Raw genomic sequence first — 49,659 nt, forward strand, 5'->3', positions numbered from 1 at the left:
CTCCAGGAGTGGGGCGGCAGAGTCTTTCGTCGGAGATCAGCCGAAGAACGCCTGGCCACCGTCGAGCGGGATCGTGGCGCCGGTGAGGTAGCGCATGTCCTCGCCCAGGAGAGCGACGACGGCACGGCCGATGTCCAGCTCGCAGTCCCCGATCCGGCCCATCGGGATGGCGGCGACGAACTCCTCCGCCTCCTCGGGGTTCTGCTCCGTCCACCACTTCAACCCCGGCGAGAGCGCATGCGGGGCGATGCTGTTGGCACGGATCCCGTCGCGGGCCCATTCGACGGCCGCGGTACGGGTGAGGGCGCGGACGGCCTGCTTGGCGGCGGCGTACACGCCGTAGGTCGTCGGGTCCCAGCGCACCATCGCGGAGGTGACCAGGTTGACGATGTGGCCGCCGCCGCGGGCGACGAAGTGCGGGTGGCACGCCTTCATGAACGCCAGCGTCGCGAACGGGCCCGACGCGAAGCTCCGCTCGACGGCTTCGTCGTCGATGGTGAGCAGCGGCCCGTACGCACCGGAGTAGGCGTTGTTGACCAGGATGTCGACACCGCCCATCGTCTCGACGACCTGGGCGACGGTGGCCGGGATCGTGCTGGTCTCGGTGATGTCGCAGACGAACGGGACGGCGCGCACCCCGCGCTCCACGAGCAGCTCGCAGGTGGTCTCGAGCTTCGCCGCCGTACGACCGACGACAGCCACGTCCGCGCCCTCGGTCGCCAGTGCCAGCGCGATGCCTTGCCCGACGCCCTGCCCCGCTCCGGTCACCAGCGCGACCTTTCCCACCAGGGAACCCATCTCCAACCTCCTAGATCATGACCGCACGACGCGGCACGCAGTCATGATGGTTCTCGGCGGCGGGATCGGTAGGGGTCGTTACTGCTGAGCGGAATCAGCCGAAGACCGCCCGTGCGGCGGTGATGGCCGGCCCGCGTTCGGTGACCACGTCCAGGCCACCGTCGGCCCAGCCGCGGACGGTCAGCGGCTCGCCGGGGAACACGGGAGCGGCGAAGCGTCCCTCGAGCTGGGTCAGGTCGGCCGGGTGGGCGCCGGTCTCGCGCGCCGCGACGAGGGTCGCGGCCGACAGGGTCGCCAGGCCGTGCAGGATCGGTCGCGGCTGGTCGATGGCCGCCGCGGCCGCGGGGTCGACGTGGATGTGGTGACGGTCGCCGAGCAGCCGGTAGATCAGGGCCGCGTTGTCCGCGGTGGCGAGCTCGGTGCTCCACGCCGGAGCATCGTCCGGGGGCGACACCCGACCGGGGCCCCGATCGCCGCCGAACCCGCCCCGACCGGGGGCGAACAGCGACCAGGTGGCGACGAAGCGCTCGCTCTCGACAGCGAGGTCGTAGACCGCGGCCGCGCCCTTGTCCCAGACGCCGGTCACCCGCGCGGTCATGGTGATCTCGCCGCTGGCCGGCAGTGGTTTCAGGACGGTCAGCGCCTGAGCACCGTGCAGTGCCGTACGCGTGTCCCAGGCCCCGGCCGCACCGAGCACGTCCGGGGCCCACTGAGCGAGCGTGAGAGCGAAGCCGGGAAGCACCCGGAGCCGGTCCTCGAAGACGAGGTCGATCTCGTCCGGCCGGGCGCCGACGGCAAGGGCGAACAGGATCGGGTCCCGGTCGGACCAAGCGACCGTACGCTCGCCGACGGTCAACCCGATCCAGTCACCGGCCGGCGCACCGGCGCGGGGAAGAGCGCTCACGAGCGCACCCGTCGTGTCGATCTCGTACGCCATGGTGTTCCCGTTCTCGAGTCTCAGCACCAACAGACCCATCCTGCTGACGCGCGTGATACCGGTCGAGCCGCGCTCCCGCTCACCGGGCGCCGACCCGATGAGCGGGAGCACTGCTCGCGCCCGGGCGTTCGTCGTACCTATGGTCACGGGCGCCGACCCAAAGACCGACCGAAGGAGAAATCGTGGGCAACATCGACCTCACCGGCCGGACCGCCGTCGTCACAGGAGGAGGCGCCGGACTCGGCCGGGCCGAGGCGCTCGCCCTGGCCGGGCAGGGCGCCAACGTCGTCGTCAACGACATGGGCGACGCAGCCGACCAGGTCGTCGCCGAGATCGAAGCCCTCGGCCGCAAGGCGATCGCCGTCAAGGGCGACGTGAGCAGCTGGTCGATGGGCCAGCAGCTCGTCGACGCCGCGGTCGACACCTTCGGCAGCCTCGACGTCGTCGTCAACAACGCCGGCATCCTGCGCGACACGATGCTCTTCAACATGAGCGAGCAGCAGTGGGACGACGTGATCCGGGTCCACCTCAAGGGCCATGCCGCGGTCTCGCGGGCGGCGTCCGTCTACTTCCGCGCCGCCTCCAAGACCGCTGGCGGGCCAGTCTTCGGCCGGGTCGTCAACACCGCCTCCGAGGCGTTCCTCTTCGGGGCCGCCGGCCAGTCCAACTACGCCGCCGCCAAGGCGGGGATCGTGGCCCTGACCCTGTCGACCTCCCGCGGCCTGGAGCGCTACGGCGTGACCGCCAACGCGATCTGCCCGCGGGCGCGCACCGAGATGACCTCGCACGTCTTCGCCGAGGACGGCGACGCCGAGCGCCTGGACATCCTCGCCCCCGAGCGGGTGGCCTCCTTCGTCGGCTATCTCGCCTCCCCCGCATCCGCAGGCATCAGCGGCCAGGTCTTCGTCGTCTACGGGGACATGGTCGCCCTGATGGCGGCCCCGACGGTCGAGAACAAGTTCGTCGCGGCCGACGGCACGTTCTCCGTCGACGAGCTCGACGCCCAGCTCACGCCCTACTTCGAGGGCCGCTCTCCCTACCAGACCTACGCCGCGTTCAGCGTGGCGAAGCTGGACACCACCGGCATCGAGAACGTCGCCGGCTGATGACTCCCGCTGCCGACCCACGCACCGTCGCCGAGCTGATCGACGCGGGAGCGAGACGATTCGGTGACCGGCCGGCGCTCGTCGAAGGCGCTCGCACCTGGACCTACGCCGAGCTCGCCGAGGACGTACGCCGCACCGCGCGGGCCCACATCGCGACCGGAGTCCGCCCCGGTGACCGAGTGGCGATCTGGGCACCCAACCGGTCCGAGTACATCCTGGCGATGCTGGGCGCGCAACTGGCCGGCGCGGCCGTCGTGCCGCTCAACACGCGCTACCGCGGCCGCGAGGCGCGCGTCGTGCTCGAGCGGTCACGAGCGGTCTCGCTCGTCGTCGCGAACGGCTTCCTCGGCAACGACTACCTGGCGATGCTGCGAGAGTCCGCGCCCGGCAGCGGTCTCCGCCATCTGCGCACGATCGTCGATCTCGACGGCGGCACGAGCGAGGGGGTCCTGAACTGGCCGGACTTCGTGGCCGGAGCCGACCGGGTCACCACCGACGAGCTGGCGGCCGCGGAGGCGACGCTGACTCCGGACACGATGTGCGACCTGCTGTTCACCTCCGGCACCACCGGCGTACCCAAGGGCGTGATGAGCGCCCATCGGCAGACGTTGGGCGTCGCTCAGGTCTGGGCGGAAGGCGCCGGGCTCACCGAGCTCGACCGGTACGCCATCGTGAACCCGTTCTTCCACGGGTTCGGCTACAAGGCCGGGGTCATGGCCGCGCTCTCGTCAGGCTCCGCGATCCACCCGGTCGCCACCTTCGACCCCGAGCTGCTCATGGCTCAGGTCGAGCGTGAGCAGATCACCGTCCTCCCGGGGCCGCCCACGATCTTCATCACGCTGATCAACCATCCGCGACTCGCCGACTTCGACCTGTCCTCGCTGCGGTTCGCGGTCGCCGGGTCGGCCACCGTCCCGGAGACGCTCTTCGAGCAGATGCTCGACGTGCTCGGGTTCGACCAGGTGGCCCAGGCGTACGGACTCACCGAGTGCCTCGTCGCCACCCAGTCCCGGCCCCACGAGGACCCGCGTCACGTCGCCGACACCACCGGTCCCGCCGTGCGCGGGATCGAGGTGCGGGTGGTGGACGCGGCCGGCGTCGATGCGGCCCTCGGCGAGGACGGCGAGATCTGGCTGCGCGGCGAGAACGTCATGCTCGGCTACTTCGAGGACCCCGAGGCCACCGCCGAGGCCATCGACGGCGACGGCTGGCTGCACACCGGCGACGTCGGCCGGCTCGACGAGCACGGCTGCCTGAAGATCACCGACCGGATCAAGGACATGTTCACCGTCGGCGGCTTCAACGTCTACCCCGCCGAGGTCGAGAACGTGCTCACCGGCCACCCCGACGTCATCGAGGCCGCTGTGGTCGGCGTCGCCGACGAGCGGATGGGCGACGTCGGCCACGCCCACCTCCGGCTCCGTGCCGGTGCCGCACTCGACGACACCGGCCTGACGGCGTACTGCCGTGAGCGGCTGGCGAACTTCAAGGTCCCGCGGGCGTTCACGGTCGTGGAGGACTTCCCGCGCAACGCGAGCGGGAAGATCCTCAAGCACGCCCTCTGAGCCGTCGAGCTCCTCCTCAGCCGTAGGTGACCTTCACCGTGTCGGTGACCGGCACCGACTGGCAGCCCAGCCGGATGCCGTCGGCGAGGTCGTCCTCGTCGAGCACGTCGTTGCGGAGCATCTTCACATCGCCCGCGAGGAGCTGGACCGCGCAGGCGGAGCACTCCCCCTCACGGCAGGAGTACGGCGCCTTCACCCCCTTGCTCTCCAGGAAGTCGAGCAGCGTGGTGCCCGGGTCCCAGTCGTCGAAGATGCGCTCGCAACCGTCGAGCTCGACCTCGAGCTTCACCGGGGCTGCTGCGGTCTCGTCGACGGCGAGCGCAGGCTCCGGCTCGGTCCCCCGCTCGACGTGCCCGAACGGGTTCCCCCCGAGCGACACGAACTTCTCCTGGTGCCTCCGCTCACGCGGGAACCCGAGCTCCTTGAGCGCGGCCGTGACCATGCTCATGAACGGCGCCGGGCCGCAGACGAACGCATCGGAGGAGAGATGGTCCGAGGCGTACGCCTTCAGCTGCTCGATCGTCGGCAGCCCCTGGACCGACTCCAGCCAGTGGACCACCTGGAGCCGACCGGGATTCCGGGCCGCCAGCGCGGCCAGCTCGGTGGCGAAGATGACCGAGTCCTGGTCGCGGTTGGCGTAGAAGACCACGATCCGGCCGTTGCCCTCCGACAGCGCAGCCCTCGTGATCGACATGATCGGGGTGACGCCCGAGCCGGCGGCGAAGAGCAGCAGGTCACGGTCGTACGAGGCCGGGGTGAAGATGCCGGAAGGCGGTAGCACCCGCAGCGTGTCGCCGACCCCGAGCTTGTCGCAGATCCAGTTCGAGGCGTACCCATCCACCGTGCGCTTCACCGTGACCGTCAGGTATCCGCCGTCGTAAGGGCTGCTCGACAGCGAATAGCAGCGGGCCGCTATATCGGTGGTGTCGCTCGGAACGGCGACCGTCAGGAACTGGCCGGGCCGGTAGGCGAACGCCTCTTCCGCACCTGCCGGCACGGCAAAGCGGATCGACTTCGCGTGCTCCGTCTCGTCGACGATGTCGACGATCTCCAGAACGAAGGACTCGGTGTCCAAGGATCTCCCCTAGCGCGGTTGAGAGGGTGGCGACGATGCTGCCACCGACCGCCCGCCGGACCCGGTACGCCTCCCGCCCACCGGAAGCCACCGCTCACGAATCGGCGGGTCACGCCGGGACGTGCCCGGCTAGCTTGTCCTCGGGGTGATCAGCGTGGCTGCGTACGTCTTCGGGCACGTGCCGCCCGCGCAGGCGCGATACTTCGCATCGAGTGCCTTCAGATGGGCAACGACCTTGGCGTAGCTCGGGTCCCCGGCCAGGTTGCGCGTCTCGTACGGATCGACCGCGCGGTCGTAGAGGACGGGCACACCGGTCGCGGTGACGGTGATGTAGGTGTAGCGCCCGTACCGGATGCCGCGATACTTGCTCGTCGTGCCGCCCGCGGTCGGCCAGGCCGCCACTGGGATCGGCCGGTAGAGCGTCTTGCCGGCCTTCACGCTCGCCGCGAGCACCCGGGTGATGTCGACCCCGTCCTGGGTCCGCCCCGGCGTCGCCCGCCCGAGTGCGGCGACCGTGGTCGCGATGTCCGGGTTGCCGACCGCGGAACCGACCTTGGTGTTCTTCGGGATCCCGGGCCCGACCATGATCAGTGGGATCCGCATGGACTGCGAGGACTCCCACAGCTTGCCCTGCCTGTTGTGGTGCCCGGTGGTGTAGCCGTTGTCGCCCGAGAAGATGATGACGGTACGCCGGTACTGCCCGCTGTTCTTCAGATGAGCGATCGTGCGGGCGACCGCCCGGTCGACCGACTGCGCCGCCTCGATCCGCTGCTGGTAGACGTAGCGCATGACCCGCTTCTGGGCTGCCGTGTAGGGCTTCCCCGCAGTGACCTGGCCGCGCCCGGCGTAGAACATGTCGGGCGTCTTCGGCAGCTCGAGGCCGCGGAAGCGCCCCTTGTCCGGACCCATCGGCCGGGTGTTCTCCAGCCACAGCGACGGCTGACCGGGGTAGCGCTTCTTCGGGTCGCTGGCCTCGACCGGGCCGCCCACATGTGGCGCCACGTAGTTGACCCACAGGAACCATGGCTTCTTGCCGCCCACGTTGGTCCCGGCGCGCTTGATCATCTTGATGCTGCGGTTCTGCAGAGCGACCGAGCTGTAGAGGCCCGGCGACTGGATCGTCCCGTTGCTGTTGAACTTCGGACTCAGCAGGTTGTAGGTCGACGGATCGATCGTCGCCTGCCAGTCATCCCACCCCGGCTCACCGTTGGAGTGGCGCTCCGAGCCCTTGCCGTAGTTGTTGAGGTACTTCCCGAGGAACATCGTGCGATAGCCGGCCCTGTCCATCCACACCGGAAGCGTGTTCCGGCGCCCCGTGAAGCCGGTGTAGCCGCCGTGGGTCCCCGAGATCGACCAGTTCTTGTGGTTGTGCGCATACTTCCCGGTCAACAGGCTCGCCCGCGCCGGCACGCACAACGGCGTCGGCGCCACCGCATCGGTGAACGTCGTCCCCTGCTGCACCAGCAGCCTCTGCACGTGCGGCATGTACCTGATGTCGGTCGCCGCCAGGTCATCGACGTTGATCATCAACACGTTCGGCCGCCCCGACTCCAACCGACCAGGAAGCGCCGCCGCTTCTGCCGTCGACGTCGGCCCGCACAGCACCCCCACGGTGCTCGCCACCGCCACCGTTGCGATCGCAACCCGCCCACGCCGGAGGATGCCGCCCAGCCGTACTTCAGAGCTCAACGTCCGACCCGCTTCGACCTTGCGTCACTCCCGCGGGCAGCAGCGAACATGCGATGACATGGGATATTCAACGAGACTCCGGCACAGAATCGGACAGATGGAAGGCGTCTCCGATCCCGAGCCGGCGAGCAAGAAGAAATTTACCCTCCGGGGGCATTTCCCGCAGGGCGTTCAGCACCCTTTAACACCTGCCCATCGGCCGATCTCGCCATGCCTGGACGCGGATCGCATGTCCGGTGCCCACTGGCGGGTGCTTGTCCGGCCGACCGGTATTGGCGCAGCGAGCTCAGGGCAGGTTCACGAACCCGGCGAGGAAGTCGCGGGCGGCTGGGGTGTCCACCCGGTAGGTCACGTCGATGGCCTTGCAGAAGGTGTCGCCGGTAACCGTGATGGACGCCACGACGTCAGTCTCGGTTGCTCCGGCGCCGAGGAAGTGCGGCCCTCCGGAGTCCCCGGAACAGGTGCCCCCGTCGCCGGTGGCCTGGTTGGCCGACAGGGTCAGCCAGGTGCTGGTCAGCGATGCCGGGGTCTGGACGGCGAATCGTCGCTCGTTGTTGTCCAGGATCCCGGCAGGCCCTCCCTTGCGGGTTTCGCGGACCGCCCCGTAGCCGACGGTTGTGAACTCCGTGCTCCTCAGCTGGTGTGCGGCCTTGAGGTCATCCAGGAGGCCGGCTTCGGGGAGCTGGGCCGGCTGGATCCCGACGGGGTCGTCGAACACGATCACCGCGATGTCGTGCGGCTCGGAGCGGCCGCCGGCCCCGGAGTAGCCGTAGTCGGGGTGAGTGTGTGCGGTGCCGCGGTGCAGGGTCATGCCCGGGCCGACCTCGTCGTCGAAGGTCACCGCGGCCTCGCCCTCGCCGACGCCTTGCGCGTCGAGGAAGGCGGTGCAGTGCGAGGCGGTCAGGAACACGGTCTGCGAGATCAGGGTCCCCGAGCACGCCTGGTCCAGCGCACCGTCCCCGTCGAAGTCGTAGACCAAGCTGCCCACGGCCGGATGCCGACCCTGGTCGGGCGCCCCGTACACGATGGCAGCCGCCGGTGACACCACCGCCAGCACTACCGCGCTTGCCGCCGAGACCACCAGTGCGGACCGAAGCCAGGCCCCCATGATTCGCTCCGCTAGTCGCGGTGTGTCGTTGCGCCCCGAGACTCTTGCAGCATGCCCGGCGCAGCTCTTCGGCGTCATGCCCCATTTGGGGCGATCTGTCCGGGCAGCGGCGAGATCCTCTCCACCCACCAGATCGAACCCGAGAAGAGCGACTGGCGACACACGCAAGCCCGGGCCGATGGCCCGGGCTTCCTGTCGCGCAAGTCGCGACTCAGGGGTCACCTCTGTCGCGACCAGAGTTCAGGACCATCCCCGGGCCTCAGCCCGCCACTGCGCAGTACCTATGGCATCCGCACTCAACACCGGGTCGGCGAACCGGACCGCCATCGCCACGACGTCCTCGAAGGTCGCAGGGAGATGCTCGCCATCAGCACCCAGGCCGCGTCGATACGCGACGTACGCGGAGGCCCTGACCCTCACCAGGTCACCGATGGCGTCAGACAACGGCCTGACTTCGACGCCTCGGAAGGCCATGGTGGCAGCGACCGCCGTACGCACCTCGGCGCGGCCGAGGTCATGGGTCGTGACGAGCGTGTAGATGTCGGCCCAGTCCCGCACTCTCGTGCTCGCAGGCCCGAGGTCGATCGCGGTCGAGATCTTCTCCGCGAGCACGGTTGCGATCGGATAGCCCAAGATCCGCACCGGCGCCGTGCCGGGCCGCAGCGCCGGAAGCTCGACCACCGACGGCTCCGGGGTGACCGGGTCTCCGAAGTTGATGTCCAGCTTGAGCTTCAACCTTGCCGTACCAAGCGCCGCATCCATGGTCACGCGGACCCCGGAATAGAGCGCATCGTCTCGGATCATCGCCGCCTTGACGGTCTCGGTCAGGTAGATGACTCCGTCGTCAGGGTCGGCCAGACCCGCGATCTCGACGACACGGGCCGCGACAGCGCTCTCATCGGCCGGCATGTTCCGAGCCAACGCGTCCGCATCGGTGGTCGGGCGTCGGCTCCCGAAGCTCGCCAGGAGCATCCCGCCCTTGAGGACGAAGTCACCGGCGTACGGCGATGTGCTCATCCGGGCCAGCCATCGCTCCACGACATACATCGTCAACAGGTCCTGGGTACGTCTGCGCTCCCGACGGGCACGATTCTGCAGATCCAGGTAAGCGCGCCCCGCGGCGGTCTCTCGCGTCGCTCGACTCATCGTGCCCCCGCGATGTCCAGCGCCAAGCGCACTGGCCCCACCGCACCCAGGACGCTGGCGTACTCCAGCACCCTCCCCGGCTTCGCACCTGGCGATGCCAAGTATCTGTTCAGCACCGTGTGTGCCAACGGCTCACCAAGTCGGTGCCGCAGACGCATCAAGTCCACCACCGTCCGCGCGGAGTCGTAGATTCGCGTGTATTCATCCGGGGCGACCTCCATCCGCGTGAGTCCGACCTCAAACGTCTCAGCATCGAACCGGAACACCGTGGTCGGCGGATAGGCGATGCGCACCGGATGCCGTCCGGAGGAGACCGCGATCTGGACCGCCGGCTCCATCTCATCAGTGAGTCCGTGTGCCACCGCTGCGCTCACGCAACACACGATCGCGTGCGGGGCCCGCATCCCAACCGCCAACAGATCAGGAAACGAAGGCTGCGGAGCATCCGCGTGTCGGAACACACCCCGCGAGAGCTCGATGACGTCACCCTCGTCCCGCCATCGATACAGGTCCCGCGGATGCACTCCTGACCGCAGGGCCGCCCGCGTCGTGAATGTCACCGGAAGTGACTCCAAACCCGTCATGGATAAAAACCATACACTCTCAAAGAGAGGGTGTATGGTTTTTATCCATCCTCACAGGCCCGCACGGACGCGTCAGAACCTGACATCTTCGTAGAAGCGACCACGCCGTAGCTTTCATGAAAGCGAGCGGGCACAGGCCGAGGTGGCGCCTGGGTCACGAGTCGATCGCGACCACGAATCTCTACCTTCACTTCCTCGGCACGGGTGCCGATGCTGCGGGCCTGGATCGGCTCAACGACACGGGCCACAGGGTGCTCGGAAGCCTCCCGGGGGACCAGGGGGGCACATGACGAGGAGACCGGCGAATGACCAAGCAAGAAACCCGGCTCTCACCGCCGTGTTGTGGCTGGTCAGAACCGGGTTTCTACTCGTGGAGCTGAGGGGATTCGAACCCCTGGCCTTCTCATTGCGAACGAGACGCGCTACCAACTGCGCCACAGCCCCAAGCGATGAGAAACGTTAGCACCTCGTCGCGGGTGTTACCCAATCAGGAGCCCGTGGCGCGACCGCGTTCTGCCTCGGCGGCCTCGGCGGCGGCACGCTCGGCTTCCTCGGCCTGGCGGACGAGCTCGGAGTCGGCAGCGTTGCGGCCCGAGCTCCACACGCCGGTGGCGTCGAGGTCGATGGTGCGGACGGTGCGGCGCGGCGCGGCCTCCTTGGAGACGTACGTCGGCAGCGGGGTCTCCACCGGCTTCCAGGAACCCGCGGGGAGGTGCTCGCCGGTGTCGTCGTGCTCGACGACGGCTACCAGGTCGCCGGTGTCCTGGTCGATGTCGAAGGTGACCCGGGGCGGGGCGACGGGCTCCGGCTCGGGCAGGTCCTCGGGGAACGGGATCCGTGCCCAGACCTCCCGCTGGTGGCGGACGCTGAGCCGGCAGGTGACCAGCCAGGCGACAACCAGGCCGGCTGGGATCGCGATCCAGACCGGACCGAAGACCCCGAAACCAGCGAGAGCGCCGACCACGGCCAAGCCGAGGACCAGCACTCCCAAGACGATCGAGCGGCGCTTGGCCGCGGCGCGAGCCGCACGGCGGCGTACGGCCATCGGGACGGCTCGCGGTACAGGCTCCGCGGCTGCCTCGGCCTCCGCCTCAGGCTTCGCCGACTTCTCGGTCACCAGATCGGTGGAGTCCTTGCCGGTGGCTTCTCGCCGAGCGAGGATCCGGCGGGACTTGGAGATGGCGGCGCTGGCCCGGCTCTTGGTCCCGTCCTCTGCCGCCGCCGACTGTTCGAGCGCTTTGGGCACCAAGTACACCGCCCACGCCACGGCGAGGGCGACGAAGATGAGTGCGCTCGGGTCCACGTTAAGAAGCGTAGGAGCCATTACCAGCCCGTAGGCGGACGTGCAGTGGTGTGTCGCGTGTGACTTGTGTGATTTCAGCAGGACACGCCGAGTCAATGCCTCATTCAGGTGACAAACCGAGCCTGGCCAGCATTCCTTGGTGACATTCTTCAACCGTTATCGCGAAGATACGGTGATCTCTCCAGGCCCCGTCGATATGCAGAAATCGGGGCGCATATCCGATCTCGTCGATGCCCAGTTTCTCCACGACGCGGAGCGAGTTGGAGTTCTCCGGGCGGATGCAGATCTCGACCCGGTGCAGCCGCGCGGTGGTGAAGCAGTGGTCGATGACCAGCGCCACCGCCAGCGGCATCACGCCGCGGCCGGCGAAGCCCTGGTCGATCCAGTAGCCGATCGAGGCGAACTGCGCGGAGCCCCGCACGATGTTGTTGACCGTGACCTGACCAGCGAAAACACCGTCGACCTCGATCGCGAACGGATAGGTCACGCCACGCTTGGCCTGACGCCGAAGACGACGTACGAGGCTGGCGAACGTCGTGGGCCGCGCGCTCGAACCCGGGGGAACGGTCGCGTCCCACTGATGCAGCCAGGCCGCCGAGCGGCGGCGCGCCTCGGTCCATGCCTTGGCATCGGTGCGGTCGAGAGGGCGTAGGGTCACCGCGCCGTGGGAGAGGACGGCGGGCCAGCCAGGATCGGTCACCGGTGGTCGCTTCCCACAGACTGTTCAACGGCGTGAGGCAGCACCGGACGCAGCACGTCGATCGCATCCTTCACGCCACCCCGGGACCCGGGAAGGTTCACCACCACGCACGCTCCGATCTGACCGGCCAGACCGCGGGACAGTAGCGCCGTCGGGATCCCCTTGGCCACTCCGGCCGCCCGGATGCCCTCGGCGATACCGGGGATCTCGCGGTCGAGCAGCGGACGGGTCACCTCGGGGGTGCGGTCGGTCGGGGTCAGCCCCGTGCCTCCGGTGGTGAGGACGACCCGCGCACCCTCCCCGGCCGCGCGGGCGATCGCGTCGCCGACCGGGGCGCCGTCGCGTACGACCTCGGGAGGGCCGGCCACGAATCCGAGCTCTTCCAAGAAGGCCACCAGGAGGGGGCCGGTGGTGTCCTCGTAGACACCCGCCGAGGCGCGGTTGGAGGCGACAACGACGGTCGCTTTCAGACTCATCGGGCGACCTCCGTAGCGCAAGCGCCAGGATACGGACGCCGCCCGACGAGGTATTCGATGGTCGCTCGCTGGCGCTCGCTCATCGGGCGAAGTCTCCCGACTTTCCACCGGTCTTCGTCTCGACGCGGATATCGGTGATGACCGCCCGTTTGTCGACCGCCTTGATCATGTCGACCACGGTGAGGCCGGCGACGGCGACTGCGGTCAGCGCCTCCATCTCGACACCGGTGCGGTCGGTGGTCTTCACGGTCGCGGTGATCTCGACGGCGTCGTCGCTGACGCTCAGCTCGACCTTGACGCCGGAGACGGCCAGCGGGTGGCACAGCGGGATCAGGTCGGGGGTCTTCTTCGCGCCCATGATCCCCGCGATGCGGGCCACAGCGAGCGCATCACCCTTGGGTACGCCCTCGCCACGGAGCAGCGCGATGACCTCAGCTGAAACCAGCACCCGCCCGGATGCGGTCGCGGTGCGGGTCGTGACCGCCTTCTCGGAGACGTCGACCATCCGGGCCGCGCCGGTCTCGTCGACATGGGTGAGTCGGTCGGCCATCAGAACTCCACGTCCAGCTCGATCACGTCCACCTCGGCGTCCTTGTCCAGCGAGGTCGTCTCCGGCGGGATGACGATCAGGCAGTTGGCGCCGGCGAGATCCCCGATCAGGTGCGAGCCCGGGCCACCGATGGGCGAGACGCCGGCACGGGAGCCGTCGTACCAACCGCGGAGGTACTGCTCCTTGCCCTTCGGGGAGCGCACCGGGTGGGTCAGGGCGGCGCGACGTACGGGCCGGGCCTCGGGGGTCATGCCCATCAGCCGGCGCAGCGCCGGGAGCACGAAGAGCTCGAAGGAGACGAACGAGGAGACCGGGTTGCCGGGGAGGCAGAGGACCGGCACCCGCTCCTCGCCGATCCGGCCGAACCCCTGCGGCTTGCCCGGTTGCAGGTTCACCGGGCCGAACCAGACACCCTCCGGGGTCAGCGCCTCCTTGACCACGTCGTAGTCGCCCATCGAGACGCCGCCGGAGGTGACCACCAGGTCGGCACGGACGAGCTGGTCGGAGAGCGCGGTCATGAACGCCCGCGGCTCGTCAGGGACGATCCCGACGCGGTACGCGATCGCGCCGGCCCGGCGGGCGGCGGCGGCCAGGAGGAAGGAGTTGCCGTCGTAGATCGAGTCGTGGCCGAGGGTCTCGCCGGGCTCACGCAGCTCGGTGCCGGTCGAGAGCACCACGACCCGGGGGCGTGGGCGCACCGCGACCTGGGCACGGCCGACGGAGGCGATCAGACCCAGATGGCGCGGGCCGAGCACCGTGCCCGCGGGGATGAGCAGGTCGCCCTTGGCGACGTCCTCGCCCGCGTAGCGAACGTGCTGAGCCTCCTCCGGCGTCTGCCGGATCTCGACCTCGGCGATGCCGCGGTCGGTCCACTCGTACGGCACGACCGTGTCGGCACCCGTCGGCAGCGGAGCGCCGGTCATGATCTTCGCCGCCGCACCCGGCGGGAGCGCCAGCAGCGAGGCCTGGCCGGCACCGATCTCACCGAGCACCGGCAACCGCACCGGAGCCTCTGCCGAGGCGCTCGCGACATCGGCGTAGCGGACCGCGTAGCCGTCCATCGAGGAGTTGTCGAAGCCCGGCAGCGAGACCTCGGCATGGATGTCCTCGGCCACCGCCAGCCCGAGGCAGTCCATCAGGGGCTGCGGGTAGGCCGACATCGGCTCGAGGTCGGCCAGGATTCGCTCGCGGTACTCGGCGGGGGTCACCCCGCCAACACTAGTCGGAGAGGACTGTGGCCGGAGCGACGCGTTCGGCGTTGGCACCGTCGAGCGAGACCGCGCCGATGACCTGGACGCCCTTGCCGAAGGTCCAGTCGCCGTTGACGGTGAGCGAGGCGGCCTGGCGCAACGACGGCGCGCCTTCGGGGAAGCGCTCGTCGAAGTTCGCGACGTACTTGTAGTAGTCGCCGTCCAGGTCGATGAACGGCACCACGTCGGCGACCTGGTCGAGCACGAAGTTCTCGCCGATGTCGTAGACGTCGGAGCGGAGGACGAGGAGGTCGTTGGTCGTCTTGACCGGGACGAACCGGTCGCGGCCGACCTCGATCAGCTGCGAACCCTCGAAGACCTCGATCGCGGCGCCCATGGCGGTCTCGATCTGGACGACCTTAGGGGTCTTCGGGTCGGCGGGGTCGACGGTCTTCTCGTTGCGGATCAGCGGCAGGCCGAGGATGCCGTCGCGCTCGGAGAGGACCTTCTTGAGCGCCTTGAGGTCGAACCAGATGTTGTTGGTCGAGCAGTACTTGTGGCGGTTGAGGTCCTGCAGCGTCACCTTGTCCGCGTCCAGCGTCTGCGCCGTCTCACGCAGGATCAGGCGGCCGTCGGACTTACGGCGCGCGAAGTGACCGCCCTTGCGGTCGCTCGGGGTGCGGCGTACGGCCTCGATGGCGAAGGGGGCACCGGACTTGGCGAACCAGCCGGCGACCTTCTCGTCGGGGACGGCGCCGAGGTTGTCGGAGTTGGAGACGAAGACCCGCTCGTAGCCCTGCTCGATGAGCTGGTCGAGGAGCCCGGTGTCGAGCAGGGCGGTGTAGATGTCTCCGTGGCCGGGCGGGCACCACTCGAGCTCGGGGTCCTTGGGCCACTCGACCGGGCTCAGGTCGTCGACGAGCAGGCGCGGCTCGCGGTTCTGCAGGAACTCCAGCGGCAGACCCTCGACCGGCAGGTCCTGGTAGCGCTCGAGCGCGGCCAGACTGTCCTCGGAGGTGCGGAAGGAGTTCATCAGCAGCAGCGGGAGACGTACGTCGTACTTCTCGCGCATGTGCAGGATCTGGCGGGCGATCACGTCCAGGAAGCTCAGGCCCTTGCGCACGCACAGCAGCGACTTCGCGCGGTCCATGCCCATCGAGGTGCCGAGGCCGCCGTTGAGCTTGATCACCGCGGTGGTCGAGATGGCGGCGTGCGCCTCCTCGTCGGTGACCTCGACATCGCTGATCGACGGGATGTCGACCGGCTCGATCGTCTCCTCCGGGATCATCCCGGTCTCACCGTGCTCGAGCTGGCGGTAGTAATGTGCGAAGGTCTGCACCGCGACGTCGTCCACGCCGGCATCGCGCATCTTCGCCATTGCCTTGGCCAAACCTGGGCTACCCATAGAGGAAAGCCTAGGCTGTCGTTGTGTCGGGTTCACACACCCCTCCGGGTTCTGATGGTCCAGCCCCCGCTGACTTCGTGGGGCGCAAGACTGCCTTACGCGACCAGTTGTTGACTACCCGGGGGCGCATCGGGCTCCCCCACCTGGGTTCGCTGGCGCGCTCCCTGTCGCAGGTGGTCACTGATATTCCAGACGTACGCAGCGCCGCAACGGTTGCGCTCTACGTCTCGATCGGCACCGAACCCGGCACCGGACCTCTTATCGACGAGCTGGACGCAGCCGGGAAACGCATCCTGCTGCCCTGTCTTCTACCGGACAACGACCTGGACTGGGCCCTCTACGACGGAGAGCTGGTCCGGGCGCCTCGGGGCCTGCTGGAGCCCGGCGGGGAGCGATTGGGGGTCTCCGCGGTCACCGGTGCCGACGTCGTGCTCGTCCCCGGCCTGGCCGTCGACTCGCACGGGCATCGGATGGGACGGGGCGGCGGTTCCTACGACCGCGTCCTGGCTCGGGTGCCGGCCGGAACGTTCACCTGCATCCTTCTCTATCCGTGGGAGATCGACGTCGCGGTGCCGGTCGAGGCGCACGACCGGGCGGTGGGAGCGGTCGCGAGCGCGGAGGGAATGCGGCGCTTCTCCTAGGCGTTCGCTAATATTGGCAGTCGCGCCCGTCGAGTGCCAGATTCTGTTCTAGGAGAAACGTGCCCACCTATCAGTACGCCTGCACCGAGTGCGGCCACGCCTTCGACCAGTTCCAGAGCTTCAGCGATGCCTCGCTGACCGAGTGCCCCGAGTGCGGGGGCAAGCTGCGCAAGGTCTTCAGCGCCGCCGGCGTCGTCTTCAAGGGCTCCGGCTTCTACCGCACCGACTCCCGCTCCGGGTCCTCCTCGTCGACGTCGTCCACGTCCTCGACGACATCGTCCTCGAGCACCTCCTCCTCCCCGGCGCCCGCCTCCTCCGGCTCCTCGGACTGAAGCACCTAGTTATCCACAGAGCTGTCCACAGGCCCTTGGGCGCTGTGGATAGCGAGATGCGGGAATCGCGCGGGCGACTTAGCGTGCCCGCATGTTCACTCGAATCACGTCCTTCTCCCGCCGCGTACGCCGCGGGGTCCTCGCCCACCGACGCCTGCTGGCGTTCCTGCTGACCGCCTCCGCGGTCGCGGTCGGGTTCTCGGCCACCCGACCGGACCCACCCGACACCTCGACGATGGCGGTCGCCTCCCGAGATCTGCCGGTCGGCACGGTCCTCACCGCCGCCGACCTCACCGACGTCTCGACCGACCCCGCCAACGTGCCCGTCGACATCGCCGAAGCGCCGCTCGGTGAGCGCCTCGCGGCTCCCCTACGGCGCGGCGAGCCCGTCACCGACGTACGTCTCGTGGGTCCTGAGCTGACCGAGGGACACCCCGACCTGGTGGCCGTTCCTGTCCGGCTTCCCGACGCCGAGATGGCCGGATTGCTGCATGTCGGCGACACCGTGGACCTCTATGCCACCGACCCCGCCACCGCCGAGACCGCTCAGGTCACCACCGACACGCTGATCCTCAGCCTCCCTCAAGCCGCGGAGACGAGCCGGGATGATTCCATGGCACAGGGAAAGACCGAAGGGTTTGGCGTCACGAACGCTTCGGCGGGGCGTCTGGTCATCGTCGGAGTCGCCGAGGACAGCGTCGAGGACGTCACATCAGCAGGGGTGGGTGGCTACCTCACCTTTGCGTACTGACGGCCAACGCACGCCATATCCGGGGTCTCCTTCACCTCACACAATGAGCAACAGGAGAAAGCAAGACATGGACGGTTTCAAGAAGTTCCTGCTCCAGGGCGACCTGATCAAGCTAGCGGTCGCCTTCATCATGGGTGCCGCGTTCGCCTCAGTGGTGACAGCCACCGTCACGGTGATCATGGATCTGATCGGCAAGCTCGGCGGCACGCCCGACTTCTCGGGTTGGACGCCCGGCGGGGTCCACCTCGGCGACTGGTTCACCGCGGTGATCGCCTTCCTCATCATGGCCGCGGTCGTCTACTTCATGATCGTGAAGCCCTACACCGCCGCCAAGGAGCGCTACTTCCCGGACCCCGACCCGGGCGAGACCGAGATCGACATCCTCAAGCAGATCCGCGACAGCATCGCCGTTCGCTGACGCATTCGCGCCAGAACGGATTGCCTCGGGCTCCGCTTCGGCAGGTGCCGTCTCACCCACCGTGGTGAGGCGGCACCTGCGATTTCAGCCATCGATCCGACGCCGACTCCTCCGACTCCGCCGACGAGTCCCGCTCGTCGCTGGTCGTCTCGGGGAGTACGTCACCGAAGATCCGCGCCAGCCGCTGCTTGCGCTTCCACTCCGGCTCCTCGGGCGCTTCCGGTTCGGGCGAGGTGTCCTCAGCCATCAACAGAGTCCCGCACGCTCGCGTGCCGCCTTCGCATCTTCGGCGATCTGGGCGAGCTCCTCCTCGGAGGCACCGCTGCTGGCACCGCCCGAGGCGGTGTCCGACGACTCGCCGGACGCGGCCTCGTCGCCCGGTGACGTTTCCGCGGTCTCACCGTCGGTCGCGGTGTCATCCGGAGCTGCGTCGCCTTCATCCGAGCTCTTGCTCTTCTTGCCCGAGGCCTCGCCGGCGTTGAGCGCCCCCGCGGCGATCTTCTTGGTCAACGGCTTGTCGTTCGCGATCGCCCTGAAGACGTTCTTGGCCTTCTCCTCATCGAGGACGACTGTCGCCTCAGGGTTCTGAGGATCGGCGACCGTGGGGATGGTGAGGAACTTGATGTTCTCCATCCCGATGCTCTGGAATCCAGCGCCGATCTTCGCCATTGCGTCGAGGTTGTCCTTGAGACCCTCGTCCATCGTCAGGCCCTTGGTCGCGGCGTTCAGGAAGCTGAGCACCTTCGTGGGACTGGACAGGGTGTCGCCGGAGAGCAGCTTGGCCGCCATAGACCCGATGAAGGCCTGCTGGCGTTTGGACCGGTCGAGATCGCCACCGTCTCCGAGGCCATGCCGCAAGCGCACATAGTTGAGCGCCTGCTTGCCGGTCAGCGTCTGATCACCAGCGTCGAAGTGAGCGCCGGTGTACTTGTCGTCGACCTCTTCGGGAAGGCAGACGTCGACCCCGTCGATGGCATCGACCATGCCCTTGAAGCTCGCGAAGTCCACCACCACCAGATGGTTGACGGTGATGTCGCACTTCTCGCCGCACATCTCGTCGGCCACGGACTCGAGCTGAGTGATCGTGCAGGTCGGACCGGCGGTCGCGTAGGCAGCATTCCACCGCACGTACTCGGCCGGTGCCGTACTTCCGTCCTCGGTCTTGCACGAGGGTCGGTTCACCATCGTGTCGCGCGGGATCGAGACGCCGTAGGCGAACTCACGGTTCGCGGAGAGGTGCAGCAGGATGTTGGTGTCCGAACCACCACCGCTCTCACCGTCGACGCCACATCCCTTGCAGTCGCGACTGTCCGAACCCATCACGAGGATGTTGATCGGTTCCTTCGGGCCGACATCAGCAGCCTCTTCGCCGAGGCTGACAGTGTTGATGTTCGAGGTGAGGGACCTGTAGGTATAGACCGCGAACAGCCCGACGACCAGAGCCAGCACGAGCAGCGAGGAGCCCAGGACCTGCCACACGCTGATCCGGGGCTTGTCGCGGTCCTCGCGCTCGTCCTCCGGATAGGGGGCGTAGGGCTGCTGGTAGCCGCCCTCGGGCGGATAGTCGTCATAGGACTCGTCGTCATAGCCCGCTGCGTACGCGGCGTCTCGGCGCCCCGGCGCGGGATAGGCCTCGTGGCGGGCCTCGTGCAGCTCATCGCGGGAGGACGTACGACCTCGGGGCCGGTCGGCCGGATCAGGCCGAGGCGCGACAGCGGTCGCGCCGGGGTCGTTCCAGTCGAACTCGCGAGCAGCAGGCGGGGCGAGCTGCTGGTCGGGGGCCTTGGGCGAGGGAGGAGCGGGGTGAGGATCCTGGCGATACCACTCCGGCGCAGGCGCGACCGCGGTCTCCTCCGCGGAGGGAGCCGGCGCCGGCGGCGGTATTCGGCGCGCGGGGCGCGGGGTCTCGCGCAGCGGCGGGGCTACGGCCGTCGCGTCCGGGGCGTTCCACTCCTGGGGCGCGGGCACGGGCGCGGCGGGCGCCGGCGACGGACCCGAGCTACCACGGCCCAACGCCTGATAGCGCTCGGCCCGGGTCGGCTCTCTACGCACCGGTTCGGCGCGCGGCTGCTCGACGGCGGGCGGATCGGGCTGCGCCGGCTCCTGACGCGCGGCCCGACGGCCACCGCCCGACGATCCCGGCCCGGGAGGCGGCGGCGACACGAACTCTGACTGCTGCGCCGCGGACTGCGGACGCGCGGCCCGACGGCCACCACCGGGCTCCGCGGACGGCTGGTCGGTCGGTACGTCGGCGACCCGAGCACCACGGCCGGACTGAGTCCCTCCGGACTCGTCGCTCGCAGGGCCGTCGGCGCCGTACATCCACTCGAATCCGGACACGCCGGAGCCTGAATCCGCACCCCCACGTCGGGGAGGCATGGAGGAGTCAGGCATAGGTCACCGTCATTCGTCGCTTGTCTTCGGGGGGATTCGGGCTGAGTCGACGGTGACTCAACCTACGCGAGCGACCCAAGTCTGGCCCCTGACCGCATCGAACCCCAAACCGTAGTATTACCCGCCACCATGGCAAGATATCCGCGAATGCCCCAGTAGCTCAGTGGATAGAGCAGCCGCCTCCTAAGCGAAAGGTCGCAAGTTCGACTCTTGCCTGGGGCACCACGACAACCTCAAGCGACGACCTCGAACCGGATCCCTGCGGCCTGGAGCCGCTCGAGCAGCGCATCGCCCATCGCCACCGCCGTGGTCACCGACCCGGCGGTCTCGGGAAGCGTGTCGAAGGCGAGGCAGAGCGCCGACTCGGCGAGCATCTTCGCCGTCTCGGTGTAGCCCGGGTCGCCTCCGGAGACCTTGGTGTGGATCTTCCGGCCGCCGGACTCGGCGACGAAGTCGACCGTGAACCACGACTTCTCCCGCCGGCCCTCGGATGGTCCGGTGCCCTGCTTGACCCGCTCACCGAGCTTGGACCGCAGCGGCGGCACCTGCATCGCGAGGGCGAGGGCGCCGACGCCGACCGCGCCGCCGACGGCGTACCTCAGCGTCTTGGTCCCGGCGAAGTGCGAGTAGGTGAAGGCAGGTCCGTACGCCTCCAGAGCCCGCCCGGAGCGGGCGACGATGAACGGGTCGATGGTCGGCAGCGGCAAGAGCCAGTAGCCCAGCTCGCGGTCGCGGCCCAGGCTGGGCTTCGCCGCGCGCGACCTACGCCCCACCGGCCGCTCCTCGAGCGCCCGGCGCTCGCGCGAGGCCGCCGCCATCTCCCGAGGCCGGGACATCTGTCCCAGCGCCGAGTGGAAGGTGCCGCCGGAGAAGGTGGCGTTGGAACGGACGACGCCCTTCATCGTCAGCGGCCCGGTGAGCTCGCCGCCGGCGGCGAGCTCGCGGACCGTGAAGAAGGCGCCGAGGTCGTGCGGGATCGAGTCGAACCCGCAGGCGTGCACGATCCGGGCGCCGTTGGCGCGGGCGGTGGCGTCGTACTTCACGAACATCCGGTCGACGAACTCGGGCTCTCCGGTCAGGTCGACGTAGTCGGTGCCGGCCTCGGCGCAGGCCTTGACCAGCGGTTCGCCGTACTCCAGGTAGGGCCCGACGGTGGTGATCACGACGCGAGCACGAGCCGCGAGCGCGGCCAGCGACGAGGAATCGTGCACATCGGCCTGGAGGAGCTCGACGTCGGCGGAGCCGAGCGCGTCGCGGACGGCCTCGAGGCGCGACAGGGAGCGTCCTGCAAGCGCCCACCGCAGTCCCTCGGGCGCATGCTCGGCCAGATATCCGGCGACCAGACCGCCCGTGAATCCGGTCGCGCCGAACAGGACGATGTCGAGATCGCGGGAAGACGTCATAACCGCTACCTTTCCAGAAGCAACGAAATCCGAGACGGCACGGGCCTCTCAGTGATCAAATGTTGCATCAATAGGGATACTCTTGAGCGGTTTCTTTCGGCATCATCCCCAACGACGAGATGAGTGAGACGAGCCTGTGGGCGACGCGGTGATCAGCGTTCTGCTGGCCGACGGCCACGACGTCGTGCGTGTCGGCGTGCGTACGGTCCTGCAGCCCGAGCCGGGCATCGAGGTCGTGGGTGAGGCCCGCACCGCCGCCGAGGCACGCATGCTGATCGCGACGCTCCGTCCCGACGTACTCATCATGGACGCCCACCTGCCCGACGCCTCGGGCGTGGCGCTGTGCCGCGAGGCGCTGGCGATGAAGAGCGACATCCGCTGCCTGATCCTGGCCACCGACGCCGACGACGAGGTGATGAGCCAGGCGATCATGGCCGGTGCGGCCGGTTACGTGCTCAAGCAGATCGAGGCGACGAGCCTGGTCTCCGGCGTACGCCTGGTGGCCAGCGGCCACACCCTCTTCGACCCCGAGGCGGCCGCCAAGGTGGTCCAGAACGTCGAGCAGCGCCGTCGGATGCACGAGGTGGTCGCCGACCTGACCCCGCAGCAGCGACGGATCCTGGTGCTCCTCGCCGAGGGCATCTCCAACCGCCAGATCGCCGACCGCCTGGTGCTGGCGGAGAAGACCGTGAAGAACCACATCACCGGTCTGCTCGCCAAGCTGGGCGTCAGCCACCGCACCCAGGCCGCTCTGATGGCGAGCCAGCTGCTCGAGGAGGGCGTCGTGCCGCGGCCGGCTCCCCCGGCCGACGACCTGCGGCAGCCCAAGGGAACCGCGCCCAACGGCGGGCCGATCCCCCCGCATCCGCGCGGCCAGGCCCCCTCCCACGCCCCCGGCCGATCCCGATAGCCGTCGCGCCGATCCAGGTACCGTGGACGGCATGTGCCGCAACATCCGCCCGCTCCACAACTTCGAGCCGCCCGCCACCAACGACGAGGTCGCCGCAGCCGCCCTGCAGTTCGTACGCAAGGTGAGCGGCACGGCCAAGCCTTCGGCCGCCAACCAGGAGGCCTTCGACCACGCCGTCGCCGAGATCGCCCACATCACCCGGCATCTCCTCGACGATCTGGTCACCAACGCCCCCAAGAAGAACCGTGAGGTCGAGGCCGCGAAGCGCAAGGCTCGCGCCGAGGCGAGGTACGCCTGATGCCGATCGCCCCCGGGGCGATCGCAGAGGAGTCGTACGCAGCGGCCCTGGCCCTCCTCCAGGACCGGCGCCTCGTGGTGCTGACCGGGGCCGGCGTCTCGACCGACTCGGGCATCCCCGACTACCGCAGCCCGGGCAGTCCGTCACGGCAGCCGATGACCTACCAGCAGTTCATCTCGGGGCCACAGGAGCGGCAGCGCTACTGGGCGCGCAGCCACCTCGGCTGGCGGCGGATGGGCAGCGCGGTGCCGAACGCCGGCCATCGCGCTCTGGCCGCGATCGACCCCGAGCTGCTGATCACCCAGAACGTCGACGGTCTGCACGAGCAGGCGGCGCCGGAGCTGGCCCGGAGCGGTCGGATCGTGACGCTGCACGGCCGGGTGAGCGACGTGATCTGTCTGTCCTGCCGCACGCTGAGCCCGCGCCGCGAGCTCCAGGAGCGGATGGAGGCGCACAACGCGGGTTGGGCCGAGGCGCACGCGGACGTGGAGACCCGGCCGGACGGTGACGTCGCGCTCGAGGAGACCCAGGACTTCGTCGTGCCCGACTGCGAGATCTGCGGTGGCATCCTCAAACCGGACGTCGTCTTCTTCGGCGAGAACGTCCCCAAGGACCGGGTCGCCCGGTGCATGGCGGCGGTCGACGCGTTGGCGGGCCCGGGAAGCTTTGAGCTCCGCGGCGAGCGGCACGAGGGGGAGGGCGTGCTGCTCGTCGCGGGCTCGAGTCTGGCGGTGATGAGTGGCTATCGGTTCGTGCGCCGGGCGGCGAAGGCCGGGATCCCGGTCGTCATCGTGAACCGCGGCGCCACCAGGGGCGATGGGGAGGCTGCGTACAAGCTGGAGGTCGGAACCAGCGAGTTCCTCACCACCTTGGCATCACGCAGAGCGTGACTGCGGCAGGTCGGCCATCCGACCGGCGGCCTCGTCGACGGAGAGTCTGGCACCGATGAAGAAGTGGTAGACCGGGCCTTCGTCGATCAGCAGCACCTTGGCGCTGTGGTAGTCGCCGCCGAGGTCGGTGAGCACGATCTCCTCGCCGCGCTCGAGGTGACGGGTCAGGCCGGTGTCGGTGTGGTGGACGGCGACTGGGCGGAACGTCTCATCCAGCTCGCGGCCGCGAGCGGGCAGATGAACGACCTCCATAGAGCTCTCCCCTCCGGAGACCCCCGCAAGTCTCGACATGACAACTGCTGAAGGTCTCGCTCCAGCAGGTCTTGCACGTCAAACATAAGCATCTAGGACGTAATCGGTCCAGAGTCGTGTGCCAGATTCTGCCGACGTCGAGAGAATTTCACCCACGGTTACAAAAGTGGGCACGGCGTTGCCACACCGAAGACGACTCGTGGAGCCGCCTGGGGACGAAACTGCGGGTCAGAGGGCCTTGACGAAGATATGGTCCGCGGCCTCGGGGATGATCTCCGCGGTCTCCCCACCGGAGCCGAGCATGACCCCGTCGGCGGTCGCCTTGATGGCGACGGTCTGGTCCGGGGTCGCACCGACCCGGCGCAGAGCGCTCATCAGCGACTCGTCCTTCTGCATCTCCTCGGAGATGCGGCGCACCAGGACCGTGGCGCGCTCGGAGGTCGCCGCGGCCGTGAGCGACTGGACGCCGGCCATGAAGTCCTCGTCGGCGGGCTTGCCGCCGAGCTCGTCGAGACCGGGGATCGGGTTGCCGTAGGGCGACTCGGTCGGGTCGCCGAGCAGGTCGAGCAGGCGCTTCTCGACCGTGTCCGACATGACGTGCTCCCAGCGGCACGCCTCCTCGTGGACGAGCTCCCAGTCGAGGCCGATGACGTCGGTGAGCAGCCGCTCGGCGAGGCGGTGCTTGCGCATCACCCGGGTGGCCAGGCGAAGGCCCTCGTCGGTGAGCTGCAGGTGGCGGTCGCCCTCGACGGTGAGCAGACCGTCGCGCTCCATCCGGGCGACGGTCTGGGAGACCGTGGGGCCGGACTGGTGGAGGCGCTCGGCGATGCGGGCGCGCAGCGGAACGATTCCCTCTTCGACCAGCTCGTAGATGGTGCGGAGGTACATCTCGGTGGTATCGATGAGATCGCTCACGGGCTAATCCTACATCCTTGAATCAGTCAGAAAAACCGAACCCAGCAGGGTGTGTCCCGAGCGAAGTCGGCCTGCAGGAGAGATCATCGCTGCGCGATCCCCTAGGAGCCCTGGCGTTCTAGGGCTTCGTTGTATCTGGCAAGCATAGCGCTGAGCCCGTCGATGTCGTCGGGACTCCAGTCGGCCAGCCGGTCGTTGAAACGTACGCGGCGCTCCCGGGTCACCCGGTCGAGCCCGTCGCGAGCCTCGGCGGTCACCGAGACCAGGCTGGCGCGCCCGTCCTCGGGGTCGGGGTGGCGCTCGAGCAGGCCCAGGTCGATCATGGCCTGCACCATCCGGCTGACCGCTCCCTTGTCGATCCCGAGTCCGTCGACCAGCGCGGAGGCGCGCACCGGACCACGCTCGGCGATCCAGGTCAGCATCATGTAGCCGCCGGGCGGCAGATCCGGGTGAATCATCCGGCCGCGTGCCTTCATCGCCCGCTTGGCCCGCCACACGAGCACACCGACCTCGGACTCGAGCCGGCCGAGCGAATCGGCGCGAAGGCCCTCGTCGATCTGCTCGCCCTGGGCGGCGTTGTCCATGGCTGGCACCTCTGTCATCTCCGGCCGGCTCCTCCCGCCTCGAGCTCCGCGGCGACCTCAGGAGCGATCTCGTCCTCGGTGAGGTCCTCGATCGTAGTCTTGAGCGGAACCTCCTTGATACCCAGGATCGCAACCAGCGCGATGACCGCGCAGGGGATGGCCACCAGGAAGAGATCGGCCGTGGCGACGGCGAAGGCGTGCTCGTAGAGCGCCTGCATCGCGCTCGGCATGCTCGCCGGGTCGGCAAGACCACCGCTCTGCAGGCTCTGGAGCTCCTCGGGGGTGACCTTTCCGCTGGCCACGAGCTCGGGGATGCCGTCGGTGATGACGTCCTCGACCCGGTGGGAGAGCACAGCGCCGAGCGCGGCGATGCCCATCGAGCCGCCCATCGACCGGAAGAAGGCCACGACCGAGGACCCGGCACCCATGTCCTTGCTGTCGAGGTTGTTCTGCACCGCGAGGACGAGGTTCTGGTTGGTGGCACCGACACCGAGACCGACGACGGCCATGAAGGCGCCGACCAGGGCCAGGTTGGTGTGCTCGTCGATCGTGCTGAGCAGGTAGAGCCCGATCGGCAGCATGATGCCGCCGAAGACCAGGTAGCGCTTCCAGCGCCCGGTGGAGCTGATCAGGCGTCCGGTGACCATGCCCGCGCCGGAGAGCCCGAGCACCATGCAGATCGACATCAGGCCGGCGTGGGTCGGCGTCATCTCGCGAGCGGTCTGGAAGTACTGCTGCAGGTAGACCGTCGCCCCGAACATCCCGGCACCGACGAAGAACGAGGCAAAGGTGGAGAGGACCATCGTGCGGTCCCGGAAGAGACGCAGCGGGATGATCGGCTCCTTGGCGAACCTGCCCTCGACCAGGATCGCGAGGGCCAGCACGACGACGCTGCCGGCCACCAGGGCGTACGACGTCAGCGAGGCCCACTCGAAGGAGCTGCCGCCCAGGGTGACCCAGATCAGCAGCGTCGAGACGCCGGCGACCAGGAGGAAGGCGCCGAGGTAGTCGATGCTGACCTCGCGGCGTACGTGCGGGAGGTGCAGAGTCTTCTGGAGCAGGATGAAGGCGACCACGGCGAACGGCACGCCGACGTAGAAGACGCCGGGCCAGCCGACCGGGGAGTCGACGATCACGCCGCCGACCAGCGGGCCGATGACCGTCGCCAGGGCGAAGACGGCACCGATGTAGCCGGAGTAGCGGCCGCGCTCACGCGGGGGAACGATCATCGCGATGATCACCTGGATCAGCGCGACGATGCCACCCATGCCGAGGCCCGCGATGACGCGGCCGGTGATGATCACCGGCATCGAAGGCGCCAGTCCACAGATCGCCGAGCCGACGATGAACAGGCCGAGGGCGACCTGGACCAGGACCTTCTTGTTGTAGAGATCGGCCAGCTTGCCCCAGATCGGGGTGGTCGCGGTCATCGCGAGCATGCTCGAGACGACGATCCAGGTGTAGCCGCCCTGGGTGCCGTCGAGGTCGGTGACGATCCGCGGCAGGGCGTTGGCGACCGACGTGCTGGACAGCATGGCGACGAAGAGCGCCATCAGCAGGCCGGAGAGGACCTCCATGATCTGGCGGTGGGTCATCTGCGGCGCCGCGATGGCTTGCGAAGACTGCTGGGACTCTGACAAGTGTGGACTCGGCTCTCACGCGAATTGGTTGAACATTGGCAACCAATGTACGTCGGATTAGTTGCTAAACACAACTTGTCGCCCGGCCGTCAAAACGGGGCGACCCGCAGGCGGGCCTGGTGGCCAACCCGGTGGATGAGTCCGGTACGCCTGCGGGTCGGGTGGCTGCCGTTGGATTGCCAGCCCTTATCCATAGTTGGAGAAGCTGCTAGCGAGCAGCCACCTCACGCATCCAATCGTTCTTCATCTGATCGGATCACCTCCTTTCCCGTGTGCCTCAACGGTAGGCGCCGGGCCGCACCGGGATCAAAGGGTTATTTCTCAGGCCGGCTCCTCCACGAGAGCGTGGCTGAACTGCGATTGGTAGAGCTCGGCGTACGCGCCCTTGGCCTCGAGCAGCTCGGCATGGTTGCCCTGCTCGACGATCGCGCCGTCGCGCATGACCAGGATCAGATCGGCATCGCGGATCGTGGAGAGCCGGTGGGCGATCACGAAGGACGTACGGTCCGAGCGCAGCGCCGCCATGGCGTGCTGCAGGAGCAGCTCGGTGCGCGTGTCGACCGAGGAGGTGGCCTCGTCGAGGATCAGCAGCGACGGCTCGGCGAGGAAGGCTCGCGCGATGGTGACCAACTGCCGCTCGCCCGCCGAGAGGTTGCCGCCCTGGTCGGTGATCAGGGTGTCGTAGCCGTCCGGCAGCGAGTGCACGAACCTGTCGACGTACGTCGCCCGGGCCGCCTCGAGGAGCTCCTCCTCGGTCGCGTCCGGCCGTCCGTAGCGGATGTTGTCGCGGATCGTGCCCTCGAAGAGCCAGGTGTCCTGGAGCACCATGCCGGTGCGTTCGCGCAGGTCGGAACGGGGGATCGAGGCGATGTCGACGCCGTCGAGGGTGATCCGGCCGGCATCGAGCTCGTAGAACCTCATGATCAGGTTGACCAGGGTGGTCTTGCCTGCCCCGGTGGGCCCGACGATCGCGACGGTCTGCCCGGGACGGGCCACCAGGGACAGGTCCTCGATGAGCGGCCTGTCCTCGTCGTAGGAGAAGCTGACGTGCTCGAACCGGACCTCGCCGGCCCCGGCTCCGCTGCGGGTGGCGCCGACGTCGGGCGACTGCTCCTCGGCGTCGAGCAGCTCGAAGACCCGCTCGGCCGAGGCCACGCCGGACTGGAGCAGGTTCATCATCGAGGCGAGGGTGGTGATGGGCTGGGTGAACTGGCGCGAGTACTGGATGAAGGCCTGCAGCTCACCCAGGCTCAGGGCTCCGCTGGCGACGCGGAGCGACCCGACCACGCAGACCACCACGAACATCAGGTTGCCCACGAACATCATCAGCGGCATCAGGATCCCGCTGATGAACTGGGCCTTGAAGGATGCGGCGAAGAGCTTGTCGTTCTCCTCGCCGAAGGTCTTCTCGACCTCCTCCTGACGCCCGAAGACCTTGACCAGGTCATGGCCGGAGAAGGTCTCCTCGATGTGGCCGTTGAGCTTGCCGGTGTGGCGCCACTGGGCCACGAACTGGCCTTGCGACCGCTTCATCACCGCACCGGTCACCACCAGCGAGACCGGCACCGCGAGCAGCGCGATCAGGGCCAGCACCGGGCTGATCCAGAACATCATGAACAGCACCGTGACCAGCGTGAAGAGAGCGGTCAGCACCTGGCTGAAGGTCTGCTGCAGGGTCTGGCTGATGTTGTCGATGTCGTTGGTGACGCGGCTGAGCAGCTCGCCTCGCGGCTGCTTGTCGAAGTAGGACAGCGGGACGCTGTGGACCTTCTTCTCGACGTCCTCACGCAGGCCCTTCACGGTGCCCTGGACGACCGAGTTGAGGATCCAGCCCTGCACGAAGGAGAGCACGGAGGCGACGAGATAGACGGCGAGCACGATCATCAACGCGTTGCGCAGGGCGTCGAAGTCGACGCCGTGGCCGGGGTTGACGTAGTCCATCCCGGAGAGCATGTCGGCGAGCTTGTCGTCGCCCTGGGCACGCAGACCCTCGACCGCCTGCTCCTGGGTGACCCCCGCCGGCAGCTCCCTGGAGAAGACACCGCCGAAGATGATGTTGGTCGCCTTGCCCAGCAGCCACGGGCCCAGCGACATCAGCGTCACGCTGATCAGGGCGAGCACGATCGTGGCGGAGGCATGGATCTTGTACGGCGCCATCCTTCGCAGCAGCCGTTTCGCCGAGGGGACGAAGTTCATCGCCTTGTCCCCCACCGCGCCGCCCGCGCCCATCGGGCCCGGGCCGCCCTGGGGACGTACGATCCGCTCGGTCTTCTTCATCTGGCCGTTCTGGCCGGCCTTCTGGTCGCTCATGCCGCGGCCTCCTCGGATGCTGACCGAGTTACCTCGGTGTGGATGCAGTTCCCTCGTGGAGTTCCGCGAAGGAGGTAACCGTTCACCGAGTTACCTCGGTGAGCATTCAGCCTCATGCCGCGGCCTCCTCTGCGCTGAGCTGGGAGGAGACGATCTCCTGGTAGGTCGGGTTGCCGGCGAGCAGCTGCTCGTGGGTGCCCTCGCCGACGATGGCGCCGTCCTCGAGCACGAGGATCTTGTCGGCGTCGCGGATGGTGGAGACCCGCTGGGCGACCACGATGACCGTGGCGTTGCGGGTCTCGGGGGCGAGCGCAGCACGGAGCCGGGCGTCGGTGGCGACGTCGAGCGCGGAGAAGGAGTCGTCGAAGAGATAGATGTCGGGCCTCCTCACCAGTGCCCGGGCGATGGCCAGGCGTTGCCGCTGGCCACCGGAGACGTTGGTGCCGCCCTGGTCGATCTCGGCGTCGAGACCGGTGCCGCCCTCGGGGGCCATCCGCTCCACGAAGTCACGCGCCTGGGCGACCTCGAGCGCGTGCCAGAGCTCCTCGTCGGTGGCGTCCGGCTTGCCGTGGAGCAGGTTGGACCGGACGGTGCCGGTGAAGAGGAACGCCTTCTGCGGCACCAGTCCGAGGGAGCTGCGCAGGGTGGCCGGGTCGAGGTCTCGTACGTCGATCCCACCCACGCGAACGGCTCCGGCCGTCGCGTCGAAGAGCCGCGGGACGAGGCCCAGCAGGGTCGTCTTGCCGGCGCCGGTGGAGCCGATGATCGCGACGGTCTGCCCGGGCCTTGCCTCGAAGGTGAGGTCGTGGAGGACGGGGTGGTCGGCGCCGGGGTAGGTGAAGCCGGCTCCGGTGAAGTCGACGTGCCCGTGCCGGGAGATCTCGGTGACACCCGCCGCCGGCGGGGTCACGCTGGTCTGGGTGTCGAGGACCTCGGCGATCCGGTCGGCGCAGACGGCGGCGCGGGGCACCTGCATGAGCATGAAGGTGCCCATCATGATCGACATCAGGATCTGCATCAGGTACTGCAGGAACGCGGTCAGCGGGCCGACCTGCATCAACCCGTCGTCGACCCGGATGCCACCGAACCAGATCACCGCGACGCTGGCGACGTTGATGACCAGCATCATCAGCGGGAACATCGTCGACATCCAGCGCCCGGCCCGCAGCGCGACGTCGGTGAGCTCGTCGTTGGCCTTCGCGAAGCGCTCGGTCTCCTGACGCTCGCGGACGAACGCGCGGATCACCCGGATGCCGGTGATCTGCTCGCGCAGGATGCGGTTGACCGCGTCGATGCGCTCCTGCACCTTGCGGAAGTTGGGGACCATGCCACGCACGACGACGGTCATGGAGACGAGCAGCGCGGGGATGACGACCGCGAGCAGCCAGGAGAGCCCGGCGTCCACCTGGATCGCCATCACGACACCGCCGACCATCATCATCGGCACCATCACCGCGAGCGTGCAGGTGAGCACGGCGAGCATCTGGACCTGCTGGACGTCGTTGGTGGTCCGGGTGATCAGCGACGGGGCGCCGAAGCGGCCGACCTCGCGAGCACTGAAGGAGCCGACCTTCGCGAAGATCGCAGCCCGCAGGTCGCGCCCGAAGCTCATCGAGCTCCGGGCGGCGAAGTAGACGCTGGTGATCGAGGCGAGGATCTGCACCAGCGCGACGCCGAGCATGATCGCGCCGATCTGGAGGATGTAGCCGGTGTCGCCCTCGGCCACGCCCTTGTCGATGATGTCGGCGTTCAGACTGGGCAGCAGCATGAAGGCCGAGGTCGAGAAGAGCTGCAGGATCGCGATGACGACCAGGAATCTCTTGTACGGGAGCAGGTAGTCCCGCAGCAGTCGAAGGAGCATCAGGGGGTCTCTCTGGTCTCTCTGATCAGGATGCCGCCGAGCAGCACGTCGATGACGTCCTCGCTGCTCAACGGCTGGTTCGTTCGGTTCAGACCGGGGAGCCAGGCCCCGATCGTGAGGCTGCGCAGCACCTGCGCGGCCTTGCGTGGCGGCAGCCGCAGCTCGTTCTCGTGCGGCTCGAAGACGAGTGTCGTCAGGTTGTCGATCAAGGTCTTGTTGGCCTCGATGAGGAACTTCGGAGGACCGTGCTGCGGACGTACGCCTTCGGGGTCGGTCTGCTCCATCACGGCCGAGCGCACCGCCATCATGACGAGGACACCTCGCTGGGAGGACGCGGCGAGCAGGTCGATGACGGCCCGGAGCTTGTCCTCGATGTCCGCCTTGCCCTCCACGACGTCGGCCATCGACTGGCCGGCCCGGACGGGGTTGAAGACGTTCTCGGCGACGGCCCGGTAGAGCTCCCGCTTGTCGCGGAAGTGCCGGAAGATCGTGCCTTCGGCGACTCCGGACGCCTCGGCGATGAGCCTGGTCGTCGTCGCCGTGCCGTGCTCGATCAGCAGCGTCTCGGTCGCCGCGATGATCGCTGCGCGCCGGTCTGCTGCGGGAATCGGCTTGGCCCGCGTACGTCGTTCGTCCACGTCGACGAGCATAAGTGAGTGAGCACTCACTCACAAACCAATTATTGGGGGGATCGTCCCGCCAAACCCTGTTCGAGCCGATGCCGACTAGGGCATGCTGGGTCGCTATGTCGGGCCGACAAGGGCCATGGCAGCGGTGGTCCCGACAATCTCGGCCACCGGATCCGGAATGGAGACAGCATGCGTAGGTTGTTGACAGGCGCGACTGCAGTCGCGCTGGGGGTCACCGGCACCCTCGTCATGGCGAACTCGGGCAACGCCACCTCCGACCAGGAGGTCCGCTATGTCGTGGCATACGCCGAGGGATCCTCGGCCGCCAGCGCCCGTGCCGCGGTGAAGGCCGCGGGGGGCGAGATCGTCTCGGAGAACAGTGACATCGGGGTCGCGACGGTCACCGCGGGCGAGGACTTCGCCCAGGCGGCCAACGCCTCGAGCGCCCTCGTCGGCGCAGCCCAGGACAGGATCGTGGGCGCCACCACCCCTGACGCGGCGAGCAAGGCCCGCAAGCAGGACGTGTCGAAGGTCGAGACCGAGTTCCGCGGCAGCAAGGGCACCGCGCCCAAGGCGCCGAAGCCCAAGGGCAAGACCGAGCCGCTCTCCGGTCTGCAGTGGGACATGGCCCAGATCGACGCCGCGGCGGCCAACAAGACCGAGCGCGGCAAGGGTGTCCGCGTCGGCATCCTGGACACCGGTGTCGACGGGTCGCACCCCGACATCGCCCCCAACTTCGACGCGAAGCTGAGCCGCAACTTCACCACCGACATCCCGGTCGACGCCAACGGCGCCGTGGTCGACGGTCCGTGCGAGGACGAGCCCGACGCCTCCTGCACGGACGCGGCCGACGTCGACGAGAACGGCCACGGCACCCACGTCGCCTCGACCATCGCCTCCCCGGTCAACGGCGTCGGCATCTCCGGCGTCGCCCCGCAGGCCGACATCGTCAACCTGCGCGCCGGCCAGGACTCCGGCTACTTCTTCCTGCAGCCGTCCGTCGACGCGCTGACCTACGCCGGCCGCAACGGCATCGACGTGGTCAACATGAGCTACTACGTCGACCCGTGGCTGTTCAACTGCACCAGCCACCCGGCCGACTCCGCCGCGGACCAGGCCGAGCAGGCCACGATCATCACCGCGATGCAGCGTGCCCTCGACTACGCCCGCGCCCGTGGCGTCACCCTCGTCGCGGCCGCCGGCAACCAGGCGATCGACTACACCAAGCCGCAGACCGACGCGAGCAGCCCCGACTACGCCAGCGAGCCCGGCGAGGCCGCCTACGTCCGTGACCTGCTCGACCCGGAGTCGTGCATCTCGATGCCCACCGAGGGCAACGGGGTCATCGCGGTCAGCGCCACCGGTCCGTCCGAGCGCAAGTCCTACTACTCCAGCTACGGCAACGGCTTCGTCGACGTCGCGGCGCCTGGTGGGGATGCGTACGACACGGCCGACGGCACGCGCGACTACGCCGCCACCATCCTGGCCGCCTACCCCTACGACCTGGGCGTGGCCGAGGGTGCGATCGACCCGGCGACCGGCGAGGTCCTGGTGCCGTGGGCGGTCGCGGACTGCTCCAGCGGTGAGTGCTCCTACTACCAGTACCTGCAGGGCACTTCGATGGCCTCCCCGCACGCCGCTGGCGTGGCCGCGCTGATCGTCGGCAAGTACGGACACCACGACCGCTCCGGCAAGACCCTCTCGCCCCGTACGGTCGAGAAGATCCTGCGCAAGTCGGCCACCGACAAGGCCTGCCCGGTGCCGGCCGACTTCACCTACGTACGCCACCTGCCCAACGGCACGACGGCGACTTCCACCCACACCTGTGAGGGTGGCAAGGCGCCGAACGGCTTCTACGGCAGCGGCATCGTCGACGCCAAGGCGGCGGTCGGTCGCTGACCTCGTCTGAGGACCTGTGAAGGGCCCGGATGCTCATCTCGAGCATCCGGGCCCTTCGATTCCTTTAAGGTTCGGCCATGCAGAGTTGGTTGGTCGCGCACTGGGTCGAGATCGCGGGGGTGGTCACCGGGGCGGCATGCGTGATCCTGGCGGCGCGGCGGAGCATGTGGACCTATCCGATCGGGATCGCGAACACTGCTCTCTACCTGGTCGTCTTCGCCGAGAGCGCGCTCTATGCCGACGCGGCGCTGCAGGTCATGTTCATGGTGCTCTCGGTGACCGGTTGGGTCGACTGGGCCATGGCCCGGCGGCGGGAGTCGGAGGCCCACCTACGCCGTGACGAGGCGTTCGTCGGTGTCGCCTCGCCCCGCACGCTCCTGCTCCTGGCGCTCGGGTTCCTGGTCGCGCTGGCGGCGATCGCGTACGTCCTGCACGCCTTCACCGACTCCACGACCGAGGTCCCGGACGCCGCCGTCACCGCGGGCAGCGTGATCGCGCAGATCATGCTCAACCGGCGCTGGTGGCAGTGCTGGCTGGTCTGGCTGGCCGTCGACGTCGTCTCCGTCGGCCTCTACGCCTACAAGGGGCTGTGGCCGACCGCGGTGCTCTACCTCGGCTTCTGTGTGATCGTCCTGGTCGCGCTGCGGGACTGGCGCCGGGTGCTCGTCGCCCCGCGCGAGCCGGAGGTCGCGGGTGTCTGAACGGTCCTACCGGCACGGGCTGGTGCTCGGGAAGTTCTACCCGTTCCACGCCGGCCACCAGGCGCTCATCCGTGCGGCCCTGCGCGCCTGCGACCGGGTCACGGTCGAGCTCCTCGGCTCGCAGGTGGAGACCATCCCGCTCGAGGTGCGCGCGGAGTGGCTGCGCGAGGAGCACCCGACCGCCCACGTCGTTGCCGCGATGGACGAGGCCAGGGTCGACTTCGACGACCCGGCGGCCTGGGACGAGCACATGGTCGTCATCTCCGAGCTGCTCCCGGCCCCGGTCGACGCGGTCTTCTCCTCCGACGCCTACGGCGAGGAGCTCGCCCGGCGGCTGGACGCGACCTGGGTCCAGGTCGATCCCGGACGGGCGTTCAATTCCGTGTCCGGCACGGCGATCCGTCGCGACCCGACCACCCACTGGGCAGAGCTGCCCGCTCCGGTCCGCGCCTGGCTCACCGAGCGGGTCGTGGTGCTCGGCGCGGAGTCGACCGGGACCACGACGCTGGCGTCGAGCCTGGCCGTCGACCTCGGGACACACTGCGTCCCGGAATACGGTCGGCTCTGGTCCGAGATCCGCCCCGGCGGTCTGTTCACGCCTTGGCGCAGCGACGAGTTCGACCTGATCGTGGACCGGCAGATCGGCTGGGAGGACGCCGCCCGGCGCCGGGTGCCGAAGCCCGTCCTCGTCTGCGACACCGACGTGCTGGCCACCACGCTGTGGCACGAGCGCTACGTCGGCCCTGCCCCTGCCCACCTGGTGGCTCGTGCCGCCGTGCACCGGCCGGTCGCCTACGTCCTGACCGGGGACGAGATCGACTTCGTGCAGGATGGCATGCGCGACGGCGAGCACGTCCGGCACGGGATGCAGGAGCGGTTCCGCGAGGTGCTGGCCGAGCAGCCGGTGCCGTGGATCGAGGTCCGCGGGTCGGTGGCCGAGAGGCTCGCCGCGGCCACCGCGTTTCTCGAGCCGCTGCTCGGGGCGAGCAACCGGATCGGACCGTCATTGGAGGAGCAGCAGAGATGAGCGATCGTTGGCAGAAGACGTCGGCGTCGCCGACCGTGCCGCACGTGCAGCACGGCGGGCCGCGCGACGGGCTGACCGCCGCCGACCTCTTCAGGTCCCCGGACGAGACCGTGGAGCTGGACGAGAAGCTGCGGCGTACGTACTTCTGGCTGGTCAACAAGGCGGTGATCTCGCCGTTCTACGACGTCGAGTTCGACGCGGCGAAGGCCAACCGGTTCCCGCTCGGCGACGCCGGGGCGGAGATCACGCTGCCGACCCAGCCGGCCTACTCCTCCAACGTGCTGCTGCCGCTGCTCACCTTCGCGGTCGGCGGGAAGTGCCTGATGATCGGCGGGCCCGGGCGCGGCAAGACGACGCTCGCGGTGCTGATGGGGGTGCTGTCCGGGGAGACCCCGGAGGACGTACGCCGCCACCTGCAGCAGGGGCAGCCGCAGCTGACCGTGTCGGACCTGGTCGGGCTGCCGCTGCCGCGCGACCTCGTCTCGGCGGGGTCGCTGGCGGAGATCACGATCGCCTGGAAGTCGTGGCTGATCCGATGCGTCAAGATCGTCGACGAGTACAACCGCATCCCCACCAAGACCCAGTCCGCGCTGCTCACCATGGTCGCCGAGGGGTATGTCGAGAGCCACGACCAGCTGCGCCGGACGGCGCCGGAGGCGGGTGTCGAGAGCTGGTTCTTCACCGCCAACGACGACTCCGGCGGCGGCACCTTCCAGGTCATCCAGGCCCTCAAGGATCGGCTCGACGTCACCGTGCAGGCGTTCGGCTTCAACGGCCGCTTCTTCGACGAGCTGGTCACCCGGGTCGAGGCCGGTGAGCGGCCGGAGGAGCACGTGCCGGCCTCGCTGGTCTTCTCCCCCGACGAGCAGACCACGATGCTGGCCGCCATCCGGGCGGTGCCGCTGCCCGCGGACGTACGCCGGAAGCTGGAGTACTTCACCGGGCAGTTCGAGTTCGTGCAGCACGGCGGGCGGCGCTTCGAGTACCGCACCAAGGACGTCGTCGCGACCGCCGGCGGCGACGTGAGCGCGGTCATCGACGCCAACTCCGGCGCCGACCTGGTCGTCGACCTCGGCGCACAGACCCTCAACGGACTCTCCGTCCGAGCACTGCAGACCCTGATCCTGTACGCCAAGGCATCGGCGTGGTTCCGCGGCGCCTCCTCCGTGGGGCTCGACGACGTACGCGCCATGGTGCCGTTCGTGCTCCGCGGGAAGCTGCTGCCCAACCCGCAGCACCCGCGGTTCGAGGCCGGCGACAAGGAGCTCGCCCACGACCCGGCCTCCTGGCTCGTCGACCTCTTCGACACCGCGATGAAGCAGTTCGTCGCGCTCGGGCTCGAAGGTGCCGACCCCGTCGGCGACCTGCTCGCCGAGCTCGGCGGCGGGCTGGACGGGCTCGACCGGCTGACCGTCTCGCAGCGGCTGACCCGGATCGAGTCGGAGGTCGGCAGGATCTCGAAGGTCGGCAAGATCTACGGCCGCGACTACGACGACCTGGTCGCGCTGAAGTATCTCCACCAGCGCTACTCCAACTACCTCCACTGGCTGGAGGGGTCATGATCCGGCGCCCTGGGCATTCGGTGAACGCCTCGCTCCGGCTCGGTGCGGCGTCGTTGCCTGCTGTGGCTGGTCTCGATCTCGACCTCGCTGCCGCGAACGTCGCTCGCTGGGGCGGAGATCAGGGTCTGTACGCCACGTTGCTGGCCGCCGCGCTGGCGGCTCCGTCGGCGGATGCTCACCGAGGCGATGTCCTGAGCCTGTCGAAGGGTACCTCGGTGAACGATCCGGCGCTCGTCCAAGATCTCGCCGCAGTCGCCGCCTGGCGAGCAGGCGTCATCGGCCTGCGTACGGACGCGCTCCGCGCCGTCTCCGACCTGTCGGATGCCGGGCTGGCCGACGCGGTCGGCGCGACGCTCGGGATGCCGGGCACCGAGGTGGCCGGATTTGCCGAGGGGCAGCGTACGGACCGGTTCTTCTGGCCCGCCTGGCAGCACCTCGACCGCGCCTATCTCCTGGCAAGGATCGGCGGGTTCGCCGGGCTCGGCGGGCCGTGGCTGGCGCACCCGGGTGACGTCATCGCGGCGGGTGAGGGGCGGTGGCTGGTCGAGGTCGGCGAGGAGCTGTGGCAGGTCGACGCCGACCTGTTCGGCCACTCGGTCTCCCTGGCGAGCGACGATCCGGCGGACTCTGACGCAGGCACCGCCGGCATCCGGGTGGTCAGCGTGCCCACGTCCTACCTGCTCGAGGTCGTGCGGGAGGCGGCGTGAGGGCGCCGACCGCCGCCGAGCACGAGGCCTGGGAGCAGGCCCTCGACCTGTGGGGCGTGGACCTCCACGACCCGGTCGTGCACACCCGCTCCGACCAGGGCAGCTTCGCCTGGTTCGGGTTCCCACCCGAGGTCAACGTCGACCCCGGCGAGCTCGCCCGCCACGGCGGAGAAGGGCATCTGACCAGCGTCTTCGCTCACGAGATCGGTCACCACGTGCTCTCCCCGAGCACCCGGGTCGACTCGCTGAAGATCCGTCAGCAGATGGCCCGGGTGATCGACCTCTACGACCGGCGGCACCGGCTCGACCTGGCCGCCGCGAGCGGGTTCTGCGCCAACCTGTGGTCCGACATGCTGATCAACGACCGGGTCATGCAGCTGCAGCGCGCCCGGCTCGCCCCGGACGAGACCCCCGACATGGTGCAGCTCACCGAGGCCCTTGCGGCGCCCGCGCTGGCCAAGGGGCTGCGCGGCGCCGACGACAACGAGCTGTGGTGGGTGGTGCAGCGGGCGTACGAGCTGCTCTGGCGGCTCCCCGAGGGCACCCTCGCCTGGCCCGATCCGCCGGTGGGGTGGAAGGCGGCCTACGAGCAGGAGATCGACCGCCTCCGACAGCAGGTCAAGAACCAACGTCGCAAGACCCCGCCCAAAGAGCGCGCGGACCGGTGGCGGGCCCAGCGGGAGGTCGCGCAGCGGGAGCGTGATCTCGCCGACCTCGAATACGACCCGCGGGCCGGTCTCGACCCGGCTCATGACGCGACGACGGTGGCCGACGTGGTGCGTACGCTCGCCGCCGACCCGGTGAGCGGCGCGGTGCCGTGGGCCATGGTGATGGTGCCCTACCTGCTGCTCGGCTTCCAGGGCACCGGATGTCACGAGGACTCGCCAGGCGCACCCAGCGCGGCCGAGCTCGCCGGAGCGGTCGGCGACCCGCGGCTGCAGAAGCCGTTGGTCCACCCGGATGACGCCGAGGTGGTCGTCGCGGAAGGCGAAGCGGGCGGCAGCGGTTCCGACGGCAGCGGACAGGCGCTCGGACTGGCCCGGACGCTGGAGCTGATGGCCGGCGCCGACCCCCATGCGGTGATGGCGGCCTGGTACGAGGCCGAGGCCCGCCCCCACGTCGCGCCCCTGGTGCAGCGCGGGCTCGCCCCCGCCGGGCCCGTGATCCCCGGTCCGCTGGAGGAGTGGGAGCTCGGCGACGACCTGGCCGACCTGGACTGGCCGGCGACGCTGACCACGGGAGCGGTGTTCGTGCCTGGGGTGACCACCCGAAGGCGTACGTTCATCGCGGACGAGCCCGAGGTCGACCACGAGCCGGTGCTGCTCGACCTCTACCTCGACTCCTCGGGGTCGATGACGAACCCTCAGAGAGGATCCGCGGCGATCGTCGCCGGCACGATCCTGTCGCTCTCGGTGCTGCGTGGCGGCGGGCGGGTGCGGGTCACCTCATGGAGCTCCGCCGGGCAGGTCGCCGGCGACAGCGCCTACACCCGCGACCGGGTCGAGATCATGCGCCAGCTGACCACCTACTTCGGCGGCGGCACGACCTTCCCCCTGGACCTGTTGCGCGCCCGCTATCCCGAGACGCGACGGCCCGGCGACGGGCAGCGCCACCTCGTGGTCCTCTCCGACGCCGGCCTCGACACGTTCCTGGGCCGCGGCCAGGAGGAGTACGCCGACGTGGCCGCCTCCGTGCGACGCGTGATCGACACCGGGTCGCTGATGATCATCGGACACTGGCGCGGGCAGTCGCGCGAAGAGGCCGAGCGGCTCGGCTACGACGTCGCCGAGATCCCGGACGTGATGCAGGCGCCCGCGGCGTGCGCCGCGCTTGCCGAGCGGATCGCCGCCTACACCCCGGAAGGAGCAACCCGTGGCTGACGAGGAGCTGTTCGAGGCCTGGCTCGACGAGGAGCTCGACCCCGACGCCGCCTGGGACGGGCTGGCGCCCGGGCCGTCGGTCGACGAGGTGATGGCCCGGATCTCGACCACGCCGTCGTGGTTCCTCGACGACGCCGTCGACATCGTGGCGCTCGCCGGGGACGTGCTCGACACCTCCGGCGGGCCGTTCATCACAGCGGCCCGGAGAGTGGCGGCGACCGGGAAGACGGTCGCGCGGCAGGGAGCCGGGGTCGTCCTGTGGCTGGTCGCCTCCCAGGAGCTTGCGGGCCCGCTCTCGGCGGCGTTCCGCGAGGACCGGCTCGACCGGGCTCTCCTGACCCTCTCGATGCGCGTAGCGGCGGTCGTCGAACCGCAGCGCTGGGTCGAGGAGTCCGAGCGCCGGGAGGAGGCGGCGCGGACCTTTCTGCTGTGGAACGGGCAGCTGCCGGCGCGCGAGGACGAGCGCAACGCCCGCGCGCTGTTGTCCCGCCTCGACTCCGCCGCCCGCGCCGAGGCGCTCGAGCGGGCCCGGCGCGACCGGGAGCACCGCTCGGAGATCCGCAAACGCCTCGAAGATGCCCGTGCGCGTGAGGCCGCCAGCCGCTACAGCCCGGAGTGACCGTGAGCGAGACACCGGACCCGCTTCACCTGGCCGAATACACGCCGATGGCCTCGGCCGCCCTCACCGACGCCGAACGCTGGCCCGGTCTCTCGGCTGCAGGACAAGCCCGGCTGGCCGCGGCGGACACCCACCCCGCAGCGCCGCGATGGCGGCACCGGGTCGGCCACCGACTCACTCCGGCCGAGCAGGAGGCGGCCCGGTCACAGCTTCCGCTCGCGGGCTGGCTGAAGCAGCACCTGGCGGTGGCGCGGTCACTGCCTGCGTACCGTCGGCATCGGGGGCCACTCGACACGCTCGGCGACTTCCCGCTGATCACCCGCGAGAACTTGGTCGCGGACATCGGCGGGTTCGTGCCGCTGGACGCCGACTACGGGCGGATGCTGCACGGCACGTCCTCGGGAAGCACCGGGGCGGCGCTGGTGATGCCGGACGATCCCGACGAGCTGGCCCGCGGGTTCCACTGGCTCCGTGACCTGATCGCCGGCCTGACCGGCGGCTGGGCGCCGGATCCGGAGCGGTTCGCCGTGGTGCAGGTCGTGTGGCAGCGCCAGGCGTTCACGTACGTCTCGGTCGCACCCGGCTTCGGCGAGAGCCTGGTGGCGCGCGTCAACCTCCATCCCGGCGAGTGGCCGACGGCGGACCAGCGGGCGTTCCTGGGCGACGCCGACCCGCAGGTGATCTCCGGCCACCCCACGTCGCTGGAGCATCTCCTCGACCTCCGCGACGTCGTACGCCCGATCGCGATCGTCTCCTCCGCGATGGCGTTGAGCGCGACGCTGCGCGCGGATCTCGAGCACACCTTCGCGTGCCCGGTGATCGACGTCTACGGGCTGCACGAGACCCGGCCGGTGGCGGTCAGCACCGACGGCGGCCCATTCGTCGTCGCCGACCGCTGGGTGCACGTCGAGATCCTCGCCCCCGACGGCTCTCCGGTCCCTGAGGGGCAGATCGGCGAGATCGTCGTCACCGCAGGTGAGAATGGCTTTCTGCCGTTGGTCCGCTATCGCACCGGCGACACCGGCCGCCTGGTCCACGTCGGCAACCGGCCCGCGATCGACGCCCTCGAAGGACGCGAGGCCACCGTCTTCACCACCCCGTCCGGCGCCCCGGTCCCCTGCGTCGACCTCACCCAGCACCTCCAGGACGCCGGCGCCCGCGGCTGGTCGGTCGAGCAGGCCGCCGACGGCACCGTCGTCGCGACCATCGCCGGCGGCGACGCGGCCCTCGCCGAAGAACGCCTGACCACCATGCTCGCCCGCGACGTCACCGTCCACCGCGTCGACACCCTCGCCGACCTCGGCAAGGGCAAGCCCCGCCGCTACCGATCTAGCGCCACGCATCCAGAAGGTCGTCGGCAGTCCAGACCTTCGTGAAGGCCGCCTCCGGCTCGGCCCCGGCCGGACAGACCCCGACCAGATCGGTGCGTGGGTCGGCACCCGGGACAGCCGCCGAGTCCCGCGCCAACTGGTGCCGGTCTCGCTCGCTCAGCGGCTTGTCCGTGCGCCACTTCACGGTGCCCACGAACGCGATCTGATTCGCGGGGCGCGTGTCCGCACCGACCAGGTCGATCTCGGGATTGTTGCTGCGTGGCCACCAGCCGCCGACGGCCCGCACCTCGGGCCACTCCTCACGACCGAGTCTGAAGACGGCATCCCGAACGACCGGCTCGATCACCCGTCCACGCCACGACGAGTAGCCGCTGCGCACCCTCGCGAGCGCCACGTCGGGGCGGCCCGAGTCGACGTCGAGCAGAGAGGGCTCGACGAAGGCCAGCCAGAACTTCAGCGCCGGATCAGCGATCCGATAGCGCCGGTCCTTCGACGCGGACCTGGTCGAGAGTGGCTCGTCGGCGACGGTCACCCGTTTGCCCGCGAGCAGGGCCAAGGTGCGAGTCAGCGTCCCGCTGACAGCGGTCGGCCCCAGAATCCCTCGCTGGATGGAGGTGAACGTCCGCTCCCCCTGGCCGCCGATCGCCCTGAGCACCTGCCGGGCCGCGCTTCCTTCTCCGAACTCCGAGTCGAGGATCCGTGAACCGTGGACCATCAGGGCACTGGTGGAGTGGCTGAAGCTGTCCGTCAGGAAGTCGTCGAGAGTCATTCCCGGCTCCCACTCCTGTGCCACGAGCGGCTGGCCACCCGTGACCAGGTGGGCATCGAAGGCATCGGCCCCGCGCGTGCCCGTCATCTCCGCGACATCGCTCGGCGACAACGAGTGCAGCACCATCTCCGTCGCCCGTCCGTGGAAAGGCTCCTCCGGGCCGGTCAGCCGCTCCATCATCCCGAGGTCGCTACCGAGCAGAAGAAGGAGCACCGGCTTGCGGGACAGGTGCAGATCCCATGCGCGCTGGAGCTCGCCACCTCCGCCCGGCGTCGACTCCAGCAGCCACGGGATCTCGTCGAGGATGACCACCGATGCCGTGTCGTCGGGGAGCAACGTCGCGAGCTGCTGAAGGGCGGTCGTCAGACTCTGGCCCGACATGCCTCGGGCAAGATCGGCCATCGGCAGGTTCGAGTCCGCGATCGCCTCGTAGAAGGAGGCCAGCTCCTGAGCCAGCGAGGCGCCGCGGGCGGCCTGAAAGTGGACGTACGGCACCTGCGCGCGGGCGACGAACTCGGCCGCCAGACGGGACTTTCCCACGCGGCGCCGACCCCGGATCAGCATTGCGACTCCCCGGTCGAGCCGTCTGCCGCGCCTGACCGCCGCGAACTCACGGTCGAGGGCAGCCAGCTCTCGACCTCGCCCTACGAACATGCGCCACCTCACCCTCAGAGAATACTTTCACCAATGATTGTATCGTAAGTGATAGTAATCTTTGGACGATCAGGAAACCTCCCGGATGACCGCGACCTGACCCGCGCGGACCAGGTGGGGGCCGCCGTCGTTGCCGGAGAGCAGATCGGTCCCGCGCACGGGGACGATGACCGCCTCGTGGGTGTGGTTGATGACGAAGACGTACGTCCCCTGCTCGCCGACCCGCCGGATCGCCTCGACGCCCTCGGGGAGGCCCCCGACGACCGGCTTGGTCGAGGTGAAGATCTGGGTGGCCAGGGTGTCGAGGGCGTCGGGAGCGAGCTCGGTGCCGACGTACCAGGCGGTGCCCTTGCCCACGCGTCGACGCGTGACGGCCGGGTCGCCGGCGCAGTCGCCGGTGGCGTACGCAGCCACGACATCGGCCCCGACGGCACGGCCACGCTCGCTCCAGATCGCGCCGGAGCCGTAGGCGGTCAGCGGGATCTCGTCGCCCTCGGGAAGCGGGCAGAACTCCTCGATCCGAACCCCGAGAAGGTCGGACAGCGCGCCCGGGTAGCCGCCCAGCCGGATGTGGTCGTTCTCGTCGACGATCCCGGTGAAGTAGGTCGCGACGAGCGTGCCGCCGGCCTCGACGAACGCTGTCAGACGCAAGACGGTCTCGTCGGTGAGCAGGTACTGCACGGGCAGCACCACCACGTCGTAGCCGTCGAGCGGGTCGGCGACGCCGATGATGTCCACACCGAGGTTGCGTGCCCAGCAGGCCTTGTGCCAGGCGCGGGCGGTCGCCATCGGGTCCACGTCGACCGACGGGTGCGAGTCGAAGGTCGCCGCCCACCACGAGTCCCAGTCGAAGACGATCGCGACGCTCGCTTGCCCCACCCGGGTGCCGGCGACCTCCGCGATCGCGGAGAGATCAGCCCCGAGGCGTACGACGTCTCGCCACAGCCGGCTCTCGGTGCCGGCGTGCGGGACCATCGCGGAGTGGAACTTCTCCGCGCCACCGCGCGAGGCGCGCCACTGGAAGAACAGGGCGCCGTCCGCGCCGCGGGCGACGTGCTGGAAGGAGTTGCGGCGCATCTCGCCGGCGGTCTTGGCGATGTTGCGCGGCTGCCAGTTGACCGCGGAGGTCGAGTGCTCCATCAGCAGCCACGGTTCGCCGTGGGCCCAGGAGCGGGTCAGGTCGGCGGTCATCGCGAGCTGCGGGGTGCGGTCCTCGTCGGCGGCGATGAGGTAGTGGTCGTTGGAGACGAGGTCCCCGACATCGACCCAGCTCCGGTAGTCGAGCGACTTGCGGAACCCCATGAAGTTAGTGGTCAGCGGCTTGTCGGAGTGCGCCCGCACCGCCGCCGCCTCGACCCGGTAGATGTCGCGGATCTCTTCCGAGCAGAACCGCCACCAGTCCAGCTGCTGACCGGGATTGGCGAAGTTGCCGTAGGAGACCTGGCGCGGCGGCCCGATCTGGTCCCAGCTGGTGTAGCGCTGGCTCCAGAAGGTCGTCGCCCACGCCTCGTTGAGCCTCTCGACCTCACCATGACGGTCCTGCAGCCAGCGGCGGAACGCCACCGCGCTGGCCTCGCAGAAGCAGTGGTCGTTGTGGCAGCCGTACTCGTTGTTGACGTGCCACATCACCACCGCCGGATGGTCGTCGTACCGCTTGACCAGCTCGGTGACGAGGGTCGTGGCGGCATCGCGGTAGGCGACCGACGAGGGACAGTACGCCTGGCGCGCACCGAACGCGCGCGGGTTGCCGATCTGGTCGACGAGCGTCGCCTCCGGGTGACGCTCGAGGAACCACGGCGGCGGGCTCGCGGTCGCGGTCGCCAGGTCCACGGCGATCCCGCCGGCGTGCAGCTTCTCGAGCACCCGGTCGAGCCAGCCGAAGTCGTAGGTCCCAGGCGTCGGCTCCAGCAGCGCCCAGGAGAAGATCCCCACGCTGACCAGGTTCACCCCGGCCTCCCGCATGAGGCGTACGTCCTCGTCCCAGACCTCCTCCGGCCACTGCTCCGGGTTGTAGTCGGCGCCGTAGGCGATCCGCCCGCCCAACGCCTCGGTGACGCGTTGCATCCCCGTCAGTGGACTCGTCATGGGGCCAGCCGCTCCGTGCGCCACGTGTCGCCCTCGCGTCGGTAGACGAGCCGGTCGTGCATCCGGCCGGGCCGCCCCTGCCAGAACTCCACCGCCGCCGGCTCGACCCGGTAGCCACCCCACTCCTCGGGCACCGGGACCGGCTGGTCGTCGAACTCCGCCTCGACCCGTTCGTACGCCGCCGCGAGCTCTTCGCGCCCGGTGACGACCCGGCTCTGGTGGGAGGCGTGGGCGCCGAGCTGGGAACCGCGCGGGCGCTGGCAGAAGTAGGCCTCGACCTCGACGCGGGGCACCTCGTGGGCGATGCCGTCGATGCGTACCTGCCGCTCGAGGGGATGCCACGGGAAGAGCACCGCGATCCGCGGGTTGGTGGCGAGATCGGCGCCCTTGCGGGAGGCGGTGTTGGTGAAGAACGTGAAGCCGTCGGCCGAGAAGCCCTTCAGGAGCACGAGGCGCGAGGAGGGCGCGCCTTCGGCCGAGACGGTCGAGACCACCATCGCGTTGGGCTCGACGATGCCCGCGTCGCGAGCCTCGGCGTACCACCTCTCGAACATCTCGAACGGGTCTGCCGCGAGGTCGCCCTCGGTCAGGCCGTTGCGCGTATAGGACTCGCGCGCGGCCGCCAGCTCAGCTGAGAGATCCATGGTCTCAACCTATCGACTCCGTCACGCCGCCAGCGCCGGACTCAGCCCATGCGGACTCAGCCCATGAAGGTCTTGACCTGCGTGCCCGACTCGTCGAGCTTGTCACCCAGCTGCTCCAGCGCCGCGCCGACCTTCGCCAGGAGCTCGGCGATCGTCTCGAGAGAACCGGAGAGATCATCGAGCGCCGAGCCGGCGCCGCCGATCTCCTTCGCAGCGCTCGCGATCGACTTGGCCGGACCGTCGGCCATCGGCACCCGCCCGAGCCCCTCGGCGACGTCGGCGAGCCGGTCGACTCCCTTGGAGATCGCCGCCGAGATGCCACCCAGCGAGGTGGCGACGTCGCCCAACGTGCCCTTGACACCGTTGGCACCATCCCCGACCAGCACGGCGCCGGCCTCACGGGCGCGCCCGCCGGCGGCCTCGAGGCCCTCGCCGAAGGAGTCGAAGAGCTTCGGCAGCCGCTCGACCGAGGCCAGCACGTCCTTGTTCTCGGTGATCAGCGTGATCACCTTGTCGATGTCCTTGGCGTTGAGACCACCGACGAGCTTCCCCAGGTCCATGCTGGTGACACTAGCGTCGCGCCGCCTCCCGCGGCCGCGCCCCACGCCCGGGGCGAAGCCAGGATGCGGCACAATGCCCAGTGACATCAGAGGAACGGAGAAGGCAGTGAGCCAGGTACAGCACGGTCTCGAGGGCGTCGTGGCCTTCGAGACCCAGATTGCGGAGCCCGACAAAGAGGGTTCGGCCCTCCGTTACCGCGGGGTCGACATCGAAGACATCGTCGGCCGGGTTCCGTTCGAGAACGTCTGGGGTCTGCTGATCGACGGCTCATACGGCCCCGGGCTGCCGCCCGCGGAGGCCTACAACCTGCCGGTGCACACCGGTGACGTGCGCGTCGACGTCCAGGCCGCCATCCCCATGCTCGCGCCCGCCTTCGGGTTCGGGCAGACCTACGACATCTCCGACGAGCAGGCCCGCGAGGACCTCGCCCGGGTTGCCGTCATGGTCCTCTCGTACGCCGGCCAGTCGGCCCGCTCCATCCACCTGCCGGTGGTGCCGCAGCGCGAGGTCGACAAGGGCAGCACCCTGGCCGAGAAGTTCCTGATCCGCTGGCGCGGCGAGGCGGACCCCGCCCACGCCCACGCGATCGACGCCTATTGGTCCTCGGCCGCCGAGCACGGCATGAACGCCTCGACCTTCACCGCCCGGGTGATCACCTCCACCGGCGCCGACGTGGCCGCGGCCTTCTCCGGCGCGATCGGCGCGATGAGCGGCCCGCTGCACGGTGGTGCCCCCTCGCGCGTGCTCGGCATGATCGAGGACGTCGAGAAGTCGGGCGACGCCGACGCCTATGTGAAGGGTCTGCTCGACTCGGGTGAGCGGCTGATGGGCTTCGGCCACCGCGTCTACCGCGCCGAGGACCCGCGTGCGCGCGTCCTGCGCCGCACCGCCCGCGAGCTCAACGCACCCCGCTTCGAGGTCGCCGAGGCCCTGGAGAAGGCCGCGCTGGCGGAGCTGCGGGCCCGCCGCCCCGACCGCGTCCTGGAGACCAACGTCGAGTTCTGGGCCGCGATCGTCCTCGACTTCGCCCAGATCCCGGCCAACATGTTCACCTCGATGTTCACCTGCGCCCGCACGGGTGGCTGGTCCGCCCACATCCTGGAGCAGAAGAAGACCGGCCGGCTGATCCGGCCCTCCGCCATCTACACCGGCCCCTCCGCTCGCCCCGCCGACGCGATCGAGGGCTGGAACGCCGACTGGGGGAAGTAGAGCCCCGCTGACCCGAGGAACCGACCGGCCGAGCCGGTCGGTTCCTGCGTCTGTGCGGCGAGCCGTCGAGGCGCTTGGCCGTGCAAGACCACGAGATCGTCGTCCTTGCAGTAGCCGAACGGCTCGACTCAGCCTCGATTCCGTTGGAAGAGCGTGGTGATCTCATCGAGCGCTTGCGCCAGCTCGTCCGAGACCTCGCCGGTCTCGAGCGCCTCAGCAGACATGTCGCCGCCGGCTTCGACGTCACTGAGCAACGCCCCCACGGCACGCTGGACGAAGTCAGCCACGCTGTGGACGGTGCCATCGGCGACGAGCTCACGGATCATCTCGAGCTCAGGCGCCGACAGTGTGATCACGATCTGCTCAGCTTCTGCCATGGCAAGGAGCGTACGCCTTCAGACGAGTCGCTTGGCCATGCAGACCACGAGGTCGTCGTCCTTGTAGTAGCCGAACGGCTCGACGTCGACGTAGCCGTTGGCCGCGTAGAGCCCGATGGCCTCGTGCTGGAGGCCGCCGGTGGTGAGGACCATCGCCTCGAAGCCGGTCTCGCGGGCCGAGGCCTCGACGTGGGCGAGCATCCGCTTGGCGAGCCCTTGACCCTGAGCCTCGGGCACGACATACATCCGCTTGATCTCGGCGGTCACCTCGGCCCCGAGGGCGGACTCGCCGGAGCGTCGCCAGGCGCCGGAGGCGACCGGGACGTCGTCGAGGTAGGCCAGGAAGTACGCGCCAGCGGGCGGCTCGAACATCTCCGGCACGGTCGGGTCGTAGTCGGGTTCACCGTAGCGCTCGACGTAGAACTCCTGGACCCGGTCGACCAGCTTCTGGGCATCCGGGTGGTCGTACGCGACCCGGCGAATCTCAACAGACACGTCGGTATTCTGGCCGATGCCCGCAACTTGCGAGAATGGGTTTATGACGCTGCAGATCCCCGCCGACCTCCTCCCCGCCGACGGACGTTTCGGCTCCGGGCCGTCCAAGGTGCCCACCGGGCGCCTGGAGGCGCTCGCCGCGACCGGGGTGTCGGTGATGGGGACCTCTCACCGGCAGCAGCCGGTGAAGGATCTCGTCCGCCGCGTCCAGACCGGGCTGGCCGACCTGTTCTCGCTGCCGGAGGGCTACGAGGTCGTCATCGGCAACGGCGGCTCGGTGGCGTTCTTCGACCTGGTGACGTACGCACTGGTGCGCGAGCGCAGCCAGCACGCCGTCTTCGGGGCGTTCGGCAAGAAGTTCCTCTCCGCGGCCGAGGCGGCGCCCTGGCTGGCCGATCCCTCGGTGATCTCGGCCGCCCCGGGGTTCTTGGCCGTGCCGACGCACGAGGACGACGTCGATGTTTACGCCTGGACACATAACGAGACCTCGACGGGCGTGATGGCTCCGGTCGTACGTCCCGCCGGCGCCGGTGCGGACCAGCTCACCATCGTCGACGCGACCTCGGCCGCCGGCGGGCTGCCGCTCGAGGTGACCCAGAGCGATGTCTACTACTTCGCGCCGCAGAAGTCGTTCGCCTCCGACGGTGGTCTGTGGCTGGCGCTGCTCTCCCCCGCTGCGATCGCACGGGCGGAGGAGATCGCGGCGAGCGGCCGCCACATCCCGTCGTTCTTCTCGCTGACCGAGGCGATCAAGCAGTCCCGCAGCGCGCAGACCGTCAACACGCCCTCCGTCGCGACGCTCTTCCTGATGGCCGAGCAGCTCGACTGGATGAACTCCTCCGGCGGGCTCGACGCGATGGTCGCCCGCACCACCGCCTCCTCCGACGCGCTCTACGCCTGGGCCGAGAAGGCTCCGTACGCCCGCCCGTTCGTCGAGGACCCCACCCATCGCTCCCTCGTCGTCGGCACCGTCGAGCTCGACGCCGGCATCGACAAGGACGACCTGCGCCGCATCCTCTCGGAGAACGGCGTCGTCGACCTCGACGCCTACCGCGGCATCGGCACCAACCAGCTTCGGATCGCGATGTACCCCTCCGTCGACGCCGCCGACATCGAGGCCCTCACCGCCTGCATCGACTGGGTGGTCGACCGCCTCTGACCCACGCCCCCGCCGAGTCGGGCGCCCGTCCGCCCCGCTGGTCGAGCCGCGAGGCCGCCTGCGGCCGAGCGTGTCGAGACCAACACGGTGCGATCTAGCGCGGAGGTCACCGTGTTGGTC

48 protein-coding genes, 2 tRNA genes and 1 pseudogene are annotated in these 49,659 nt (G+C 69.3%); 20 read left to right on the forward strand and 31 right to left on the reverse strand.

The genetic code is table 11. The annotated features are described in order from the left end of the window. Positions 1 to 36: 36 nt before the first annotated feature. Together ACFU7D_RS08000 and ACFU7D_RS08005 are read right to left on the reverse strand one after the other, a co-directional pair. Complete coding sequence (locus ACFU7D_RS08000) at positions 37 to 798, reverse strand: SDR family NAD(P)-dependent oxidoreductase (RefSeq protein WP_378865486.1); 762 nt, start codon at positions 796 to 798, stop codon at positions 37 to 39. Positions 799 to 892: 94 nt separating this feature from the next. Then, positions 893 to 1,882 (reverse strand): MaoC/PaaZ C-terminal domain-containing protein, encoded by a 990-nt coding sequence (locus ACFU7D_RS08005; protein WP_378865489.1) that lies wholly within the window; start codon positions 1,880 to 1,882, stop codon positions 893 to 895. Between the two features lie 35 nt (positions 1,883 to 1,917). Here ACFU7D_RS08005 and ACFU7D_RS08010 point away from each other — a divergent pair, with 35 nt between their 5' ends. Both ACFU7D_RS08010 and ACFU7D_RS08015 read left to right on the forward strand, forming a co-directional pair. Beyond that, positions 1,918 to 2,841, forward strand: a complete 924-nt coding sequence (locus ACFU7D_RS08010; protein WP_378865492.1) for a 3-oxoacyl-ACP reductase — start codon at positions 1,918 to 1,920, stop codon at positions 2,839 to 2,841. Then, positions 2,841 to 4,406, forward strand: coding sequence for an AMP-binding protein (locus ACFU7D_RS08015; RefSeq protein WP_378865495.1), 1,566 nt, complete (start codon positions 2,841 to 2,843; stop codon positions 4,404 to 4,406). The genes ACFU7D_RS08010 and ACFU7D_RS08015 overlap by 1 nt, the downstream gene beginning before the upstream one ends. Before the next feature lie 16 nt (positions 4,407 to 4,422). On the opposite strand, the gene ACFU7D_RS08020 is transcribed toward ACFU7D_RS08015, so the two are convergent. From ACFU7D_RS08020 to ACFU7D_RS08080, 13 genes and pseudogenes are all read right to left on the reverse strand, one after another. Beyond that, positions 4,423 to 5,481 carry a 2Fe-2S iron-sulfur cluster-binding protein gene (locus ACFU7D_RS08020; RefSeq protein WP_378865498.1) on the reverse strand — a complete coding sequence of 353 codons (1,059 nt, stop codon included), beginning with the start codon at positions 5,479 to 5,481 and terminating at the stop codon, positions 4,423 to 4,425. A 129-nt stretch (positions 5,482 to 5,610) separates the two neighbouring features. Next, the gene (locus tag ACFU7D_RS08025; RefSeq protein WP_378865501.1) at positions 5,611 to 7,170 is read right to left on the reverse strand and encodes a sulfatase-like hydrolase/transferase; all 1,560 of its coding nucleotides are present in this window, start codon (positions 7,168 to 7,170) and stop codon (positions 5,611 to 5,613) included. A 286-nt stretch (positions 7,171 to 7,456) separates the two neighbouring features. Then, a complete protein-coding gene (locus ACFU7D_RS08030) occupies positions 7,457 to 8,278 on the reverse strand; it encodes a trypsin-like serine protease (protein ID WP_378865504.1) in 822 nt (273 codons plus the stop codon). A 240-nt stretch (positions 8,279 to 8,518) separates the two neighbouring features. Further along, positions 8,519 to 9,295, reverse strand: coding sequence for a nucleotidyl transferase AbiEii/AbiGii toxin family protein (locus ACFU7D_RS08035; protein ID WP_378865507.1), 777 nt, complete (start codon positions 9,293 to 9,295; stop codon positions 8,519 to 8,521). 125 nt (positions 9,296 to 9,420) lie between these two features. Then, positions 9,421 to 9,798 carry a hypothetical protein gene (locus ACFU7D_RS08040; RefSeq protein WP_378727830.1) on the reverse strand — a complete coding sequence of 126 codons (378 nt, stop codon included), beginning with the start codon at positions 9,796 to 9,798 and terminating at the stop codon, positions 9,421 to 9,423. 90 nt (positions 9,799 to 9,888) lie between these two features. Beyond that, positions 9,889 to 10,008 (reverse strand): annotated as a pseudogene (locus ACFU7D_RS08045) (type IV toxin-antitoxin system AbiEi family antitoxin domain-containing protein); the annotation flags it as partial. Between the two features lie 371 nt (positions 10,009 to 10,379). Next, positions 10,380 to 10,452, reverse strand: a tRNA-Ala gene (locus ACFU7D_RS08050). A gap of 43 nt (positions 10,453 to 10,495) precedes the next feature. Continuing rightward, positions 10,496 to 11,311: a hypothetical protein gene (locus ACFU7D_RS08055; RefSeq protein WP_378865510.1), complete on the reverse strand. Its 816-nt coding sequence runs from the start codon at positions 11,309 to 11,311 to the stop codon at positions 10,496 to 10,498. A gap of 100 nt (positions 11,312 to 11,411) precedes the next feature. Then, positions 11,412 to 12,011 (reverse strand): GNAT family N-acetyltransferase, encoded by a 600-nt coding sequence (locus ACFU7D_RS08060; RefSeq protein ID WP_378865513.1) that lies wholly within the window; start codon positions 12,009 to 12,011, stop codon positions 11,412 to 11,414. Then, positions 12,008 to 12,487, reverse strand: coding sequence for a molybdenum cofactor biosynthesis protein B (locus ACFU7D_RS08065; protein ID WP_378865515.1), 480 nt, complete (start codon positions 12,485 to 12,487; stop codon positions 12,008 to 12,010). The genes ACFU7D_RS08060 and ACFU7D_RS08065 overlap by 4 nt, the downstream gene beginning before the upstream one ends. A gap of 79 nt (positions 12,488 to 12,566) precedes the next feature. Continuing rightward, the gene (moaC, locus tag ACFU7D_RS08070; RefSeq protein ID WP_378865517.1) at positions 12,567 to 13,037 is read right to left on the reverse strand and encodes a cyclic pyranopterin monophosphate synthase MoaC; all 471 of its coding nucleotides are present in this window, start codon (positions 13,035 to 13,037) and stop codon (positions 12,567 to 12,569) included. Continuing rightward, positions 13,037 to 14,245 carry a gephyrin-like molybdotransferase Glp gene (glp, locus tag ACFU7D_RS08075; RefSeq protein ID WP_378865520.1) on the reverse strand — a complete coding sequence of 403 codons (1,209 nt, stop codon included), beginning with the start codon at positions 14,243 to 14,245 and terminating at the stop codon, positions 13,037 to 13,039. Before glp ends, moaC begins: the two co-directional genes overlap by 1 nt. A 10-nt stretch (positions 14,246 to 14,255) precedes the next feature. Then, positions 14,256 to 15,632 carry a UTP--glucose-1-phosphate uridylyltransferase gene (locus tag ACFU7D_RS08080; protein ID WP_378865523.1) on the reverse strand — a complete coding sequence of 459 codons (1,377 nt, stop codon included), beginning with the start codon at positions 15,630 to 15,632 and terminating at the stop codon, positions 14,256 to 14,258. 77 nt (positions 15,633 to 15,709) lie between these two features. On the opposite strand from ACFU7D_RS08080, the gene ACFU7D_RS08085 reads away from it, so the two are divergent. The 4 genes from ACFU7D_RS08085 to ACFU7D_RS08100 all read left to right on the forward strand — a co-directional run bounded on the left by ACFU7D_RS08085 (position 15,710) and on the right by ACFU7D_RS08100 (position 17,774). Then, entirely contained in the window at positions 15,710 to 16,273 is a 564-nt protein-coding gene (locus tag ACFU7D_RS08085) for a 5-formyltetrahydrofolate cyclo-ligase (protein WP_378865526.1), read from the forward strand. 59 nt (positions 16,274 to 16,332) lie between these two features. Continuing rightward, positions 16,333 to 16,605 carry an FmdB family zinc ribbon protein gene (locus ACFU7D_RS08090; RefSeq protein WP_378727801.1) on the forward strand — a complete coding sequence of 91 codons (273 nt, stop codon included), beginning with the start codon at positions 16,333 to 16,335 and terminating at the stop codon, positions 16,603 to 16,605. A gap of 91 nt (positions 16,606 to 16,696) precedes the next feature. Next, positions 16,697 to 17,356: an SAF domain-containing protein gene (locus ACFU7D_RS08095; RefSeq protein WP_378865529.1), complete on the forward strand. Its 660-nt coding sequence runs from the start codon at positions 16,697 to 16,699 to the stop codon at positions 17,354 to 17,356. Positions 17,357 to 17,423: 67 nt separating this feature from the next. After that, positions 17,424 to 17,774 (forward strand): MscL family protein, encoded by a 351-nt coding sequence (locus ACFU7D_RS08100; RefSeq protein WP_378865531.1) that lies wholly within the window; start codon positions 17,424 to 17,426, stop codon positions 17,772 to 17,774. 52 nt (positions 17,775 to 17,826) lie between these two features. Here ACFU7D_RS08100 and ACFU7D_RS08105 read toward each other — a convergent pair whose 3' ends face one another. Next, on the reverse strand, positions 17,827 to 18,021 hold the full coding sequence (locus ACFU7D_RS08105; protein WP_378865536.1) for a hypothetical protein: 195 nt from the start codon (positions 18,019 to 18,021) through the stop codon (positions 17,827 to 17,829). Then, positions 18,021 to 20,114, reverse strand: coding sequence for an LCP family protein (locus tag ACFU7D_RS08110; protein WP_378865539.1), 2,094 nt, complete (start codon positions 20,112 to 20,114; stop codon positions 18,021 to 18,023). The genes ACFU7D_RS08105 and ACFU7D_RS08110 overlap by 1 nt, the downstream gene beginning before the upstream one ends. A gap of 203 nt (positions 20,115 to 20,317) precedes the next feature. On the opposite strand from ACFU7D_RS08110, the gene ACFU7D_RS08115 reads away from it, so the two are divergent. Then, positions 20,318 to 20,393 (forward strand) — tRNA-Arg (locus tag ACFU7D_RS08115). An 8-nt stretch (positions 20,394 to 20,401) separates the two neighbouring features. Here the strand turns inward: ACFU7D_RS08115 and ACFU7D_RS08120 are convergent. Then, on the reverse strand, positions 20,402 to 21,571 hold the full coding sequence (locus ACFU7D_RS08120) for a saccharopine dehydrogenase family protein (protein WP_378865542.1): 1,170 nt from the start codon (positions 21,569 to 21,571) through the stop codon (positions 20,402 to 20,404). A gap of 148 nt (positions 21,572 to 21,719) precedes the next feature. Between ACFU7D_RS08120 and ACFU7D_RS08125 the strand changes: the two genes are divergently transcribed. The 3 genes from ACFU7D_RS08125 to ACFU7D_RS08135 are packed head-to-tail and all read left to right on the forward strand — an operon-like array spanning position 21,720 to position 23,669. Beyond that, positions 21,720 to 22,481 (forward strand): response regulator, encoded by a 762-nt coding sequence (locus ACFU7D_RS08125; protein ID WP_378727807.1) that lies wholly within the window; start codon positions 21,720 to 21,722, stop codon positions 22,479 to 22,481. Between the two features lie 31 nt (positions 22,482 to 22,512). Next, entirely contained in the window at positions 22,513 to 22,779 is a 267-nt protein-coding gene (locus tag ACFU7D_RS08130) for a DUF2277 domain-containing protein (RefSeq protein ID WP_378865545.1), read from the forward strand. Further along, complete coding sequence (locus ACFU7D_RS08135) at positions 22,779 to 23,669, forward strand: Sir2 family NAD-dependent protein deacetylase (RefSeq protein ID WP_378865547.1); 891 nt, start codon at positions 22,779 to 22,781, stop codon at positions 23,667 to 23,669. Before ACFU7D_RS08130 ends, ACFU7D_RS08135 begins: the two co-directional genes overlap by 1 nt. Here the strand turns inward: ACFU7D_RS08135 and ACFU7D_RS08140 are convergent. The 7 genes from ACFU7D_RS08140 to ACFU7D_RS08170 form a co-directional block, all read right to left on the reverse strand. Next, positions 23,655 to 23,921, reverse strand: a complete 267-nt coding sequence (locus tag ACFU7D_RS08140) for a hypothetical protein (RefSeq protein WP_091042652.1) — start codon at positions 23,919 to 23,921, stop codon at positions 23,655 to 23,657. The two genes, ACFU7D_RS08135 and ACFU7D_RS08140, sit on opposite strands and share 15 nt — an antisense overlap. Positions 23,922 to 24,149: 228 nt before the next feature. Further along, entirely contained in the window at positions 24,150 to 24,836 is a 687-nt protein-coding gene (locus tag ACFU7D_RS08145; RefSeq protein ID WP_091042654.1) for a metal-dependent transcriptional regulator, read from the reverse strand. Between the two features lie 101 nt (positions 24,837 to 24,937). Further along, positions 24,938 to 25,438, reverse strand: a complete 501-nt coding sequence (locus ACFU7D_RS08150; RefSeq protein ID WP_378865550.1) for a MarR family winged helix-turn-helix transcriptional regulator — start codon at positions 25,436 to 25,438, stop codon at positions 24,938 to 24,940. Beyond that, positions 25,435 to 27,015: an MDR family MFS transporter gene (locus tag ACFU7D_RS08155; protein ID WP_378865553.1), complete on the reverse strand. Its 1,581-nt coding sequence runs from the start codon at positions 27,013 to 27,015 to the stop codon at positions 25,435 to 25,437. The genes ACFU7D_RS08150 and ACFU7D_RS08155 overlap by 4 nt, the downstream gene beginning before the upstream one ends. Before the next feature lie 366 nt (positions 27,016 to 27,381). Continuing rightward, the gene (locus tag ACFU7D_RS08160; protein ID WP_378865556.1) at positions 27,382 to 29,370 is read right to left on the reverse strand and encodes an ABC transporter ATP-binding protein; all 1,989 of its coding nucleotides are present in this window, start codon (positions 29,368 to 29,370) and stop codon (positions 27,382 to 27,384) included. A 112-nt stretch (positions 29,371 to 29,482) separates the two neighbouring features. Next, complete coding sequence (locus ACFU7D_RS08165) at positions 29,483 to 31,231, reverse strand: ABC transporter ATP-binding protein (RefSeq protein ID WP_378865559.1); 1,749 nt, start codon at positions 31,229 to 31,231, stop codon at positions 29,483 to 29,485. Further along, complete coding sequence (locus ACFU7D_RS08170) at positions 31,231 to 31,869, reverse strand: TetR/AcrR family transcriptional regulator (protein WP_378865562.1); 639 nt, start codon at positions 31,867 to 31,869, stop codon at positions 31,231 to 31,233. Before ACFU7D_RS08170 ends, ACFU7D_RS08165 begins: the two co-directional genes overlap by 1 nt. Before the next feature lie 180 nt (positions 31,870 to 32,049). Between ACFU7D_RS08170 and ACFU7D_RS08175 the strand changes: the two genes are divergently transcribed. From ACFU7D_RS08175 to ACFU7D_RS08210, 8 genes are all read left to right on the forward strand, one after another. Then, positions 32,050 to 33,759: a S8 family serine peptidase gene (locus tag ACFU7D_RS08175; RefSeq protein WP_378865565.1), complete on the forward strand. Its 1,710-nt coding sequence runs from the start codon at positions 32,050 to 32,052 to the stop codon at positions 33,757 to 33,759. Positions 33,760 to 33,836: 77 nt separating this feature from the next. Beyond that, positions 33,837 to 34,460, forward strand: a complete 624-nt coding sequence (gene pnuC / locus ACFU7D_RS08180; protein ID WP_378865568.1) for a nicotinamide riboside transporter PnuC — start codon at positions 33,837 to 33,839, stop codon at positions 34,458 to 34,460. Beyond that, positions 34,453 to 35,487 (forward strand): AAA family ATPase, encoded by a 1,035-nt coding sequence (locus tag ACFU7D_RS08185; RefSeq protein ID WP_378865571.1) that lies wholly within the window; start codon positions 34,453 to 34,455, stop codon positions 35,485 to 35,487. The genes pnuC and ACFU7D_RS08185 overlap by 8 nt, the downstream gene beginning before the upstream one ends. Then, complete coding sequence (locus ACFU7D_RS08190; RefSeq protein WP_378865574.1) at positions 35,484 to 37,049, forward strand: hypothetical protein; 1,566 nt, start codon at positions 35,484 to 35,486, stop codon at positions 37,047 to 37,049. The genes ACFU7D_RS08185 and ACFU7D_RS08190 overlap by 4 nt, the downstream gene beginning before the upstream one ends. Beyond that, positions 37,046 to 37,756 carry a hypothetical protein gene (locus tag ACFU7D_RS08195; RefSeq protein WP_378865577.1) on the forward strand — a complete coding sequence of 237 codons (711 nt, stop codon included), beginning with the start codon at positions 37,046 to 37,048 and terminating at the stop codon, positions 37,754 to 37,756. Before ACFU7D_RS08190 ends, ACFU7D_RS08195 begins: the two co-directional genes overlap by 4 nt. Beyond that, positions 37,753 to 39,636, forward strand: a complete 1,884-nt coding sequence (locus ACFU7D_RS08200; protein WP_378865581.1) for a hypothetical protein — start codon at positions 37,753 to 37,755, stop codon at positions 39,634 to 39,636. Before ACFU7D_RS08195 ends, ACFU7D_RS08200 begins: the two co-directional genes overlap by 4 nt. Then, the gene (locus ACFU7D_RS08205) at positions 39,629 to 40,255 is read left to right on the forward strand and encodes a hypothetical protein (protein WP_378865584.1); all 627 of its coding nucleotides are present in this window, start codon (positions 39,629 to 39,631) and stop codon (positions 40,253 to 40,255) included. Before ACFU7D_RS08200 ends, ACFU7D_RS08205 begins: the two co-directional genes overlap by 8 nt. A gap of 2 nt (positions 40,256 to 40,257) precedes the next feature. Further along, on the forward strand, positions 40,258 to 41,631 hold the full coding sequence (locus tag ACFU7D_RS08210; RefSeq protein WP_378865587.1) for a hypothetical protein: 1,374 nt from the start codon (positions 40,258 to 40,260) through the stop codon (positions 41,629 to 41,631). On the opposite strand, the gene ACFU7D_RS08215 is transcribed toward ACFU7D_RS08210, so the two are convergent. From ACFU7D_RS08215 to ACFU7D_RS08230, 4 genes are all read right to left on the reverse strand, one after another. After that, positions 41,585 to 42,895, reverse strand: a complete 1,311-nt coding sequence (locus ACFU7D_RS08215) for an ATP-binding protein (RefSeq protein ID WP_378865590.1) — start codon at positions 42,893 to 42,895, stop codon at positions 41,585 to 41,587. The genes ACFU7D_RS08210 and ACFU7D_RS08215 overlap by 47 nt on opposite strands. 183 nt (positions 42,896 to 43,078) lie before the next feature. Beyond that, entirely contained in the window at positions 43,079 to 45,094 is a 2,016-nt protein-coding gene (locus ACFU7D_RS08220) for a beta-galactosidase (RefSeq protein WP_378865593.1), read from the reverse strand. Continuing rightward, on the reverse strand, positions 45,091 to 45,738 hold the full coding sequence (pdxH, locus tag ACFU7D_RS08225; protein ID WP_378865596.1) for a pyridoxamine 5'-phosphate oxidase: 648 nt from the start codon (positions 45,736 to 45,738) through the stop codon (positions 45,091 to 45,093). Before pdxH ends, ACFU7D_RS08220 begins: the two co-directional genes overlap by 4 nt. 56 nt (positions 45,739 to 45,794) lie before the next feature. Continuing rightward, positions 45,795 to 46,298: a hypothetical protein gene (locus tag ACFU7D_RS08230; RefSeq protein ID WP_378865599.1), complete on the reverse strand. Its 504-nt coding sequence runs from the start codon at positions 46,296 to 46,298 to the stop codon at positions 45,795 to 45,797. Between the two features lie 73 nt (positions 46,299 to 46,371). Between ACFU7D_RS08230 and ACFU7D_RS08235 the strand changes: the two genes are divergently transcribed. Then, positions 46,372 to 47,508 (forward strand): citrate synthase 2, encoded by a 1,137-nt coding sequence (locus ACFU7D_RS08235; RefSeq protein WP_378727826.1) that lies wholly within the window; start codon positions 46,372 to 46,374, stop codon positions 47,506 to 47,508. A gap of 128 nt (positions 47,509 to 47,636) precedes the next feature. On the opposite strand, the gene ACFU7D_RS08240 is transcribed toward ACFU7D_RS08235, so the two are convergent. Beyond that, the gene (locus ACFU7D_RS08240) at positions 47,637 to 47,885 is read right to left on the reverse strand and encodes a hypothetical protein (protein WP_378865602.1); all 249 of its coding nucleotides are present in this window, start codon (positions 47,883 to 47,885) and stop codon (positions 47,637 to 47,639) included. A gap of 18 nt (positions 47,886 to 47,903) precedes the next feature. Continuing rightward, on the reverse strand, positions 47,904 to 48,380 hold the full coding sequence (locus ACFU7D_RS08245) for a GNAT family N-acetyltransferase (RefSeq protein WP_378865605.1): 477 nt from the start codon (positions 48,378 to 48,380) through the stop codon (positions 47,904 to 47,906). 43 nt (positions 48,381 to 48,423) lie between these two features. On the opposite strand from ACFU7D_RS08245, the gene serC reads away from it, so the two are divergent. Then, entirely contained in the window at positions 48,424 to 49,539 is a 1,116-nt protein-coding gene (serC, locus tag ACFU7D_RS08250; protein WP_378865608.1) for a phosphoserine transaminase, read from the forward strand. The last annotated feature ends 120 nt before the right edge of the window (positions 49,540 to 49,659 follow it).

Origin of the sequence: Nocardioides sp. NPDC057577 (assembly GCF_042801335.1) — a bacterium.
Taxonomy (GTDB): domain Bacteria; phylum Actinomycetota; class Actinomycetes; order Propionibacteriales; family Nocardioidaceae; genus Nocardioides.

Excerpts from the sequence above, each read along its gene's own strand:
- ACFU7D_RS08220 (WP_378865593.1), bottom strand. The coding sequence starts at position 45,094 with ATGACGAGTCCACTGACGGGGATGCAACGCGTCACCGAGGCGTTGGGC.
- ACFU7D_RS08120 (WP_378865542.1), bottom strand. The coding sequence starts at position 21,571 with ATGACGTCTTCCCGCGATCTCGACATCGTCCTGTTCGGCGCGACCGGA.
- ACFU7D_RS08165 (WP_378865559.1), bottom strand. The coding sequence starts at position 31,231 with ATGCTCCTTCGACTGCTGCGGGACTACCTGCTCCCGTACAAGAGATTC.
- ACFU7D_RS08195 (WP_378865577.1), top strand. The coding sequence starts at position 37,046 with ATGATCCGGCGCCCTGGGCATTCGGTGAACGCCTCGCTCCGGCTCGGT.
- serC (WP_378865608.1), top strand. The coding sequence starts at position 48,424 with ATGACGCTGCAGATCCCCGCCGACCTCCTCCCCGCCGACGGACGTTTC.
- ACFU7D_RS08235 (WP_378727826.1), top strand. The coding sequence starts at position 46,372 with ATGCCCAGTGACATCAGAGGAACGGAGAAGGCAGTGAGCCAGGTACAG.
- ACFU7D_RS08015 (WP_378865495.1), top strand. The coding sequence starts at position 2,841 with ATGACTCCCGCTGCCGACCCACGCACCGTCGCCGAGCTGATCGACGCG.
- ACFU7D_RS08035 (WP_378865507.1), bottom strand. The coding sequence starts at position 9,295 with ATGAGCACATCGCCGTACGCCGGTGACTTCGTCCTCAAGGGCGGGATG.
- pnuC (WP_378865568.1), top strand. The coding sequence starts at position 33,837 with ATGCAGAGTTGGTTGGTCGCGCACTGGGTCGAGATCGCGGGGGTGGTC.
- ACFU7D_RS08100 (WP_378865531.1), top strand. The coding sequence starts at position 17,424 with ATGGACGGTTTCAAGAAGTTCCTGCTCCAGGGCGACCTGATCAAGCTA.
- ACFU7D_RS08240 (WP_378865602.1), bottom strand. The coding sequence starts at position 47,885 with ATGGCAGAAGCTGAGCAGATCGTGATCACACTGTCGGCGCCTGAGCTC.
- pdxH (WP_378865596.1), bottom strand. The coding sequence starts at position 45,738 with ATGGATCTCTCAGCTGAGCTGGCGGCCGCGCGCGAGTCCTATACGCGC.
- ACFU7D_RS08095 (WP_378865529.1), top strand. The coding sequence starts at position 16,697 with ATGTTCACTCGAATCACGTCCTTCTCCCGCCGCGTACGCCGCGGGGTC.
- ACFU7D_RS08065 (WP_378865515.1), bottom strand. The coding sequence starts at position 12,487 with ATGAGTCTGAAAGCGACCGTCGTTGTCGCCTCCAACCGCGCCTCGGCG.
- ACFU7D_RS08155 (WP_378865553.1), bottom strand. The coding sequence starts at position 27,015 with ATGACCCACCGCCAGATCATGGAGGTCCTCTCCGGCCTGCTGATGGCG.
- ACFU7D_RS08080 (WP_378865523.1), bottom strand. The coding sequence starts at position 15,632 with ATGGGTAGCCCAGGTTTGGCCAAGGCAATGGCGAAGATGCGCGATGCC.
- ACFU7D_RS08105 (WP_378865536.1), bottom strand. The coding sequence starts at position 18,021 with ATGGCTGAGGACACCTCGCCCGAACCGGAAGCGCCCGAGGAGCCGGAG.
- ACFU7D_RS08000 (WP_378865486.1), bottom strand. The coding sequence starts at position 798 with ATGGGTTCCCTGGTGGGAAAGGTCGCGCTGGTGACCGGAGCGGGGCAG.
- ACFU7D_RS08140 (WP_091042652.1), bottom strand. The coding sequence starts at position 23,921 with ATGGAGGTCGTTCATCTGCCCGCTCGCGGCCGCGAGCTGGATGAGACG.
- ACFU7D_RS08175 (WP_378865565.1), top strand. The coding sequence starts at position 32,050 with ATGCGTAGGTTGTTGACAGGCGCGACTGCAGTCGCGCTGGGGGTCACC.
- ACFU7D_RS08160 (WP_378865556.1), bottom strand. The coding sequence starts at position 29,370 with ATGAGCGACCAGAAGGCCGGCCAGAACGGCCAGATGAAGAAGACCGAG.
- ACFU7D_RS08190 (WP_378865574.1), top strand. The coding sequence starts at position 35,484 with ATGAGCGATCGTTGGCAGAAGACGTCGGCGTCGCCGACCGTGCCGCAC.
- ACFU7D_RS08030 (WP_378865504.1), bottom strand. The coding sequence starts at position 8,278 with ATGGGGGCCTGGCTTCGGTCCGCACTGGTGGTCTCGGCGGCAAGCGCG.
- ACFU7D_RS08230 (WP_378865599.1), bottom strand. The coding sequence starts at position 46,298 with ATGGACCTGGGGAAGCTCGTCGGTGGTCTCAACGCCAAGGACATCGAC.
- ACFU7D_RS08130 (WP_378865545.1), top strand. The coding sequence starts at position 22,513 with ATGTGCCGCAACATCCGCCCGCTCCACAACTTCGAGCCGCCCGCCACC.
- ACFU7D_RS08150 (WP_378865550.1), bottom strand. The coding sequence starts at position 25,438 with ATGACAGAGGTGCCAGCCATGGACAACGCCGCCCAGGGCGAGCAGATC.
- ACFU7D_RS08135 (WP_378865547.1), top strand. The coding sequence starts at position 22,779 with ATGCCGATCGCCCCCGGGGCGATCGCAGAGGAGTCGTACGCAGCGGCC.
- moaC (WP_378865517.1), bottom strand. The coding sequence starts at position 13,037 with ATGGCCGACCGACTCACCCATGTCGACGAGACCGGCGCGGCCCGGATG.